The organism is Bradyrhizobium archetypum (genome assembly GCF_013114835.1).
Classification (GTDB): domain Bacteria; phylum Pseudomonadota; class Alphaproteobacteria; order Rhizobiales; family Xanthobacteraceae; genus Bradyrhizobium; species Bradyrhizobium archetypum.
The window spans coordinates 1-40720 of record NZ_JAAVLW010000016.1 but is presented as its reverse complement, the minus strand read 5'-3'; the positions used below and the strand labels follow the sequence as shown (position 1 = coordinate 40720).

At 63.6% G+C, this 40720-nt stretch carries 31 protein-coding genes; 14 read left to right on the top strand and 17 right to left on the bottom strand.

All coding sequences use genetic code 11. The features are described 5' to 3' along the window. Positions 1-107 precede the first annotated feature (107 nt). From HCN50_RS31970 to HCN50_RS31950, 5 genes are all read left to right on the top strand, one after another. A complete protein-coding gene (locus HCN50_RS31970) occupies positions 108-581 on the top strand; it encodes a chemotaxis protein CheW (protein WP_171713865.1) in 474 nt (157 codons plus the stop codon). A 27-nt stretch (positions 582-608) separates the two neighbouring features. Further along, positions 609-998 carry a response regulator gene (locus HCN50_RS31965; RefSeq protein WP_171713864.1) on the top strand — a complete coding sequence of 130 codons (390 nt, stop codon included), beginning with the start codon at positions 609-611 and terminating at the stop codon, positions 996-998. A 29-nt stretch (positions 999-1027) separates the two neighbouring features. Next, a complete protein-coding gene (locus HCN50_RS31960; RefSeq protein ID WP_171713863.1) occupies positions 1028-1900 on the top strand; it encodes a CheR family methyltransferase in 873 nt (290 codons plus the stop codon). Positions 1901-1903: 3 nt separating this feature from the next. Continuing rightward, the gene (locus HCN50_RS31955) at positions 1904-2227 is read left to right on the top strand and encodes a PilZ domain-containing protein (protein ID WP_171713862.1); all 324 of its coding nucleotides are present in this window, start codon (positions 1904-1906) and stop codon (positions 2225-2227) included. Between the two features lie 379 nt (positions 2228-2606). Next, entirely contained in the window at positions 2607-3248 is a 642-nt protein-coding gene (locus tag HCN50_RS31950) for a response regulator transcription factor (RefSeq protein WP_171713861.1), read from the top strand. 104 nt (positions 3249-3352) lie between these two features. Here the strand turns inward: HCN50_RS31950 and HCN50_RS31945 are convergent, their stop codons facing one another. Both HCN50_RS31945 and HCN50_RS31940 read right to left on the bottom strand, forming a co-directional pair. Further along, positions 3353-6859: a PAS domain S-box protein gene (locus HCN50_RS31945; RefSeq protein WP_171713860.1), complete on the bottom strand. Its 3507-nt coding sequence runs from the start codon at positions 6857-6859 to the stop codon at positions 3353-3355. A gap of 206 nt (positions 6860-7065) precedes the next feature. Next, the gene (locus HCN50_RS31940; RefSeq protein WP_171713859.1) at positions 7066-7785 is read right to left on the bottom strand and encodes a GntR family transcriptional regulator; all 720 of its coding nucleotides are present in this window, start codon (positions 7783-7785) and stop codon (positions 7066-7068) included. 137 nt (positions 7786-7922) lie between these two features. Here HCN50_RS31940 and HCN50_RS31935 point away from each other — a divergent pair, with 137 nt between their 5' ends. From HCN50_RS31935 to HCN50_RS31910, 6 genes are all read left to right on the top strand, one after another. Then, a complete protein-coding gene (locus HCN50_RS31935; protein WP_235977349.1) occupies positions 7923-8897 on the top strand; it encodes an ABC transporter substrate-binding protein in 975 nt (324 codons plus the stop codon). Positions 8898-8902: 5 nt separating this feature from the next. Then, on the top strand, positions 8903-9667 hold the full coding sequence (locus HCN50_RS31930; RefSeq protein WP_171713857.1) for an ABC transporter ATP-binding protein: 765 nt from the start codon (positions 8903-8905) through the stop codon (positions 9665-9667). 10 nt (positions 9668-9677) lie between these two features. After that, positions 9678-10541 carry an ABC transporter permease gene (locus HCN50_RS31925; RefSeq protein WP_171713856.1) on the top strand — a complete coding sequence of 288 codons (864 nt, stop codon included), beginning with the start codon at positions 9678-9680 and terminating at the stop codon, positions 10539-10541. Then, positions 10538-12274, top strand: coding sequence for an L-arabinonate dehydratase (gene araD, locus HCN50_RS31920; RefSeq protein ID WP_171713855.1), 1737 nt, complete (start codon positions 10538-10540; stop codon positions 12272-12274). Before HCN50_RS31925 ends, araD begins: the two co-directional genes overlap by 4 nt. Before the next feature lie 137 nt (positions 12275-12411). Beyond that, positions 12412-13503: an SMP-30/gluconolactonase/LRE family protein gene (locus HCN50_RS31915; protein WP_171713854.1), complete on the top strand. Its 1092-nt coding sequence runs from the start codon at positions 12412-12414 to the stop codon at positions 13501-13503. A 137-nt stretch (positions 13504-13640) separates the two neighbouring features. Then, complete coding sequence (locus HCN50_RS31910) at positions 13641-14360, top strand: ribonuclease activity regulator RraA (protein ID WP_171713853.1); 720 nt, start codon at positions 13641-13643, stop codon at positions 14358-14360. Positions 14361-14498: 138 nt separating this feature from the next. Here HCN50_RS31910 and HCN50_RS31905 read toward each other — a convergent pair whose 3' ends face one another. From HCN50_RS31905 to HCN50_RS31870, 8 genes are all read right to left on the bottom strand, one after another. Continuing rightward, positions 14499-16616, bottom strand: a complete 2118-nt coding sequence (locus HCN50_RS31905) for a S9 family peptidase (RefSeq protein ID WP_311968257.1) — start codon at positions 16614-16616, stop codon at positions 14499-14501. A 151-nt stretch (positions 16617-16767) separates the two neighbouring features. Next, positions 16768-18480: an ABC transporter permease gene (locus HCN50_RS31900; protein WP_171713851.1), complete on the bottom strand. Its 1713-nt coding sequence runs from the start codon at positions 18478-18480 to the stop codon at positions 16768-16770. Between the two features lie 186 nt (positions 18481-18666). Then, a complete protein-coding gene (locus HCN50_RS31895) occupies positions 18667-19734 on the bottom strand; it encodes a substrate-binding domain-containing protein (RefSeq protein ID WP_171713850.1) in 1068 nt (355 codons plus the stop codon). 22 nt (positions 19735-19756) lie between these two features. Continuing rightward, positions 19757-20827 (bottom strand): ABC transporter ATP-binding protein, encoded by a 1071-nt coding sequence (locus tag HCN50_RS31890; RefSeq protein ID WP_311968256.1) that lies wholly within the window; start codon positions 20825-20827, stop codon positions 19757-19759. Between the two features lie 185 nt (positions 20828-21012). Next, positions 21013-22197: a pyridoxal-phosphate-dependent aminotransferase family protein gene (locus HCN50_RS31885; protein ID WP_171713848.1), complete on the bottom strand. Its 1185-nt coding sequence runs from the start codon at positions 22195-22197 to the stop codon at positions 21013-21015. Positions 22198-22393: 196 nt separating this feature from the next. Beyond that, positions 22394-23233 carry an LssY C-terminal domain-containing protein gene (locus HCN50_RS31880; RefSeq protein WP_311968255.1) on the bottom strand — a complete coding sequence of 280 codons (840 nt, stop codon included), beginning with the start codon at positions 23231-23233 and terminating at the stop codon, positions 22394-22396. A 154-nt stretch (positions 23234-23387) separates the two neighbouring features. Further along, positions 23388-24119: a thermonuclease family protein gene (locus HCN50_RS31875; RefSeq protein WP_171713847.1), complete on the bottom strand. Its 732-nt coding sequence runs from the start codon at positions 24117-24119 to the stop codon at positions 23388-23390. 135 nt (positions 24120-24254) lie between these two features. Next, positions 24255-25988: a hypothetical protein gene (locus HCN50_RS31870; RefSeq protein WP_171713846.1), complete on the bottom strand. Its 1734-nt coding sequence runs from the start codon at positions 25986-25988 to the stop codon at positions 24255-24257. A 417-nt stretch (positions 25989-26405) separates the two neighbouring features. On the opposite strand from HCN50_RS31870, the gene HCN50_RS31865 reads away from it, so the two are divergent. Beyond that, positions 26406-27245: a caspase family protein gene (locus HCN50_RS31865; RefSeq protein WP_171713845.1), complete on the top strand. Its 840-nt coding sequence runs from the start codon at positions 26406-26408 to the stop codon at positions 27243-27245. Positions 27246-27339: 94 nt separating this feature from the next. On the opposite strand, the gene HCN50_RS31860 is transcribed toward HCN50_RS31865, so the two are convergent. Beyond that, complete coding sequence (locus tag HCN50_RS31860; protein ID WP_171713844.1) at positions 27340-28239, bottom strand: efflux RND transporter periplasmic adaptor subunit; 900 nt, start codon at positions 28237-28239, stop codon at positions 27340-27342. Positions 28240-28647: 408 nt separating this feature from the next. On the opposite strand from HCN50_RS31860, the gene HCN50_RS31855 reads away from it, so the two are divergent. After that, entirely contained in the window at positions 28648-28914 is a 267-nt protein-coding gene (locus HCN50_RS31855; protein WP_171713843.1) for a DUF1127 domain-containing protein, read from the top strand. Positions 28915-29111: 197 nt separating this feature from the next. Here HCN50_RS31855 and HCN50_RS31850 read toward each other — a convergent pair whose 3' ends face one another. Continuing rightward, positions 29112-31559, bottom strand: coding sequence for an adenylate/guanylate cyclase domain-containing protein (locus tag HCN50_RS31850; RefSeq protein ID WP_171713842.1), 2448 nt, complete (start codon positions 31557-31559; stop codon positions 29112-29114). A gap of 316 nt (positions 31560-31875) precedes the next feature. Further along, positions 31876-33924, bottom strand: coding sequence for an AsmA family protein (locus tag HCN50_RS31845; protein WP_171713841.1), 2049 nt, complete (start codon positions 33922-33924; stop codon positions 31876-31878). A 219-nt stretch (positions 33925-34143) separates the two neighbouring features. Between HCN50_RS31845 and HCN50_RS31840 the strand changes: the two genes are divergently transcribed. After that, positions 34144-34818, top strand: coding sequence for a Crp/Fnr family transcriptional regulator (locus HCN50_RS31840; protein ID WP_171713840.1), 675 nt, complete (start codon positions 34144-34146; stop codon positions 34816-34818). Between the two features lie 257 nt (positions 34819-35075). On the opposite strand, the gene HCN50_RS31835 is transcribed toward HCN50_RS31840, so the two are convergent. The 4 genes from HCN50_RS31835 to HCN50_RS31820 all read right to left on the bottom strand — a co-directional run. After that, positions 35076-38237: an efflux RND transporter permease subunit gene (locus HCN50_RS31835; RefSeq protein WP_235977346.1), complete on the bottom strand. Its 3162-nt coding sequence runs from the start codon at positions 38235-38237 to the stop codon at positions 35076-35078. Further along, complete coding sequence (locus HCN50_RS31830; RefSeq protein ID WP_171713839.1) at positions 38237-39160, bottom strand: efflux RND transporter periplasmic adaptor subunit; 924 nt, start codon at positions 39158-39160, stop codon at positions 38237-38239. The genes HCN50_RS31835 and HCN50_RS31830 overlap by 1 nt, the downstream gene beginning before the upstream one ends. Before the next feature lie 145 nt (positions 39161-39305). Further along, positions 39306-39980, bottom strand: coding sequence for an OmpA family protein (locus HCN50_RS31825; RefSeq protein WP_171713838.1), 675 nt, complete (start codon positions 39978-39980; stop codon positions 39306-39308). A 143-nt stretch (positions 39981-40123) separates the two neighbouring features. Beyond that, positions 40124-40720 (bottom strand): tetratricopeptide repeat protein (locus HCN50_RS31820; RefSeq protein WP_171713837.1); only part of this gene is annotated, 597 nt, incomplete at its 5' end.

Here is a 40720-nt window from a genome sequence, read left to right as displayed (position 1 = left end):
GTCGCCAAGTTCGACCGGCCCGGCCTGATCGCGGCGCTCAAGGAACAAACCGCCGACACCCGGAAAGCGGCCTAGGGCATCAGCGTGCTCAAACAAGGTAACTGCATATGACAACCAAGACCGAGACCATCGAGGGCACCGTGGCCGAATACGTCACCGCCGTGATCGGCGGCCAATTGTTCGGGCTGCCGATCTCCCGCGTCCAGGACGTGTTCATGCCGGAACGGCTGACGCGGGTGCCGCTGTCGTCTGCCGAGATCGCCGGCGTGCTCAATCTGCGCGGCCGCATCGTCACCGTGGTCGACATGCGCGCCCGGCTCGGCCTGCCGAAGAACGACGACGGCAAGCCGCCGATGGCGGTCGGCGTCGATCTGCGCGGCGAGTCCTACGGCCTTTTGATCGACCAGATCGGCGAGGTGCTGCGGCTGCCCGACGCGAGCTGCGAGGAAAACCCGGTCAACCTCGACCCCCGCATGGCCAAGCTCGCCGGCGGCGTGCACCGCCTCGACGGCCAGCTCATGGTCGTCCTCGACGTCGATCGCGTTCTCGAACTCGCGCCGAAAATAGCCCTCGCAGCATAGGGCCGCGCGTCAAGCAAGGAGACAAAAATGAAAACCTGTCTTGTCGTCGATGATTCCAGCGTCGTGCGAAAAATCGCGCGACGTATTCTGGAGGAGCTGGACTTCCAGATTACGGAGGCCGAGGACGGCGAGCAGGCGCTCGCTGCCTGCAAGGCCGCCATGCCAACGGCAGTCCTGCTCGACTGGAACATGCCGGTGATGGACGGCTACGAATTCCTCGGCCATTTGCGTCGATTGCCCGGTGGCGACATTCCCAAGGTGGTGTTCTGCACCACCGAAAACGGCATGGATCATATCTCTCGCGCGCTGCATGCCGGCGCCAATGAATACATCATGAAGCCGTTCGACAAGGACATCGTCGCGGCAAAATTCCAGGAAGTCGGTCTGGTCGCGCTCCCGGAACAGAGCCTGATCTAATCTTATCCGCTTGCCCTTGAGAGGCCCCCGTGACCCCGCCAGACTATGAGTATCTGCGTAAGATCCTGAAGGATCATTCCGGTCTCGACCTGTCCGCAGACAAGCAATACCTGATCGAAAGCCGCCTGCTCCCGCTGTCGCGCAAATGCGGCGTGCCGGGTATCGGCGAACTCGTGCAGAAAATGAAGGGCGGGTCGTCATCGATCATCGCCCAGGTGGTCGAAGCCATGACCACCAACGAGACCTTCTTCTTCCGCGACAAGGTGCCGTTCGAACATTTCCGCGACACGATCATACCGGAGATGTTGAAGTCGCGCGCGGCCCGCAAGAGCATCAGGATCTGGTGCGCCGCTGGCTCCACCGGCCAGGAACCGTATTCGCTTGCCATGTCGCTGAAGGAAATGGGCGCGGCGCTTGCCGGATGGCGCGTCGAAATCATTGCGACCGACCTGTCGACGGAGGTGCTCGAGAAATCGAAGTCGGGCATCTACAGCCAGTTCGAGGTCCAGCGCGGCCTTCCGATTCAACTGCTGGTCAAATACTTCAAGCAGAACGGCGAGCTGTGGCAGATCGCCCCGGAGCTGCGCGCCATGGTGCAGCACCGGCAACTGAACCTGCTGCACGATTTTTCCCAGCTCGGCAGCTTCGACGTCATCTTCTGCCGCAACGTTCTGATCTATTTCGATCAGGATACCAAGATCAACATTTTCGGCCGTCTCGCCAGGGCGATGGAAGGTGATGGCTTCCTGGTGCTGGGCGCGGCGGAAACCGTCGTCGGGTTGACCGATGTGTTCAAGCCGTTCCCGGACAAGCGCGGCCTCTATCGGCCAAGCGGCGTGCGTGCAGCGTCGGCACCCGGTGGCGCGGCAATGCCCAAGATCGCGGCAATGGCAGGACGGTGAGCGATGACTGAGGACAGCAAGGGCGTAGAGCGGGTCACCTTCAGCCGGGGCTATGACGTCTGCATCATGGCGATTGACGGGACCTGGCGCAGGGACTGCCAGCTCAACGCAATCTCGGACACCGACGCCACGCTGACCGTAGAAGGCTCCATTCAAGGACTCAATCTCAAGGAATTCTTCCTGCTGCTGTCATCGACTGGCCTTGCCTATCGCCGGTGCGAGCTGGTTCGCGTCAACGGCACTGAAATGGACATTCGGTTCCTGAGAGGCAAGCACGGCAAGAAAAAGTCGGGCGCCTCGTCAAAAGCGGAAGAGGCGATGCACTGAGACCGATCGCGAGCGCCGCGAATCTTCGGCGCATGCGATCTGGCCGGCTCAACGAACGCGGGCGACACATCATCGAGCACGATGACGCCGATGGAACTCTCAGGCGCGCCGAGCGACGTTCCCTCCGCCGGCTGTTCTGGACGTGCTTAGTCAGGCTGACGGTCCAAAACCAAGGCATGATTGACATCATTCTGGGCTTGTGCCGCTTGTGCGACGGCATCGCCCGATGCATCCCGATGAGTGCACTGCTTGATCACTTTTTAGGTGTGCGTTGCTACTTGTGCGTTAAGCCATGGTCCCGTACAAATACGGTCCGGTATGGCGTTGAATGCCGTTATCCGAGTGTGCGTCACATTCAACCACGCATGGACGATGGAACATGGCTGAAAAGGCCCCCTCCCGCGGGGAGATTTTCGTAGTCGATGACGACCCTGCCGTTCGCGACACGCTTTCGATGGTCCTGTCGGCGGCCGGCTATCAGGTTATCTGTTTCGCCGACGGCGCCGCTTTGCTGGCGATCGCACGAACGCGGACGCCAGCCTGCATCCTGCTCGACGTACATATCCCCGGTAAGTCCGGTCTCGATATTCTGAAAGAGCTTCATGGCGAGGACTACCCTGCGCCGATCTTCATGATCTCAGGGCAGGGCGATATCGCCATGGCGGTCAGCGCCATCAAGAGTGGCGCGCTGGACTTCATCGAAAAGCCGTTTCGCGGCAGCGAAATCGTGGCAAGACTCGATGAGGCGATCGAGGCCTATGCTCGGCGGCAAGCGCAAAATATGTCATCGCGCATCGCGACTCTGCATTTTCCGGGACGCGAGCCGCTGACGCGGCGCGAACGCGAGGTGCTTGAGCAATTCACCGCCGGCGCTTCCAACAAGGAGGCGGGGCGGCACCTCGGGATCAGCCCGCGCACGATCGAGGATCACCGCGCCAACATCATGAAGAAACTCGGCGCGCGGAACGCCGCCGATCTGGTCCGGATTGTGATGACGCAACAGCGGCAGGGCCAGGTTTAACCGTCAGATCTGTTCGCGGGCCCGGGGGAACAACGGCCTGGTCGCAGCAAGCCACTGCATCCTGCGCAGAAGCTGGCGCTGCTAAGCAGCGTTGTCATAGGCGTTCACTCGGCAAGCGCCTTGCGGATCATGATCGCCATGTCCGACTTCCGATAGGGTTTGGCAAGCAGCATTACGCCTTCGTCGAGCCTGCCGTGATGGATGATGGCATTCTCGGTATAGCCCGAGGTGAACAGCACCTTTAGCCCAGGCCTGACTTTCAAGATCTCGTCGGCGAGCTGGCGGCCGTTCATGCCGGGCATGATCACGTCGGTGAACAAGAGATCGAAGGCGTGGCCGGCATGGACCAGCGCGAGAGCCTCGGTCGCATTCGCCGCGTCCAGCGTGACATAACCAAGCGAGTGCAGTTGCGCCAGCACATAGTCGCGCACCAGCTTGTCGTCTTCCACCACCAGAATCGTTTCATGGCCGCCTTCGACGGCCGGCGCCAGCGCCTGTTCGCTCGTCGGCAACGCGCCGGTTGCCGGCGGCAGATACATCTTGATTGTCGTGCCGTGGCCTTCTTCGCTGTAGATCATGATATGGCCGGCCGATTGCTTGATGAAGCCATACACCATGCTCAGCCCGAGGCCGGTGCCCTTGCCGGGGCCCTTCGAGGTGAAGAACGGGTTGAACACCTTGTCGAGTATCGCGGCCGGTATGCCGGTCCCGGTATCGCTCACCGCGATCATGGCGTAGCGGCCGGGTCGGACGTCGCTGTGCATCCTCGCATAATTGTCGTCGAGCACGACGAAGCCGGTCTCGATGATCAGCTTGCCGCCATCCGGCATGGCGTCGCGGGCGTTGAGGGCCAGATTGAGGATCGCGGTGGCGAGCTGGTTGGGATCGACGATCGCAGGGCACGCCTCGTCTTCGAACACGGATTCGATCTCGACATGCTCGCCGAGCGTCCGCTGCAGCAGTTTTGCGGTGTCGATGATCAGCGTGTTGACGTCGGTTGCCTTCGGGTCCAGCGGCTGCTTGCGCGCGAATGCGAGCAGTTGCTGGGTGAGGTCGGCGCCGCGTGACGCTGCCTCATCGATCATTCGCGTGATGGCGGCAAGCTGCGGTTCGGCCTCGACGGCGTCTGCCAGAATTTCGATCGTACCCGTGATGACCGTCAGGATATTGTTGAAGTCGTGCGCGATGCCGCCAGTGAGCTGCCCCATCGCCTCCATCTTCTCGGCCTGACGGATCCTATCCTCGGCCGCGATCTTGTCGGTGAGGTCGCGCATGAAGCCGTTGAATACAAATCCGTTGCGGCGCTGAAGCGCGGTGACGCTGAGTTCGACCTTGATCTCCTTTCCATCGCGCCGCATCGCCTCGATCTCAAATCGGCGGCCGAGGATGGCGGCCTCGCCGGTGCGGAGAAAACGTTCCAGGCCGACCTTGTGTGCCTTGCGATGGGCGTCGGGAATGATCAGCTCGCTCAGCTTGGCGCCGATCGCTTCCGCGCGCGACCAGCCGAAAATGTTCTCTGCCTGCGAGTTCCAGTCGGTGACGCTGCCCATATCATCCATCTGGACGAAGGCGTCGAGGGCGGTATCGATGATGCCGCGCGCGAGCTGCTCGCTTTCGCGCAGCGTCTCCTGCGTCAGCCGGCTCTCGGTCATGTCGCGGCCGACAAAGAAGAAGCGCTTGACCGGCTCGGACCACGTTCCGAGCCACGACAGCCACACCTCCCGGCCGTCCTTGTGAATGCAGCGTGTGTCGGAAATCTTCGGGCGCAGCCCGCGCCGCGCCGCGCGCAATTCCTCGCGGGACGTCTCGAGGTGGTCTGGATGAATGAAATCGACGCCGCTGCGCCCGACCATTTCCTCCGGCCGGTAGCCGAGAATGGCCTCGCAGCTCGGGCTGATCTGAACCAGATGGCCCCTTGAATCCATCACCATGATCAGATCCTGCGAGGTCTCGAAGATGCGACGAAGCTCTTCGGTTTGCTGCCGCAGGACCTGCCTGGTCTTGTTGGCTTCGGTAATATCGCGCGACACCTTCGAAATTCCGATGGTTTCCCCCGAGGGTGATTTGATCGGAGAAATGCTGAGCGAGACTTCGATGCGGCGGCCGTCTTTGTGCAGGCGCACTGTTTCATTGTGCTCGACGCGCTCGCCCCGGCCGATCCGCTGCAAAGTGTCGTGGATCTCCCGCAGCCGGTCGATCGGCACGACCAGCGTGATATTCTTGCCGGCGATTTCCTCAGCTGTGTACCCGTACAGCCGCTCCGCGGCCGAGTTCCAGCCGGTGACCGTGCCGTCGAGCGACATCGTGATGATCGCGTCATTCGAGGATTCCACCGCTGCGCTGAACAGCCGCTCTCGCTCGGCGTGATGGTCGCGCGCGGCGACGGTGCGGCGATGCTCCTCGACCTCCTGCTGGAGTGCCGCAGTCTTTGCATTGATCTCCTCGATCGCCAGCGCAAATGCACGCGCGAGTACGCCAGTCTCGCCGCGTGCACCGACCGGAATGGCGACCTCTCCTTTGCCGGCCACCCCCTGAACGGCCTTGGTCAACTGAACGATCGGCCGGGTGAGCGACCTCGCGATCACTAGCGCCAGCATGGCGGCGCAAAACACGGCGATGCCTCCGACCAGAAGCGAAGTATTTCTGATGCTCGCGGCCGGCGCCATGATCACGGCGTTAGGGGTGGTTTCGATGACCGCTGCCCACTCGGAGCCGGCGAGGATGGCGGGTGCAAACGCTATCCCATTGGAGCGGCCAGCCTGATCAGTTACGATCTCGGCGCCGCCCTGCTTTGCTCCGGCCTGCGATGCCAGATGCGGGAAGTCGGCCTTCCAGTCGTTGGTCTTGCCGAGCAGCGCGCCGAATTCGCGCGAACGATCGGGATGTATCAGATAGTCGCCCTGGCGGTTGACGACGTAGATCGTCTCGCCGGGCCATACCGACGACCTGACACGGTCGAACGCGCGGCGCATGTCGACATTGACCATGAAGATGCCGAACGGCTTGCCGTCGCTCGCGTAGATCGGCGTCGCGACGCGAATGGTCGGCCTGTGCACCTCCTCGATCAGACCATTGAAGCGGCCAAGATCGAGTGGCGAGACATAGAGTTGGGTGGGCCCGAGCCGGAGCGTTTCCTGGAAGTAGCTGCGATCGCCTCTCTTCTGCAGACCGGATTCCGGGACGATGCGGACTGTGCCGTTCGGTCCATTGCGGTCGACCCGGACCAGCTCGCGGCCGTCATCTTCGAGGCCGATAATCCGAAACATTGAATAGGTGGGCTTGGCTTCGAGTTCCGCGGCAAAGCGGGCCGCTATCCGGTCGCGCCAGACTTTTTCCGAGACGCCATCGACCGGATCGGTACCACCCGCCTGGCGGGCGCGAACCATTCCATGCAGCGCCACCGCCGAACGAAAGCCCACGACGTCTCCGGTCGCGCTGGCGGCGTAGTATTCCAGATCAGTCGCGATCTGCCGCGAATGCGTCTCGATGCGGTCGCGGGCGCGCTGCAGGAGCGCCTGTTCCAGGTTGCGATAGCTCAGCCATCCGACCGCGGTAACCGCGATCGCGACCAACGCAATCATCGCGATGGCAAGCCTGGTCGTGAGCGTCATGTCGGTATTCGCTCGCCCTTCGCTTTCCGCCCGGCAAGCCGCCGGACGAATCGGATGCTATGGCGCATCAAGGGGAGGAGGCAACACCAGGCGGCTTCAAGGCAGCCGGTGACGGCTGCGGCAGGTTGCGAGTTTCGCCGAATCTTTATGTTGCCGCAACTGCTTCTCCTGCACGAACGTTCCGGCCGGAACCGGCAACAATGCGATCAGTTGCTGAGATACTCTGGATAGCGCGACCGAATTCGCGCGAGTTCGCTGAGCGTGCCCGACAGATGCGTGCGCAGATGCTTCTGCGCCTCGTCGGGTTCCCCGGCATCGATCGCCTTCGCGATCAGTTTGTGATGCCGCACGATGTCCTGTGCTTTACCGGGCGAGGGCAGGTGCATCCGGCGCAGCCGGTCGATATGCCCGCTGCGGCTGCGCACCAGTGACCAGATGTCCCGCTTATCGGCAGCGATATAAAGCTGACTGTGGAACTCGTTGTCGGCGGCCATGAATTTCTCGAAATCGCCGGCCTTCGCATATTGCTGCTGCCGGGCAATTGTGGCGTGAAGTTCGGTGACGAGCGCTTCGTCATGTTCAATCGCGAGCCCGCGCACGATCTCCAGTTCGACCGCTTGCCGCAGGAAATGCGCCTGCTGCGCCAGCCGCACGTCGACCCGGCTGACCACGGTAGCGTATTGCGGAAACACGTCGACCAGGCCTTCCTCCTCAAGCCGCATCAGCGCATCGCGGATCGGCGTCGAACTCACGCCGAACTGGGCAGCAAGCGCGGCGCGCGACAGCGGTGATCCCGGCGGCAACTCCAGCGAAATGATCATGCCACGGAGACGCTCGAACACCTGCGGCGCGGCTTGCCGATCGCGGTCCAGCCGGCCGGCCGAACGCGGGGCAGCGCGGCGGGAGACGATTTGCGGGGGAGTCATCGGCGACCGAGCGTTCAAAGGGGCTTGCTTCAGATACACTAATACATTAGTGCATCTGCCTCGAAGCGTCAATGAGATGCCGGAGGAGATACGAAATGAAACACAGGGTGTGGAGCGCCTGCGCGGGCGCCGTTGCGATGCTGATGCTGCTGCCGGGCCCTCAGGCGTCGGCCCAGCAAAAATCTGAGATAACGCTGTCGCGCCAGCCGGGCATTTTCTACATGCCCTCCCACATCATGGAAAAAAACAAGCTGATCGAGAAGCATGCGGCTTCCCTCGGCGTGCCCGGCGTCATCACCAAATGGGTCAATTTAAGCGGTGGCGGCGCCCAGACCGACGCGTTGCTCGCCGGCAGCGTTGACATCCTCAATACCGGGACCGGCAATCTCCTGCTGCTGTGGGATCGCACCCGCGGCGGCGTCAAGGGCATCGTCGCCACCTCGGCGCAGCCGATGACGCTGATCAGCCGCGATCCGAACATCAAGTCGATCAAGGATTTCGGTCCGAATGACAAGATCGCGGTACCCACCGTGAAGGTCTCGACGCAGGCGATCGTGCTGCAGATCGCGGCGAGCGAAGCCTTCGGCGCCGACCAGTGGTCGAAGCTCGACGCCAACACCGTGCAGCTCGGCCATCCCGACGCGTACGTGGCAATGAGCAATGCCCAGCACGAGGTCCGAAATCATTTTGCGATCCCGCCGTTCACGTTCCTGGAAATGAAGAACGTGCCCGGCGCACACGTCGTGCTGTTCTCGCCGGACGTGATGGGTGGCCCGCTCAGCCAGGCGCAGTTCTTCACCACCACCAAGTTCGCCGACGCCAATCCGAAGATCGTGCAGGCGGTGCGCGATGCCACCAAGGAAGCGCACGACCTGATCCGCAGCGATACCAAGGCAGCGGTCGAGATCTACAAGGAGGTCACCGGCGACAAGACCAGCGTCGAGGACCTGCTAGCATGGCTCAAGGAGCCGGGCATGATGGAGTGGAACCTGCAGCCGCAGGGCACCATGAAGTTCGCGGCCCATCTGCACAAGGTCGGCACGCTGAAGACCATGCCCAAGGCTTTCACCGACTACTATCTGCCGGTCGCGCACGACCTCAAGGGCAATTGATCGAGATGGCCGCGCTCCTCGATGTCAACGACGTAACGCTGCGCTACAAGACCTCGAGCGCGGTTGTGACCGCGACCGAGCGGGTCAGCTTTTCGGTCGATCGTTCCGATCGCTTCGTGCTGCTCGGCCCCTCCGGTTGCGGTAAGTCGACGCTGTTGAAGGCCGTCGGCGGCTACATGAAGCCGAGTGAAGGCAAGATGCGGATCTCGGGCCGGGAGATATCCGAGCCCGGCGCCGACCGCATGATGATCTTCCAGGAGTTCGACCAGCTCTTGCCGTGGAAGACCGTGCTGGAAAACGTGATGTTTCCGCTGTTGATGACGCGGAAATTGCCGCGCAAGGACGCGGAGATGCGGGCGCGGGCCTATATCGAGAAAGTCAGCCTGACCCGCGTCGTCGATGCCTATCCGCATACGCTGTCCGGCGGCATGAAGCAGCGCGTCGCGATCGCGCGCGGCATGGCGATGGAGCCGGATATCCTTTTGATGGATGAGCCGTTCGCTGCGCTTGACGCGCTGACGCGGCGCACCTGCCAGGACGAATTGCTGCAGCTCTGGGCGGAGACCAAGTTCACCGTCCTGTTCGTCACCCATTCGATCGCGGAAGCGATCAAGATCGGCAACCGCATCCTGCTGCTGTCGCCGCATCCCGGCCAGGTCAAGGCCGAGGTGGTCGACGTCGACAAGGTCTCCGGCGAGGACGGCAGCGCGGCGCGTCTTGAAAAGCAGATCCACGATTTGCTGTTCGCCGACGCTGTCACGGCACACTAGAGGGAACGCGATGGGTGAGGCGAGAATTCTGTTGCGCGATGCCACTGAGCTGAAGGCGGCGGTGCCGGCCGAGGTCGAGCGCAAGCTGACGGTGCCGGAGCTATTGTGGAACGATGGCTTCGTCCGCAAGGCCGTGATCATCATCTTCCTCGCGGCCGCATGGGAAATCTACGGCACCGTTCTCAACAATCCGCTGCTGTTTCCGACCTTTCACGACACCATCGTCACCATGTTCGACAAGGTGCGCGACGGGACCATTCCCTTGCGCGCCTGGGCGTCGCTGAAGGTGCTGTTCATGGGCTACGCCGCCGGTATCGCGCTGGCTGCCATCTTCACCATCCTTGCGATCTCGACCCGGATCGGCACCGATTTCCTCGAGACCATCACGGCGATGTTCAATCCGTTGCCGGCGATCGCGCTGTTGCCGCTGGCGCTGATCTGGTTCGGCCTTGGCAATGGCAGCCTCGTTTTCGTGCTGATCCATTCGGTGCTGTGGCCGGTGGCGCTCAATACCCATTCCGGCTTCAAGAGCGTGTCGAACACGCTGCGCATGGTCGGCCGCAATTACGGCCTGCGCGGCCTGCCATACGTGTTCCGCATCCTGATCCCCGCCGCCTTTGCCTCGATCCTGACCGGATTGAAGATCGGCTGGGCGTTCGCCTGGCGCACGCTGATCGCCGCCGAGCTCGTGTTCGGTGTGTCGTCGGGGCAGGGCGGCCTCGGCTGGTTTATTTTCGAGAACCGCAATCTGCTCGATATTCCCGCGGTGTTCGCCGGCCTGTTGACCGTGATCGTGATTGGTCTGATCGTGGAGAACCTGATCTTCCGCACGATCGAGCGCAACACCGTCCAGAAATGGGGTACGCAGTCATGAGCAACAGAAAGAACCCCGCCGAACTCCGCAGCGCGCGCTGGTTCGCGCCCGACGATCTCCGCGCCTTCGGCCACCGCTCGCGTGCCATGCAGATGGGCTACGCGCCGGAGGAATGGAAGGGCCGGCCGATCATCGCCATCCTCAACACCTGGTCGGATGCGCAGCCCTGCCACATGCACTTCAAGAGCCGCGTCGACGACGTCAAGCGCGGCATCCTGATGGCTGGCGGTTTCCCGATGGAGCTGCCGGCGCTGTCGCTGTCGGAATCGTTTCTGAAGCCGACCACCATGCTTTACCGCAACATGCTGGCAATGGACGCCGAGGAATTGCTGCGCGGCCATCCCGTTGACGGCGTGGTGCTGATGGGCGGCTGCGACAAGACCACGCCGGGCCTCCTGCTCGGGGCCACCAGCATGAACCTGCCGACGATCTATTTGCCCGCTGGCCCGATGCTGCGCGGCAACTGGAAGGGCAAGACGCTGGGCTCCGGTTCGGACGCCTGGAAATACTGGGACGAGCGGCGCGCCGGAAAAATCTCCGACAAGGACTGGGTCGACGTCGAAGCCGGCATCGCCCGCAGTTACGGCACCTGCATGACCATGGGCACCGCTTCCACCATGACGGCGATTGCCGAATCGATCGGCATGACGTTGCCCGGCGCGTCCTCGATTCCGGCCGCCGACGCCGGCCATATCCGCATGGCCTCGGAATGCGGCCGCCGCATCGTCGAGATGGTGTGGGAAGACCTGACGCCGGACAAGATCCAGACCCGGAAGGCCTTCGAGAACGCGATCACGGTCGCGATGGCGATGGGCTGCTCGACCAACGCCATCATCCATCTGATCGCGCAGGCCCGCCGCGCCGGCCAGGATATCGGGCTCGACGATTTCGAGAAGGCGAGCCGCAAGGTCCCCGTGATAGCCAATGTGCGCCCGAGCGGCGACAAATATCTGATGGAGGATTTCTTCTATGCCGGCGGCCTGCCGGGCCTGATGAGCCGGATCAAGCAGCATCTGCACCTCGACGTCATGACTGTCACCGGGCAGACGCTCGGCGACAATATCGCGCGCGCCGAGGTCTATAATGACGACGTCATCCGCACCGTCGAGAATCCGATCTACAAGGAGGGCGCACTCGCCGTGCTCAAGGGCAATCTCGCGCCCGACGGCTGCGTGATCAAGCCGAGCGCCTGCGAGCCGCGCTTCCTCAAGCACACCGGTCCGGCGCTGGTGTTCGACGATTATCCCTCCATGAAGAAGGCGATCGACGATCCGAACCTCGACGTGTCTGCCGATCACGTGCTGATCCTGCGCAACGCGGGACCGCAAGGCGGTCCAGGCATGCCGGAATGGGGCATGCTGCCAATTCCGACCAAGCTGGTGAAGCAGGGGGTGCGCGACATGGTGCGGCTGTCGGATGCACGCATGAGCGGCACCAGCTACGGCGCCTGCATCCTGCATGTCTCGCCGGAATCCTATATCGGCGGTCCGCTGGCGCTGGTGCGAACCGGTGACCAGATCACGCTCGACGTCAACGCCCGCACCATCAACCTTGATGTGCCGGAGGCTGAACTGGAAAAGCGCCGCGCCGAATGGAAAAAGCCGGAGCCGCGCTACGAGCGCGGCTATGGCTGGATGTTCACCCGCCACATCAAGCAGGCCAACGAGGGCTGCGACTTCGATTTCCTGGAAACCGGGTTTGGGGCTCCGGTCAGCGAGCCGCCGATTTACTAGCCACCGTCGTTCCGGGGCGCGAAGCGAACTATCGTGCGCACTTGCGCACCTGAGAACCTCGAGATTCCGGATTCGATGCTTACGCATCGCCCCGGAATGACTTCAAATAATAAAGCATCCCAGGGGAGGACCAACCAATGACCATGTCTCGACGCAACCTGCTCGCGGGCGCCGGCGCCGCTGCCGCATCGACGCTTCTTGCGCGCACCGCCGGCGCGCAATCGTTTCCGTTCACGCCGAATCAGCGTTACCCCGATCCGGCCGTGCAGATCCTCGATCCGAGCTTTGCAAAATACCGGATCTATTCCTCGACGGTGGAGCAGGTTGCGACCGGAATGCGCTGGGCCGAAGGGCCGGCGTACTTTCCGGAAGGAGGCTACCTGCTGTTCTCCGATATTCCCAACAACCGCATCATGAAGTTCGACGAGAAGACCGGCCAGACCTCGGTTTTCCGCGCCAACGCCAACTACGCCAACGGCAACGCGCGCGATCGCCAGGGCCGTCTCGTCACCTGCGAGCATTCCGTCACCCGCCGCATCACCCGCACCGAGAAGGACGGCAAGATCACGGTCCTGGCCGACAAGTTCGAGGGCAAGCGGCTGAACGCGCCGAACGATATCGTGGTCAAGTCCGACGACACCATCTGGTTCACCGATCCCCTGTTCGGCATCAATGGCGAGTGGGAGGGCAACAAGGAAAAGCCCGAGCAGGCCACCACCAACGTCTATCGCCTGACCAAGGATGGCAAGCTCACCGCTGTTGTCACCGACATCGTCAATCCGAACGGGCTCGCCTTCTCGCCGGACGAGAAGAAGCTCTATGTCGTCGAATGGAAGGGCACGCCGAACCGCAGCATCTGGAGTTTTGACGTCAACGACGACGGCACGGTCGGAGGCAAGACCAAGCTGATCGACGCCGCCGATCAGGGCGCGCTCGACGGCTTCCGCGTCGACCGCGACGGCAATCTGTGGTGCGGCTGGGGCTCCAACGGCGCGCTGCAGCCCGAGCCGTCCGATGTCGGCGGCCGCAGGGTGTATCAGCTCAAAGGCAAGCCGGAGGATCTTGACGGCGTGATGGTGTTCAGCCCCGCCGGCAAGCCGCTCGCCCACATCCGCCTGCCGGAGCGCTGCGCCAACCTCACCTTCGGGGGGCCGAAGAACAACCGCCTCTACATGACGAGCTGCCACTCGGTCTACGCGCTGTATGTGGAAGCGCATGGGGCAGTGTGATCAAGCAACACCGTCATTCCAGGGCGATGCGTAGCATCGAACCCGGAATCTCGAGATTTTCAGGTGCGCAATTGCGCACCATAGTTCGCCCGCTGACGCGAGCGCTCCGGAATGACGACCAGGAAAGCGAGAACACCATGACCAAACTGAGCGACGCCACCCGCAACAAACTCAAGACCGTTTCCACCGCCACGGTCGCCACCGCCTTGTTCAAGCGCGGCTTCCGCATCCAGATGATCCAGGACGTGCACCCGATCGGTTCCGATCAGCCGGTGCTGGTCGGCGAGGCCTTTACCTTGCGCTACATGCCGGCGCGCGAGGACCTCAACAAAATCGACGTGTTTCGTGATCGCGCCCATCCGCAGCGCAAGGCAGTCGAGGATTGCCCGCCCGGCGCGGTGCTGGTGATGGATAGCCGCAAGGATGCGCGTGCGGCCTCCGCCGGCGCGATCCTGGTGACGCGGCTGATGCAGCGCGGCTGCGCCGGCGTGATCACCGATGGCGGGTTTCGCGATTCGGCCGAAATCGCCGGCCTCGGCTTTCCCGCCTATCACCACCGCCCGAGTGCGCCGACCAATCTGACGCTGCATCAGGCGATCGAGATCAACGTGCCGATCGGCTGCGGCGACGCGCCGGTGTTTCCCGGTGATGTCATTCTTGGCGACGCCGATGGCGTCATCGTGATTCCCGCGCACCTCGCCGACGAGATCGCCGACGAGGCAGTCGCGATGACCGCCTTCGAGGATTTTGTCACCGAGCAGGTCCGGGCAGGGCGCAGCATTTTGGGCCTCTATCCCGCGACCGACCCGCAGACGCTGACCGATTTCGCCGAGTGGCGGAAGAAGAACGGGCGGTGATCTCGTGCCCCGGACGCAGCGCAGCGCGTAACGATGCGTTGCAGAGCCGGGGCCCAACTATCCGGATGTCTGGGTGGCATGGGTCCCGGCTCTGCGGAGCAGCGTTGTACGCCGCACCGCGTCCGGGACACGAGAGTGTCAAACCTCCGCCTTCTCCGCCAACCCGACGGCCCACAGCGCGAATGCATAGGCGATCGCGACTTCATCCAGCCGGTTGAAGCGTCCCGATGCGCCGCCGTGGCCGGCGCCCATGTTGGTGCGCAGCAGCACCGGGCCGCCGCCACTCATCGTGGCGCGCAGCCGGGCGATCCATTTCGCCGGCTCCCAGTAGGTGACGCGCGGATCGGTCAGCCCGCCCATCGCCAGGATCGCCGGATATTCCTTCGCCGCGATGTTGTCATAGGGCGAGTAGGACAGGATGGTGCGAAAATCCGTTTCGCTCTCGATCGGATTGCCCCATTCCGGCCATTCCGGCGGCGTCAGCGGCAGTGTGTCATCGAGCATGGTGTTGAGCACGTCGACGAACGGCACCTCGGCGACGATGCCGGCGAACAATTCACCGGCGCGGTTGGCAACCGCGCCCATCAGCATGCCGCCTGCGCTGCCGCCATGGCCGACGATGCGTTTAGCACTGGTGTATTTGGCCTCGATCAGCGCGCGCGCCGAGGCTGCGAAATCATCGAAGCTGTTCGTCTTCTTCTCGCGCTTGCCATCGAGATACCAGCCCCAGCCCTTGTCGGCACCGCCGCGGATATGCGCGATGGCGTAGACAAAACCGCGATCGACCAGCGACAACCGGTTGGCGGCAAAGGATGCCGGCATCGCCATGCCGTAGGAACCATAGCCGTAGAGTAGCAGCGGTGCCCGGCCGTCGCGTACCAGATCCTTGCGGTGCAGGATCGAGACCGGCACCTGCGCCCCGTCATGCGACGTCGCCATAATGCGCGTGGTGACGTAGTCGGCCGGGTTGTGGCCGGACGGAATCTCCTGCCGCTTGCGCAGAATTCGCGTCCGCGTGGCCATGTCGTAATCATAGACCTCGGCCGGCGTCGTCATCGATGAATAAGAGAACCGCAGGTTCGTGGTTTCGAACTCGTAGCCGCCCATGGTGTCGAGCGAATAGGCGGCCTCGTCAAAGGCGATCGCGTGCTCTTCCCCCGTTTTCAAATCGCGGATGATGATCGCTGGCAACGCGTTGGCGCGCTCCAGCCGCACCATATGGCCGGCATAGAGTTCGACGTCCAGCACATAGACGCCCTCTCGAAAGCGAATGAGGTCGCGCCAGTTGGCGCGTTCGGGCGCAGCGAGCGGCGCGGTGACGACCTTGAAGTCGATGGCCCCGTCCGCATTGGTGAGAATGAACAGCTCATCGCCGCGGTCGGCGATCGAATACTGCACGCCTTCCTCGCGCGCCGCGACCAGACGCGGCGGCGCGTCGGGATTGGCGAGGTCGATCAACCGTTGCTCGGATGTTTCGTGATCGCCGCCGGCGACGACGCAGAAGCGGCCGGACGAGCTCTCGTGCAGATGGGTGAACCAGCCGGAATCCTTCTCCTCGTAAACCAACGTGTCGTCGGCCTGCTTGGTGCCGAGCTTGTGGCGCCAGACCTGCATCGGCCGGTGGTTATCGTCGAGCTTCACATAGAAGAAGCTTTGGCAATCCTTGGCCCAGACGATCCCGCCGTCGGTCTCCTCGACGAGATCGTCGCGATCGGTCCCGCTCTCCCAGTCGCGGATGCGGATCGAGAAATATTCCGAGCCCTTGGTGTCGGCGCTCCACGCCTGCAGCCGGTGATCAGGCGAATGCCGCGCGCCGCCGAATTTGAAATACTCATGATCCTTGGCGAGCGCGTCGCCGTCTAGCACGATCTGCACCTCGCCGCCATCGCGCCGCGTGCGGCCGAACAGTTCGTGCTGCCCGCCCTCGCGGAATTTCCGCAAATAGGCAAACGGGCCGTCCGGAGACGGCACGCTGGAATCGTCTTCCTTGATCCGGCCGCGCATCTCCGCAACGAGCTTCTTTTGTAACGGGGTGGTGTGGCCGAGCAGGCTTTCGGTGTAATCGTTCTCGGCTTCGAGATATTTGCGGATATCCGGGTCGAGGATCGAGGGATCGCGCAGCACTTCCTGCCATTTCGGGTCCTTCAGCCAGGCGTAATCGTCCGTCACCGTGATGCGGTGCCGGGTAAAGGCATGCGGGCGCTTCGGTGCGATCGGTGGCGACAGGTCAGGCTTTCGGGTGGCGGCTTGGGTCACGCGGTCCTCATATGGCTCCGGAATTGAAGCCTTATATCGGTTTAAATGGGGTGGATTACCAGAGGCCCGCAGGTCGTCATTGCGAGCGAAGCAATCCATCTCTCCCCAAGCCGAACTATGGATTGCTTCGCTTCGCTCGCAATGACGGCAGCTAACTATTCCTTAGCCTCGCTCCGGCGCCGCCGCCGAATATCGGGATTCGGTTCACTGCGAGCACCACCGCAAAGGTGATGACCAGCATGGCGATGCCAAGCACCGAGATTGCGGCGAGGTCACCGCTTTCGTTGAGGTCGTAGATCAGGACCGACAGCACCTTGGTCTGCGAGGTGAACAGCACGATCGCGGCGGACAGTTCGCGCATCACGCCGATGAAGATGAAGCACCAGGTCGCGATCACGCCGGTGCGAAGCAGCGGCGCGGTGATCTGGCGCAGCGATTGCAATCGCGTCGCCCCGAGGATGCGGCTGGCATCTTCCAGTTCGGGGTGAATGGTCGCAAATGCCGCCTGCAATTGCTGATAGGCCGAAGGGAGATTGATGGTGAGGAATGCCAGCAGCAGGATCCACAGCGTGCCATAGAGCACGAAGGGCGGCCGCGTGTAGCTCAGGAATAATCCTACGCCGAGCACGATGCCGGGCACGGCGACCGGCGCGGTGGCGAGAAAGCCGAGCATGCGGTGGCTCGCGATCACGCGGCGGGTCGTGACATAGGCGACCACGAGCGCGAGAATCGTGCCGACGGTGGCGGTCGATGCGCCCAGGATCACCGTGTTCTTCAGCGCAAGCTGGGTCGACGACAATTCGGTGAAGACAAAGACAATGTTGTGCAGCGTCGCCGTCGACGGCGTCACCAGCGTGGTCGCGTTCGGCGAAAACGCCGCATTCAGCAGCGCGAAATAGGGCAGGAACACCGGATTGAGCAGCACGATGAGGCAGAACGCCAGCGCCGCCCAGCGCCAGCCTCCCATTTCGACCGGCCGCGGCGGGCCATATTTGCCGCCGACCACGGAGAAGCCGCGGCGGCCGAGCAGGAATTTCTGGCCCTGCAGCAAGAGGATCGTCAGCACCAGCAACGGCACGGCGGCTGCGGCGGCGAGTTCCAGTTTCGGCGGATACTGAAACAGGCTCCAGATCTTCGTCGTCATAATGTGAAAGCCCGCCGGCAGCGCCAGGATGGCGGGCGATCCGAACAATGTCATCGCCTGCAGGAACGCGATCAGCGCGCCGGCGACCAGGGCCGGCAGCGCCAGCGGAATCGTAACCCGCCGCGCCGTGGTCCAGGCCCTGCCGCCGAGAATGGCGGAAGCGTCTTCCAGTTCGCCCGGCATGTTGTCGAGCGCGTTCGCAACCAGCACGAAGACGAACGGAAATGTATAGCAGGAAATCACGAAGATCAGCCCGGTCAGCGAATAGATGTCGAACAAGGGATCTTCGGCGCCGGTGAGATAGCGATAGAGCTGGTTCAGCATGCCGCTGTTGGGCGCCGCCAGCAGTTCCCAGGCGACCGCGCCAAGAAATGGCGGAGTGACAAAGGACGCCGTCACCAGCGCGCGGATGATCTGCCGCCCGGGCATGTCGGTGCGGGACACCAGCCAGCCGATCGGAGCGGCAACAAGGCAGCATATCACCGCCGATGTGGTGGCGATGATGCCGGTTGTCAGCAGCGGATCGAGGAACGCGGGATCGGTGAACAGCGTGACGAAATTCTGCAGCGTCGGATAGCGCGCCTTGTCGGTGAAGGCGAACACCACCAGCCACGACAGCGGCAGCACGATCAGCACGGTCATGAAAGCCGCGAACAGCCACAGGATGGGGCGGGTGAGGTCGCGGCGGCGTTTGGGTGTGTCGGTGGTGGTGATGGTCATGTCATTTCCACGGGCGTGCTGCGGCTCCCTCGCCCCGCCCTTGCGGGGAGAGGGGTGGGGTGGGGGGCTCTCACCGCACATTCGGACTCGCGGAGGCCCCCTCACCCGCCGCGCATCTTTCAATGCGCGTCGGCCTCTCCCCGCAGGCGGGGCGAGGCAGGACAGCGTGTGTCACTCCTTGCATCCTCAAACCCGAAACAGCCGCGCATACCGCGTCTTGATTTCTTCCGTCATCTTCTCCACGCCCTGCGCATCCTCCTTCATCAGCTTGATGTCGGAGATCTTGCGCCGGCCCGGCTTCGACAGCACCTGCGCGTGAACTGAATATTGCGCGGTGAAGTCGGTAAAGAACTGCTGGGTCTCGCGCGTATGGAACCAGGCCTGGAACAGGCGCGCGGCGTTTGGATGCGGCGCCGATGCAAAGATGGCTGTCGGGCCCGAGATCGTCGGCGCACCCTCGGCCGGGTAGACAGGCTCGACCGGCTGACCGGCTTCCTTCAACAGCACGACGCCGTATTCATTGCCGTCGACCATCACCGCCCGCTCGCCGAGCGAAGGTTTCTTCGGCGGATCGGTCGACGACTGCACTTGCATCACGCGCTGCTTCGACAGCTTCTCCATGTATTCCCAGCCGAGTTCGCGTACCATCTGGAAGGTCGCGGTCATGATGGTGCCGCTATAGGCCGGATGGCCCTTGACCATTTTGCCCGCCCATTTGGGATCGAGCAGGTCGGCAAAACTCTTCGGCGCGTCTTCGGGCTTCACGAGGTTGGTGTTGTAGGCGATCGACGACAAATGGATGCGCGAGGTCGCGGACTTGCCGTCGGGATCGCGGTATTCAGCGAGAAAATGTTTGGCGACGTCCTCCGGCACAAAGGGGGCCAGCCAGCCTTTCCGCTTCCAGGTGATGATGTGCGATGCATCGGAGGTGTTGATCACGTCTGCGGCGTGAATGTTGCTTCCGAATTCCTGGTCGATGCGCTGAAATAGCCGCTCCGAACCGGAGCGCTCAATCTGGATGGCGACGCCCGGAAAGGCGGCCTCAAATGCCTTGCCGAGCTTTTCGCCGATCGGCAGGTCCATCGAGGAATAGAAGATCAGCTTGCCTTCCCTCTTCGCCGCCTCCACCAGCGCAGGCGTGATCGCGACCGGCTCGGGCGCCTGGGCACGAACCGGCGAGGCGAATACGCTTCCGGCTGCCAGCGCCGCCGAGCCGTGCAGGATGTCGCGTCGCGAAAGCTTTCGTCCTTTCATCGCGTACTCCTGTTCTTCGTTCTTATCGGCCGAGCGCTCGGCAGCGCTCGGAGGGCAGCGTCAGCCAGACCTCGCCGCCCTTCGGCACGTTGGTCTCGGTCGGCGTGGTGGCGCGCAGGCTGCTGCCGTCGGCCACCTCCACCATGTAGTCGCGCGAGGCGCCGAGATAGACCTGCCGCGTGACGACCGCCTTGATCGCGTTCTCTGATGACGCCGGCGGCTGCGTGGAGAGAGCAATGTCATGCTGCCGGATCGCGACTGTGGCAGCCTGGCCTGCGGCGAGCGGCGCGCCGACCACCTTCAGCGTCGCCCCCGCAAAGGCGACGTGGTTGGCGTCGCGCGCGGTGCCCTTGATGACATTGCTGGCGCCGATGAAGCGCGCGACGAATTCGGATTCCGGCCGCGCATAGATGTCCTCGGGCGTGCCGAGCTGGTCGATTCGGCCGCCGTTCATCACCGCGATCAGGTCGGCCGTGGTCATGGCCTCGGACTGGTCGTGGGTGACGTAGACGGTGGTGTAGCGATATTGGTCGTGCAGCCGGCGGATTTCGAACCGCATCTCCTCGCGCAAATTGGCGTCGAGATTGGAGAGCGGCTCGTCGAGCAACAGCGTTTCCGGCTCGACAATCAACGCGCGCGCCAGCGCCACGCGCTGCTGCTGCCCGCCGGAGAGTTCGCCGGGATAGCGTTGCGCCAGCGCCTCGAGTTTTGTCGTGGCGAGGATCGCGGCCAGCTTTTTCGCAATCGTGTCGCGGTCGAGCTTGCGCAGGCGCAAACCGTAGACAATGTTTTCCGTCACCGTCATGTGCGGCCACAGCGCGTAGCTCTGGAAAATCATCGACATGTTGCGCTGCTCGGGCGGCAGCGTGCGCGCGCGTGACGACACCAGCCGGTCGCCGACACGGATCTCGCCGTCGGAAGGTTCCAGAAAACCCGCGATCAGCCGCAGCGTCGTCGTCTTGCCGCAGCCCGAGGGCCCGAGCAGGCAGACCAATTGCCCATGATCGATCTTGAGTGAGACGTTATCGACCACCGCAAGCGCACCAAATCGCTTGGTCAGGCCGCGTAAATCAACGGACGCCAATCGCCTCACTCCCACCCTTGTTCCTGCACGGATCAGCGCCCGGCTTGGTATGCCAGTATACGCAGTAATGCCGGTTCGGAAAGAGAGTTGCGCTGGGAAAGAAATTGCGATGGCGTCGTTCCTGCCAGGAGACGGCGTCTCTCACAATGTGAAATCGTGGTTATGGGTGCCTGCGTTCGCAGGGATGACAATTTTTATGCCGCTACGTTCTCGCCGAGATATTCGATCGCCGCTTCGGTCCCGCCCTTGCCGTGAGGGATGCCGAGCGCATTGAGGCCGACCTCGACGACGCCGAGCGTGCCCAAAATCATCGGCGCATTCACGTGGCCCATATGGGCGATGCGAAAGGCCTGGCCGGAGAGATCGCCGATGCCGGTGCCGAGCACCACGCCGCACTTCTCCTTGCAGTAGCGCTGCAGCGCCAAAGGATCGTGACCGTTCATCGTCACCGTCGTCACGGTGTTGGAGCGCTCATTGGCCTCCATGACGTTGAAGCCGAGCACCTGGCCCTCGCTCCACACCGCCACGGCGCGGCGCACCGCTTCGCCGAGCAAGCGATGCCGCTGGAACGCATTCTCCAGTCCTTCCGTCTGCAGCATGTCGATCGCCTTGCGCAGCGCGAACAACAGGTGCACCGGCGCGGTGCCGGCATATTTGCGGTAGTGTTCGGTGCCTTCGCGCTCGGTCCAGTCCCAATAGGGCGTGCGCAAATTGGCCTTCTTGTGCACTTCCAGGGCGCGCTCGTTGGCGGCGACGAAGCCGAGGCCGGGCGGCGTCATCAGGCCCTTCTGCGAACCGGACATCGCGACATCGATGCCCCATTTGTCCATCTCGAACGGCATGCAGCCGAGCGAAGCGACGGTGTCGACCATGAACAGGGCCGGATGGCCGGACGCCTTGATCGCCTTGCCGATTGCTTCGATGTCGTTATAGGCGCCGGATGCGGTATCGACCTGCACCGCGACGATCGCCTTGATGCTGTGCTCCTTGTCCTGCCTCAGCCGTGCCTCGACCTCGCTCGCGCGGACCGCGCGGCGCCAGTCGCCTTTCAGCACTTCGACCTCGGCGCCCATCGCGGCGGCGGCCTGACCCCAGCCAATCGCAAAACGTCCGCTCTCCAGCACCAGCAGCTTGTCGCCGCGTGACAGCACGTTGGACAGCGTCGCCTCCCACGCGCCATGGCCGTTGGCAATGTAGATGTAGGATTTGCCCTCGGTCGCGAACAGTTTCGACAGATCGGCGAGCAGGCTTTCGGTCAATTCCACCATCTGGCTGGAATAGATGTCGAGCGCCGGGCGATGCATCGCCTGCAGCACTTCGTCGGGCATGGTGGTGGGCCCCGGGATGGCCAGAAATTCCCGGCCCGCGCGAACGGTCATTTGTTGGTTTTCCTTATGGGCAAGCACGCGGAATCGAAGCGTGAGGGTTCATCGGATAATATTCGATCGGAACCGTCATTGCGAGCCACCGGGTCGCACAAAAATGTGCGCCCGATGACAGGCTCCGCGAAGCAATCCAGAGCCGCAAAAAGATCAAATTGCTCTGATTGCTCCGCGGCTCGCATGATGCGATGGCCTATTTCCCCACCGTATCGGCAATCGCGCGCCAGATCTGATCCTTCAATTCGGTCGCCGGCGGGCTCGGGATCGTCACGGCCGGCTCCGTGCGCTTCTTGCAGGCTTCGACCAGCCGCAGCACCCAGATTTCACCGTCGGTGTAATAGAGGTCGCCGCCGCCATTCCGCCCCGCGATCGTGGGGCCGATGCCGGTGACCTGGTATTTCGCCTCCACCACGCCGGCGTTTGCCAGATCGCTCGCAAGCAGCGCGCGCTCGGCGTCGAGATCGGCCGAGATGTGGTGCGTGACTGCGCCAGTATATTTGCTGACGCCGACGCCGCGATCTTCCGTGGCCGCGCCGAGCCAGACCGGTCGCTTTTCCACGCCGCTTTCCAGCACCTTCCAGTAGCGCACATGGTTGCGCCGGTCGGCGCTGGTGCCGATCGGCTTTTCATAGGCGAGATCCTCGCGGCGGCCCAGATAATAAAGATTGCTCACCGGCGCGTCCTTGTAGGGACGATCGAGCAGTACGCTGCCGATGATCTCGATCGAGGATTTCAGCGTGATCCGGTCGGCCGGGTACCAGCCGGCCTGATGCATCGCGCAGACGACGTCGCTGATGTCGCCGATCAGCCCGACATTCAGGGGATCGCCGGGAATGCCTTGCGCGGTGCGCGTCACCATCGGCATCTCGGCGAGCCCGCGCTGATGCTCGTAATGTGTCCAGAAGCCCGGCAGCACCAGATAGGCGAGCAGGCCGTAGCCGCCGAGGATGACGAGCGTGAGCGTCAAGGCGCGACGCAACCCGCCGCGCCGCTGCCGCCGTAACTGCTTTTCGACGCGTTGATCGGGTGCCACTCCCTCTCCCCGTCCTTTACGGGGAGAGGGTCGGGGTGAGGGGCTCTCTCCGCGCGTGCTATGTCAATTGATAGACCTGTACCCCCTCACCCGGATCACATCTGTCGATGTGATCCGACCTCTCCCCGCAAGCGGGGCGAGGTTGAAGAAAAAACTACCGCCGTGTCTCTCTGCAGCCGGCGGCTTCGGCTTCCTCGACCGAGCAGAACCAGCGCGTACCCTTTGAGATCTTCATCTGGATCTTCGCGTACCAGCGGCTCGTTGGCTGATGATAGATGCACTCGCCGGAACGGTTGACATTGCCCTTGATGGTGCAGTCGGGCGAGGGCGCGACCGGGCCGGATGCCGACGCCAGGAGGACGGCCCTTGCATGCTCAGGCGGCGTCACGGCGCCGAGGATCGCGGTCTTCTTGTTGCGGATGCGCCAATCCCACGGCGCGATGAAGGCGCCCTGCCACATCCCGGCCTTGGCCTCGCGCGCGGACTTTTCGTCGGCTTCGTAGTCGCGCGACACCCGCGTCAGCGCCAGCGCCCAGCCGTTCGACACCAGCCATTTCTGGACGTCCTCGCCGTCGGCCTGGCAGCGCGCTACGGTGCGGCCGCGGCGATCGATTGCGCCTCTGGTCTGGCAGGTCCAGCTCTTTCCGCCGAAGCGTTTTGTCAGTTCGTCGCGCGCGGCGGCGCCGCAGGTCCAGCGCTCAGCCTGGGTGTTGAGGCAGAGCTGATCGACAGACGGTGCGTCAATGCCGCCGAGGCGCAGGCGGGTGTTGCCGATCTGAAGCTGGTCGCCTTCGCGGATTTTTGGAATGCCGGTGATGTCGGCCGCGTGGGTGGCGGCGGGGAATGACAATACCGCGATGGCGGCAAGCAATGTCGGTAGTTTCATCGGCAATCCCGGCAAAGAAAGGATGCGGATTGTGCGGAGATCGGGGACGTCTTGCCAGAGCTGCAGCGTCGCACCGTTTTCAACTTCCCGCGAGATATTCACCCTCCCCCTCCCGGGGAGGGTGAGCGACGCGTGTTACGTGTTGGCCTTCCTCATCGCCCTTCGCGCCAGCGCCAGCCCCATCAACACGAATGCCGACGTCACCTCAGGGCCGCCGACCAGGATCCGCGTCGGGGTCTTCATCTTGTTCCACTCATAGGCCTTGTAAGGCCCATGTCGGCCGCCTTCCCCAAGCCCGCCTGCGATGCAGGCCAGCGCCGGCGCGAATGTGGCGACGTCGGCGCCGAGATGCGCCAGCGCCATCAGCGCCAGCGCCGCGTCGAACGGGTTCATCTCGTGCGCGATCAGTTCGCCCTCGACATAGGCCAGCACACGAACGCGGATGAACTCAAAGGAGCCATCGGGATCGATCGCCTGCCGCGCCGCAGCAGGCAACGCCATGAACGCGGCATGGCAGCGGCCGAAATAGGCGGAGTAAAGTTCCGGCAGGTAATAGATGTGCGAGCGCGGGTCTTTGAACGCGCCGCTTTCGGCGAGCCGGCGCTGGAAGCCGATGATGCGATGCACCGTCTCCAGCCGCTGCGGCGTTTCGAGGACCTTCCAGCGCGAAAGGTTGCGAAACGAGACCTCGAGAATATCGAGGTTGAGCGTCGGATCGAGGTCGTTGCCGTAGGGCCGGTCGCCGGCCAGATTGTCGATCCAGGTGACGACGCCGCCCTCGTAATCGATGTTGTCGTTGAGCGGCACGGTGACGCGCGGCTCGTTGGCGCCCTCGCGCACCTGGTAGCCGCGATAGAAGTCGAGCAGCGGCTGGTCGAGGATCGGATTGGTCGAGCCGGCCTGCGTCGCGGCTGAGAACGAGCAGGCGGTGGTGTCGCAATCCGGCACGTAGATGCCGAAGCCGAGATCCTGCTTGATCTGGGCGAAGAAGCGCGAGAAGCGCGGATGCGGCAGCGGCGCCAGCGCCGTGATCACATTCACCGCGGTGCCGTCATGCGCGGGCACTTCCTCGGCCGAGGTCTTCAGGCAAAAATCCACCATTTCCGCGATCGCCCGCCGCGACGCTGCCGCCTCGTCCACTGATGCCAGCCCGGTTTCGAGGTAGCTCAGCAGCGCCTCGGTGAAGAAGGCGTCGTAATAGGCTGAGCGGTGGCGGATCTGCACCGGCTCCCACATCGGCTCGGCGACCCCTCGCCAGGGCGGGTTGATCAGCGCGCGCGCCGGCGAATGCGCGATGAAGATCCGCGCCAGGCTGAACAGCAGCGTCGAATTCTTGTAGCCGCGCGAGTTCAGCCCGGTCAGCGCCATCAGCATCTCGCGCCCGCCCATATCGGGGTCGCCGATCAGGTTGAAGGCGGCGTAGGTGGGGATGAAACCGTTCCTGGCGAATGATCGCAATAGATGCGCGCCGCAGCGGCGGATCACCCGGTCGATCTCGGCGGCGTCAGGCATCCGTGCCGGCGCCGCCACCGGCTGCGGGGCGGGGTGGCGCACGTCGATATCGCCCATCAGCTCGGCGATCGGGGCACCGATGGCGGCCCAGTCCGTCTCGGCGTCGTCGCGCGCCCGCGCCAGCGCCTCGCGCAACAGCCCGAGCCGATTCTCGTCCCGCAGGGCGGGGTGTCCGGTCCGGCAGAGCAGGGGGCGCAGCGCCGGGTTGCCGAGCGCTGTCCGATAGAACTTGCCGAGATGGGGGTCGCCGCCATGGTATTTCAGCAGCACGGGGTCGCAGACGTCGTACAGCGACGGGCCGTCTTTTCGGGCGGTCAGCGCCCGAAATGCGGCGCCGGCAATCTGAGAAAAGCCCATGCAGTGTCTTTCCGCCGGGAACGGTGAAGGGAGGGCCACGTTGAGCACGATCCGTAATAACCCGGAAGCCCGGGGTGTTCGGAACGGGCTCGATGGGGAGCCCCCGCAGCCGCCGCCGGCCGGATTGGGCCCGCAAGCCCTTGAAAACTATACATATCCGCTAAGAAACACAAATGTGATGTAAGTCACTTAGATGAAATTAACGTTCCGCCAGTATCGGCGGCAGCGGGCGCCATGCGCCGATTGAGGTTGTTCGGGAGGGGCCGACAGGCTAAAAGTCTGGTTGTTGCGGTGCCGCAAATTGAGCGCAATTGGACGGCACACACTTGGGTAACCCCATCAACCTGAACGGTCGTCACGCGACTAACTGGCGCGGTCGCACCTCGCGCTTTGGACAAACCTGGGAATGGAAACGCGATGAACTTCGGTCAGCTCTGCATCTCCCGCCGCACCGTCACCGTGGCCATCGCGCTTGCCGGCCTGGTGTCGCTCGCGATCGGCGCCCATGCCGCGCTGAACAAGCGTTCGCTCGACACCGCCAAGGCGATCGGGACCGAGCAGACCGGCTCGATCGGCACCTCGGCCAATAAGGTCGCGCTGGTGATTGGCAACGGCCATTATCCGGACGCCGCAGCGCCGCTGTCCCAGCCCATCAACGACGCCCGCGGCCTTACTGCTGCGCTGCGGACCAAGGGTTTTGACGTCGACGTCGTCGAGGACGCCACCAAGGACGACATGGCCCGCGCCATCGTCCGCCTGAAGGCCAAGATCAAGCCGGACACGGTCGCGATGCTGTTCTTCGGCGGCTATGGCGTCCAGGTCGGCCGCGAGAGCTTTATGATTCCGGTCGATGCCGCGATCTGGAAGGAAGCCGATGTCCGCCGCGACGGCGTCTCGATCGAACAGGTGCTAGATACGATGACCGAGAAGGGCGCCAAGGCCAAGCTCGTCGTCGTCGACGCCTCCCGCCGCAACCCCTATGAGCGCCGCTTCCGCTCCTATTCGCACGGGCTCGCCCCGATCTCCACGCCGGAGAACGCGCTGATCCTGACTTCGGCGACGCCGGGCAAGGTCGCCGACGACGGCAAGGGCCAGTACAGCGTGCTGGTCACCGAACTGCTCAATAATCTGGACTCACAGTCCGGCGCCGCCAGCGCCTTCAACAAGACCCGCATCTCCGTCTCCCGCGCCTCCGACGGCGAGCAGGTGCCGCAGGTCTCCTCGTCGCTCCTGGAAGACGTGGCGCTCGGCGGCTAAAGGCCGTCATCCGTCGTCCCTGCGAACGCAGGAAAGCGCCGCCGCAACGGCAGCGCGCTCGCGGCGCCCAAAAAATCTGAGCTATAGGCCTGGTCTACTTCGCGTCAGCGCTCGCCATCACCGGCCGCACCGGGTCGCCCTCGCGAAGTAGCGCTCCGGCCCGCGCCACCACGATATCGCCCTCCTGCAGCCCCGAGGTGATCTCGACCTGGCCGGCCGACATCAGGCCAGTTTCTACCCGCCGCGTTTCGACGCGGGCGCGCCGCACCACCTGCACCACGGTGCCGGCGGTGCCGTAGAGGATCGCGGTCAGCGGCACCGAGACGCCGCAGCTCTGCCCGGTCTTGATCTGCGCACGGCCACTTGAATTGACGAGCAGCCGCCGGTTGGTGGCGACGCCGACGAACACCTGCGCGAGCTGGCTGTTCGGCTCCACCGTGGTCGACAGCCGCCGCACCTTTCCGTCGACCTCGCCAGCGCCGATTACCTTGATCCGCGCCGTCTGATTCACTTGCAGTTTGGCGATATCGCGTGTCGGCACCATTCCGACCAGGTCGAACTCGCCGCGCGCGATGATCGAGAACAGCGCCTCGCCCTTGGCCGAGGCCATCGCGCCCACCGCAGCGGTGGAGGCCGAAATCACCCCGCCGACCGGCGCCTGCACCGAAATCTGCCCGCCCTCCGGGAGGCTGAGCTTCGCCAGCACCTGGCCTGCAGTGACGCTGTCGCCAGCATCCGCCATCACCTCGCCAACCTTCAGCCCCATCCGCTCGGGCCGCACCTGCACCTCCTCGCGCGCAATGATGGTGCCGGAGACCTCAACGATATTGGCAAAGCAGGATTTCGCGGCCTTGAGCACGGTGACGGCGGCGCCCTTGGGGGCATTGGGGTCGGTCTCGTCGGCGCGTGAAACGGATGTCGAAAGGCAGAACAGGCCCGCGGCGATCAGGGCAGTGAACTTCAGCGTACGGTCGCGCGCGGCGAGGACGGGCATTGGCAATTCCTTCTCAAATTCAGGGCTTTGGATACCAGAAAGGGCGCGTCGGAGCCAAGCGGGACGAGGTCTTTCTCGGCGGCGCATCGGCGCGATTTTCCATACCTTCCCGGCTTCCCGGCATTCGCTCTTTTGTCTTGGCCGCGCGGGGAAATGTTCAACCGGTTGAATAGCGGCTGTTTGAGGAAAAACGCAGAATTGTAAGGTGAGCAAAGGCGCAGCGTGTCCACCATTTGCTGGCGCCGATGTACGGCGCTTCCCGTTTTGATCCTTGATCCAACCCGGGTTCGCTGCTCGTCGCACCTTGGGTGTGCTCGCCGAAGCCTGCTGACACGATGCTGGCAACAGGCCTTCGATAGAAAGGGTGGCCGGCAAGCCCATCGGGTTCCGGCTTCGGAGAACACAGCCATGACGATGCTGACGCTAATGCAGACTTCCGCCACCAAGCCATTTGTTTTGCGAGCTGCGGTTCGGCTGGCACACCTGCGCCGTTTCATCAATCGCTTGTTCGCAGCGGTGATCGCGCGCCACGAGCGTCACGCTGCGCGCGCGGTGCTGCACCGGCTCGACGACCGCGAGCTTACGGATATCGGCATATACCGCACGCAGATCGAGAGCAGCCTTGAAGACCTGGCGCAAACCCGCGCGCGAATGCAGCAGCCGGGGTGGCATTGAGGGGATGGGGACGGCGGCGCGGTGGCACGAGCAGGTGCGGTACATCCCCTTTGCCGCACCCTGCGGCTACGCCACGAGGTTTCGTCGGGCTTTGACGCTTCGCATCCATCCCGCCGCCAGGCTACTTTGCATGGGGTTGTTTTCCATATTTCAACTTGAGGGTCGCAACAGCTCTGCGCTTGAGGGGGCGACGGCGGCTACTGCATCTTCTTGCGTCGCGCCGCCGCCGCATCCACGACATTGTCGACTTCCTCGCGCCAGCTCATGATCTCGGCGGCGAGGATCGGATGGTTGAAGCCTTTCAGGTTGAGATCGTCGATCGGTTTTCCCTCGACCCATTGTTCGACCATGCCGTAGACGCGCCTGGACACCACGATCTGGTTGGCCTTGGCTTCGTCGCACAGGCGCGAAGCCAGATTGGTGACGCTGCCGATCGCGGCGTATTCCAGCCGCTGCTCGAAGCCGATCTGGCCGAGCGTGGCGTAGCCGAGCGCAATGCCGATGCCGAAGCCGAGATTGTGGCCGCGGTTGCGCCACTTCTCGGTCAGGGAGCCAATAGTATCGCGCATCTCGACCGCCATCCGCACCGCACGCGCGGTGTGGTCCTCGAACTGGATCGGCGCGTTGAACAGGATCATCACGCCGTCGCCGGCATAGCGGTCGAGCGTGCCTTCGTACTTGAAGATCAGTTCGCCGAGCGCTGCGTGATATTCGCGCAGCACGTTCATCGCCTCTTCCGGCTCGGTGGTCTCGGTGAACGCGGTGAAGCCGCGCAAGTCGCAGAACACCACTGTGACCTCGCGGCGATGACTGTCGAGCAGGCCTTCGTGGCCGTCGGAAGAGGCGATCAGTTGCGCCACCTGCGGCGCCAGGAAACGTTCGAGGCGGCGGATGCGCTCGATCTCGCCGAGCTGCGTCTCCACGCGCTCCTCCAGCGAGCGGTTCCAGTCGCGGAGCTGGTTGGTCTGCTCCTGCAGCTTGCTCGCCTGCTCGCGCACGATATCGTTGGCGGCGAGCAGCTCGCGGCTCTTGAGGTCCACTTCGGTGAACAGCCGCGCATTGCGCATCGCAAGCACCGCCTGGTGCGCAAAGGTCTTCATCAGGCCGATCAGGTTGGCCGAGAACTCACCCTCGTTCCGCCGCAGCACCATCAGCGATCCCAGAATGCCGGTCTGGTCGACCAGCGGCACCACCAGCACCGAATGGAAGCCGGCCTCGATCGCGACGTCGCGCAGCGGATGCTCAGGGCTTGCGCCAAGCTCGGGGATCGCGATCGGCTCGCCGCTGGTTGCGGCCTCGCCAAGCAGCGAGTGGTCGGCGTCGATGGCGCGATGGCGGCCCTCGGCGGATTTGTCGATGCCGATCGCTTCGGCGAGCGAGAACTGGTGATTGCCGGCGTCATAGCCGTAGATCAGAACGGCGTCGGCATGGGTGATTTCGAGCGCACGGGCGGCGACCGTCGGCAGCACCGCGTTGAGATCGAGCGAGGAAGCGACCGCGCGGCCGACCTCTTCAAGCACCTTGAGCTCGTTGATCGACTGCGCCAGATCGCGCGTCCGCTCCTTCACCTTGGCCTCGAGGTTCGAATAGGTCTCGGCGAGCTGGCCGGCCATGCTATTGAACTGGTTGGCGAGCTCCTCCAGCTCGTCGGAGGTCTTGACCTCGATACGGTGGCTGAAATCGCCGGCGCCGAGGCGGCGCGCGCCGGTCTGCAGCGCGGTGATCGGCACCAGCAGGCGCCGCGCCATGATGGTGCCGGCGATGATCGCGACCACGAGGCCGAGCGCGATCAAAAGCGCGATCCGCATCAGTTGATCGCGAATCGGGGTCAGCGCCTGCGCCGTCGGCTGTTCGAAGAACACGTGCCAGCCGAGCTTCGGCACCACGCTCGAGGTGGTCAGCACCCTATCGCCACTGGCATCGGTGCCCGACGCCGGCGCGACGCCGCCGGGTTTGCTGACGGCTGCGACCTGCGGCAGCGCCGACAGGTTCTTGCCGACCTCGGGGCCGTTCGAGGACGTGGCCAGCACGTCGCCCTTGGAATCGATGACATAGGCATACGTCGCCCGGCCGACCTGGGCGTCGATCAGGAACTCGGAGAGGAAATCGAGGTCGACTTCGGCGATCGTGACGTTGCCATCGGCATGCGATAGCGCGATCGACATGAACGGTTGCTGGTCCCGCATGTAGGCCGGCGCAAAGCTGGTGCCGCGCGTCAAAGTCTCCGCGAAGCGGACATCGCGGAAGAAATCGGCGTTGCTGCCGAGCGTGACGGTCTGCCGCGTCAGGCGGAGCTGTTCGCGGCCCTGGGCATTGAGCAACGAGAGCTGGCTGACCTGCTGCACCTGCCGCAGCAACTGGGCGTAGTCGGCGCGGCGATCCTCGATCGTCTTGGTGGAGGCGCGGGTCACCCAGGAGATCTGCCGCTCGAGGTCGGACATCGATTGCTGGATCCGCTTGGCGGTCGCCTGCGCCTTCTCCGACATGGCATCGTGAAGCGAGCTCTTGATGCCGCGATAGGTGATCCAGATTTCAATCGCGCCGTTGACGGCCAGCACGAACACGACGAGCCCGACCAGCGCGACGACGTATTTGGCGAACAGGCCCTCGCGCAGAAACCAGACCCTGTTCTTGACCTCGCTCATCCGGACCCTCGTGCGGCACGCCCTTGAAAAAGCATGCGCATCCGTTCGTCGCTTGCCGCGGGGCCGGCTACAACTGCAGACCCCGAATGAGCGCCTGTTTAGCACGAATCGACGGGTCCGGCGGCCCGTCCGCCAGCATGGTTAGCCCCGATTCTAGCCAGGAATCGCCGGATTCTAGTTCGGCGCCTTGCTCCACCTCGCCCCGCTCTTGGCGGGGGAGGTCGGCGCGAAGCGCCGGGTGAGGGGCTCTCTGCACGGCGGGACTCCTGGAGGCAGCCCCTCTCCCCGCGAAGAGCGAGGCGATGGAGTGATCGCCTCAGCGGTTGAACAACTGCCGCAAGACCTCGTTCATCGGCTGGCTGTCCTGCTGCGCGGTCGCATCGCTCGGTGTGGTGGGCGCCGCCGGTTCGGAAGGCGCGGCCTGGCTCGGCGGCTCGGCGGGCGAGGTTGGCGTCAGGCTCCGTTGACCGCCGGGGCGCACGCTGCCTTGACCGCCCTGACCGCCCTGGCCCAATCCACCCAAGCCCTGAATGAGATTGCCGATGGTCTCACCAAGCTGGCCGCCGAGCGGATCGTTCGGCTTACCGCCGGTCTGCCCGGGGCCGCCGGCCGTGCCCGGCTGTCCGCCAAGCAGGCTGCCGATCGCAGCACCTAGCCCGGCGCCGTTCTGGCCGAACAGGCCCTTGCCCATCTCCTTCAGCTTGGCATAAGCCGCATCCGGATTGTCGAGGATGCCCTGCATCTCCGGATAGATCCGTGGGCTTCCCCACGGGCCTTCGATTATCACGGGAATGCCAAGCCCGACCGGATCTGAGGTGCGGCCCTGGCCCTCGGTGGTCATCACGAGTTTCGGCTCGACGCGGAAGCCGATCTGCTTGGTGCCGAGATCGATGGTGCCGACGCCGGTCATCTTCACCAGCGGGCCGACCAGATTGAGATCGGTGGTCTGCGCCTGGCCTTTGTCGATCTTGAACGATGCCGACAATTGCGAGAGGTCCGTCGCCTTCTCGTCGCTCTCCTGCCAGCCCGACAGCGTGCTCGCCGTCAGCGAGCGGATCATCTGCGCGACATTGAGCCCCTTGATGGCGCCGTCCTGGAATACAACAAAGGCGGTGCCGGCCATGTTCGACATGATCGCGCGCTGGCTGATGCCGGAGGAGCGCACATTGATCTTCGCCTGCATCCTGCCGTCGAGTCTGTCGAAATCGGCGAGGCCGTGCAGCAGCGGAAGCGCCCGCACGCCGGTGAGGTCGGCGCGCAATGTGTAGGCGGGATTGGCGGTGGAGACATCGATGGACAGGTCGCCGTTGGCGTTGCCCTCATAGGCGCCAAGGTTGGCGACCTGCGCCTTCAACACACCGCTTGCGAGCGTGGTGTCGATCGCGGCGGGAGCGAAACGCGCGCCGCCGATACTGAGTTCGGCCGCGGAAATGCGCGCCTGTATGTCGATATAATTCAGGCCGTTGATGTCGATCGTCGCGTTGCTCCAGGGCTGCGCCGAGGAATTGTCGGTACTCTGCGACGTCGCGAGCGCAAGCTTCTGGAAATCGAGATCGAGCTTGACCAGCGGCTTGCTCGACAGGTCGACCGAGGCCCAGCCATTGAACGCGGCGTCGCCGAGCGCGCCGGTCACGCCATTGATCATCACGACCGAACCGTTGAGGCGGGCTTCGGCCTTGGCGGCGAGCTGGCCGTTCAGCAGGCCGGGCGCATCGATCTTGATTTCGGCCGGAATATTCTGCCGCTCGACCGGGGCTGCGGGCAGCGCCGCCTTGAGCTCGAATTTCAGGGGATTGCCGTTCTTGCGCGCATTGCCGGTCAGCGTAACCTTCCGGTCGGCATCGATGACGATGTCGGCGTTGACGGTCTCGATCCTGTTCTCGACCCGGTCGCGCAAATTGGAGAACACAACGGTGCCGCCGCTGACGCTGATGTGCTCGATCGAAAAGGCGTCAGTTGTCTTGCCGGCGGCAGGCTTCGAGGGGGAAGTGGCTTCCCTCACCCGCTCGCGCCGCAGCGGCAGGTTCACGACGGGGCGGATGATGACGAGCTCGGTAATCTGCGGCTTGCCCGCCCACAGGCTTGCCAGCGTTACGTCCGCCTCGATGCTGGAAGCCGTGAAGCGGTGGTTGATGTCGCGGTCCTTCGGATCCTGCAGCGTGACATCATTCAGCGTGACGTTGAGCGATGGCCACAGGCCGATCCTGGCGCCGCCATTGATGGCGAGCCTGTAGCCGGTCTCGCGCTCGACGCGGTCCTTGATCTCCGTCGTCAGGAAGCTCGAGGGGATGCCGATCACCAGCAGCAGCGCGACCACGACGATCACGGCGGCAATGACGGCGCCGGCAATTTTCAGTGCTCTCATGTCGATATTCCAGACCGCGAAAACGGCTCTTATTTCGGTGGCGCGACAGGCGGGCGCAACCGGTCAGGTGAGCTTATCCCGGAAAGAGGATGGGCCCCAAAGAAGCCAAAAATATTCCGGGGGTACTGCAAAGTTATGTGACTTATGACACACTCGTGGGTGGGCGAATTCTGCTAACGGCGTTCGGGGGGCGGTAAGGCCGATCTGGAAGGCAATACTATGAGCAAACAGGCCGAATTTGCGGTCATTTTGAAAATGAACCCGATGTTCGCCGATCTCGGCGCCGACGAATTGCAGCGCATTTCCGGCCTTTGCCATACCCAACAGCTCGGCGTTGGTGAAATGTTGTTCCAGAAGGGCGATCCTGGCGATGCCCTCTACGGCGTCCGGCGCGGCCAGATCCGCATCGAAACCGGCGCCTCCGACGGCAGCCGGCTGACGCTCAACTTCATGGGTCCCGGCGATCTGTTCGGCGAGGTGGCCGTCCTCGACGGCCAGGACCGCACGGCGGATGCCACCGCCGGCGAGCCGTCGGAACTGTTCGTGCTGCGGCGCGAGGATTTTCTGGCGTTCCTCGAGCGCGAGCCGAAGGTCGCCATCAAGATCATCATGCTGTTGTGTCAGCGCATCCGCTGGCAGAGCGAGCGGATGGAAGAATCCGTGCTGCAGCCGTTGCCGGTCCGCCTGGCGCGGCGGCTCTGTGCGCTGGCCTCCGACTTCGGTTCCGAGGTGCACATTTCGCAGGAACAGCTCGGCGTCTTCGTCGGCGCCGCCCGCGAGAGCGTCAACCGTCAACTGCAGCTCTGGCGCAAGGACGGCATTTTGGACCTGCAGCGCGGCAGGATCCTGCTGCAGAACATGACCAAGCTGACGGCGGTAGCGAGAAACGAGTAGGGCCGCATCTGTCGTCAAGCTGAGCGTTCTCTCAGCGGTGCCACGAAACGTAGCTGCAAACATCCGCAAAGCGGTACTGCAGCTAAAGGACCATCCGTACAGTGGTTATCGGACCGACGATCCCGATGTGCGGGTCTAGCCCTACAAGATTTCCATTGCGTACGCGATGACTTGGAAATCCTGTATATCCAGCACACATCCCGCAGGGCTTGGAAAAACGACTGATCTTCGGCCTCGATTGACGCACCCAATGCTACCTACTCCGCCGCGGGCCACATCGCTGGCGGTGCCGCGGGCGGGCCCTTGGCGGGCGGTTCACTGCGATGATCCGGTCCGTGAGCGCCGGGCTCAGTCTCCGCGCTGGAGACGATCAGCTTCCGGCCGAGCCGCCAGCACATGGCGCCGAAATCGTCCATCACCATGAACATCGCCGGCACGAACACCAGCGACAGGATAGTGGAGAAGATCAGGCCGCCGATCACGGCAAGCGCCATCGGCGAGCGGAATTCGCCGCCGGCGCCGAACGCCAGCGCTGACGGCATCATGCCTGCGGCCATCGCGATCGTCGTCATCACGATCGGACGGGCGCGCTTCATGCCGGCGTCGATGATCGCCTCTTCGCGGCTTTTGCCCTCTCGGATCGCCTCGACGGCGAATTCGACCAGCATGATGGCATTCTTGGTGACGATGCCCATCAGCATCAGGATGCCGATCCACACCGGCGTGGTGAGCTGCTTGCCGGTGAGCAACAATGCTGCGATCGCGCCGCCGATCGACAGCGGGAGCGAGAACAGGATGGTGATCGGCTGCAGGAACGTGCCAAACAGCAGCACCAGCACCGCATAAACCATCATCAGGCCGGCCGTGATGGCGGTGGCAAAGCCTTCCGATAGTTCATTGAGGCTCTCGGCGTCACCTGACGGGCTCACCTTGACGCCCTTCGGGAGGCTCTTCATGACCGGAAGCTCGTAGATCAGCTTGGTCGCGTCGCCGAGCGCGGCGGTGCCGACGAGGTCGGCAGCCACCGTCGCCTGCCGTTCGCGGTCATAGCGGTTGATGCTGGTCGGGCCCTGATCGAGCTGAATGTCGGCAACGACCGACAGCGGCACGCCGCCGCGCTCGCCGCGCTGACCGAGCGGCACGCGCAATTGCTGCAGCATCTGCAAATCGCTGCGCGCGCTGTCCTCCAGCTGAACGCGGATCGGTACCTGACGGTCGCCCGCATCGAATTTGGCCAGTGCCGGACCAACGTCTCCGATGGTGGCGACGCGGATCGTCTGCGACAGGCTTTCGGTCGAGACGCCGAGCCGGGCCGCCAGTTCGGCGCGCGGCCGGATGCGGAGCTCGGGCCGGTCGAGCGCGGTCTCCGAAATCACGTTGGCGATGATCGGGATCCGCTTCATCTGCGTCGCAAGCTCGCTGGCGACGTTGTTGACGATGTTGCTGTCGACACCGGTCACGACAAGCGAAATCGCGCGCAAGCCGTTTTCGTCGAGGAACCAGAAGCGAATATCGGGAACGTTTTCCAGTTCCTGTCCGATCTCGAGTTCGAGTTGCCGCTGGGTGATCTTGCGGTCTTTCTTCGGCGTGTAATTGATGATCAGCGCGGCGCGGCGGACTTCCTGCGTTCCAGGCGGCACGCGGCCGCCATCGACGAAGATACTCTTCACCTCGGGCCGCTTGCGCAGGCGGGCGACGATTTCTTCAGTTACCTTCTCGGTATAGGCAAGCTGCGAGCCCGGCGGCAATTCCATCGCCAGCAGCGAGCGCGCAGTGTCCTGCGCGGGCAGGAAGCCTTGCGGCAGCAACGTGATGCTCCAGATCGAGGCGGCGAAGATGCCGAAGCCGATCAGCACGGTGATGAAATAGTGCTTCACCGACCAGGTCACGAGCTTGGTGTAGGATTGCAGGATGCGACCGGGCGGCGGCTCGTCGTGCGGATGGTCCTTCAGGAAGTAGGCCGCCAGCACCGGCGTGACGAAGCGCGCGGCGAGCAGCGAGAAGAACACCTGCACCGAGACCGTGATGCCGAACTGTTTGAAGAACTGCCCGGCGATGCCGGACATGAAGCTGGCCGGCGCGAAAATTGCGATGATGGTCAGCGAGATCGCGATCACAGCGAGGCCGATTTCGTCGGCGGCTTCGAGGGCCGCGCGATAGGGCGATTTGCCCATGCGCATGTGGCGCACGATGTTCTCGATCTCGACGATGGCGTCGTCGACCAGAATGCCCGTCGACAGCGTGATGGCGAGGAACGACACCAGGTTCAGCGAGAAGCCGAGCAGGTCCATCGCCCAGAACGCCGGGAAAATCGACAGCGGCAGCGAGATCGCGGCGATGATGGTGGCTCTGATGTCGCGCAGGAACAGCAGCACGATGATGACGGCGAGGATCGCGCCTTCGAACAAAGTGGAGATCGCCGCTTCGTAATTGCCCTTGGTGAATTCGACCGAAGTGTCGATCAGCTTGAGGTCGACATCGGGATAGGCGACCTTCAGCGCATCGATGCGCTTCTGCACGGCAGCAGCCACGACGACATCGCTGGCGCCCTTGGAGCGCTTGATGCCCAGCGCCACGACCGGTTCGCCGTTGAAACGGGCAAAGGTAGACCGGTCGGCGATGGTGTCGGTCACGGTGCCGAGATCATCGAGCCGCACTTCGCCGCCGCCGAACAGCGGGATCATGGTGCCAGCAAGCTCGTTCAGCGTCTTGGCGCCGGCGAGCGTGCGGATCGCCTGGTCGTTCTTGCCGATTGCGGCGCGGCCGCCGGCGAGGTCGACATTGGTGCCGCGCAGGATCTGGCTCACATTGACAGCGGTGAGCCCCGCCGCCTGCAGCCGGTCGGGATCGAGCGACACAAGTATCTCACGCTCGACACCGCCGATACGCTCGACCTGGGCGACGCCGCGAACGCCCTGCAGCGCGCGCTTGACGACGTCGTCGACGAAATAGGAGAGCTGCTCCGGCGTCTTACCAGGCGAGATCGCCGCATAGGTGACGATCGGCAGCCCGATCACGTCGACACGCTGGATCAGCGGCTCGTTGACATTCTGCGGCAGGTTGGCGCGGACGCGGGTGACAGCGTCCTTGACGTCGTTCAGCGCGCGATCCGTGTTGGTCTCGAGCGCGAACTGGATCGTCGTCACCGACAGGCCGTCGGTGATCGATGACGAAATATGCCGCACGCCCTCGACGCCGGAGACGCCGTCCTCGATGGTCTTGGTGACCTGCGATTCCAGCTCGGCCGGAGCTGCGCCGAACTGCGCGACAGCAACCGAAATCACGGGGATGTCGGCGCTGGGCAGTCGGGTCACCGCAAGCTTGGTGAAGCTGACCCAGCCCAGGACCAGGAGGATGATCGAAAAGACGATCGATGGAAGCGGGTTCCGGATCGACCAAGCAGAAATATTCAAAGCCATTAGCGTGCCCGCGTGCGCTCGAGTTCGTCGGCGAACATGGTCTTGATCTGGTCGCCGTCATGCAGCGACGTACCAGCATCGGCCACGACGATTTCGCCGACGTCGAGGCCTTCAAGAATTTCAGTTGAGGTTTCGGAGGTCAGGCCGACGCGTACCTTCCGCGTCTCGATCGTATTGCCCTTGACCACCTGCAGGGTCAGGCGATCGATCGCGGTGCGCGGCACGGCAACGCCGCAGGATCGTTTGGCATCGATATTGGCGCGGGCGAACATGCCGACCTTGAGCGAGGGATTGTTGTTCAGCGAGATTCGGACCTTGCCGAGCTGCGTGGCGCGATCGATCTGCGGCGAGATCTGCCGGACCTTGCCGACGACGTCGGGCGCGTCGTCCCGGCTGATGCGTACCGTCGCGCCGGGATTGAGCTTGAGCAGATGTACGCTCGGCACTTCGGCTTCGAGCTCGATTTCGTTGTTGACGGAAATCCGGAACATCGGGCCAGCCTGCGGCGAGGCCGGCGCGCCGACCGCGGTCCGGACTTCGGTGACGAGGCCGGCGGCCGGTGCGCGAAGCGAGACCGGCCCGGGCCTGCCCGCCGGAGCACCGGGTACTTGCGGCGGCGCGGTGAGGCGCGCCAGCTCCTGATTTTCGGTGACCGTATCGCCTTCCTTGGCCAGGAGATCGGTGACCCTGGAGCCTTCCTGGTCGACGCCGATCTGGGCCTCGCGGCGCGGCACGATGAAGCCGGTGACCCGCACCATGTCGGAGAAGCAGGCATTGGTGGATTTGGTGACGATCACCAGCGCCTGGCCCGGTGTTTCCTTTTCTTCGGCGCGCGGACGGTGTTCGAACCAGTAATAGCCAACCGCCAGAACGACAACAAAGGCCGTTCCAAGCGCAGGTTTGAGGTATTCGGAGAATTTCATCGCCGGATCAATCCAGACTGGAAGTCAAATCAAACAGGCGCGCTTAGCCGGCCGAAGGCCAGCGATGACGCCCAAAACGAATACGTCCCGCATGGGTGCTGCGGGACGTATTGTAGCCGCAAAGTATTGGTCGGCGCCACGCCCCTTACTTGGACGCGTTCGACGCCGTGGCCTTGTTTTCCATATTCACGACCTGAACGCGGCGGTTTACTTCCGCGAGCGGCTGGCTCGGATCCTTGAGCTTGCTCTTGCCGTATCCGACGGTGACGAGATCGGTGCCGTTGATGCCATACTTGTCGACGAGATAGCGCTTGATCGCATCCGCCCGGCGCTCGCTGAGATCCTGGTTATAGGCTTCGCCGCCGGCGGCGTCGGTATGGCCTGCAACTACGAAGGTCGATCCCTTGAGATCATTGTTGGTGAGCGCGCGGCCGAGCGCCTGAACCGACGGCAACGATTTCGCGCTGATGTCGGCGGAGTTGTAGTCGAAATTGATCTCCAGATCGATCTTCGGCTTGTCCTTGACGATCGCGGCGATCTCCTCGCGCTCGGCGGTCGAGAGCGAACGCGTGGAGCGACCGCGGATCTTCTGGACGAACTTATTCTCGGCGGCGGCTGCGGTCGGGTCGACGGTCTGCTGCGGGCCGACCGAAAGGCCGCGGGTGAGCGGCTTCCTTTCGGGCACCAGCGCGCGGACGATCTGATCCTCGGTGACGTTCTTGTCTTGAGCGAACGCGGCTCCCGCACTTAAGGAAACGGCTGCGCCGAGCGATGCAATCGAAACGATTGCCGTAAAGGTTTTCGTTGAGAATTGTGCCATTGCCTGTCCCTCCTGCGGGCTTCCCACGCGGTTCCAAATATCATCCAATGAGCTGCCGGACTTTGGCTCACACCGGCTGCTGTTCCTTAGTCTGGGGACCCGTCACAGGGTTCGAGGTGCCCGCTGGCTTTGATCGAAAAAAGTTATTGCACCCCGTAGTCAGCGAATTCCTTAACGATATTGGGATCCATCGCCTTCGCATTGTTGATGTCCAGGTCGCCTTCCGCAATCGAGCCGTTACGTTTCTTGGCCAGGCCGCGACCATACAATGAGGATGTCAATCTTGGGTTGATCTTGAGGGCGGCATCGAAATCAGCAATTGCATTCTTGTTCTGGCCGTTCTTCAGATTGAGGAGCCCGCGGCTGTCGAGCGCGTCGACGAAGTTCGGCCGTAGCCGCAGTGCCTCGTTGCAATCCTTCAGCGCCGCCTGCAGGTCGCCGATCACCGTGCGTGCCCAGCAGCGATTGTTATAGGCTTCGACATCCTTCGGATTCAGCCGCAGCGAATTGTTGAAGTCCTTGATGGCAAGCTCGTAGGCGCCCTTGCTTGCATAGACCTGCCCGCGCCGGTACAGCGCCGCCGCATCGTCCGGATTGTCGTTGAGCTTGGCGGTCAGGGTCTTGATGGTCGGATCGTCGGCAAGCGCGACCGCGGTCGGGCTCGGGCTCTCGACCGGCTTGGCCGGTGGCGGGGGCGGCGGAATTGCGGCTTCAACCGGTTTCGGCGCCGGCGGTGGAGG

Bases quoted from the DNA above. Each gene is read 5' to 3' on its own strand.
- HCN50_RS31860 (WP_171713844.1), bottom strand. From the start codon at position 28,239: ATGCCCGTCCTCGCCGCGCGCGACCGTACGCTGAAGTTCACTGCCCTG.
- HCN50_RS31885 (WP_171713848.1), bottom strand. From the start codon at position 22,197: ATGACCGTTCGCGCGGGCCGGGAATTTCTGGCCATCCCGGGGCCCACC.
- araD (WP_171713855.1), top strand. From the start codon at position 10,538: ATGAGCAACAGAAAGAACCCCGCCGAACTCCGCAGCGCGCGCTGGTTC.
- HCN50_RS31970 (WP_171713865.1), top strand. From the start codon at position 108: ATGACAACCAAGACCGAGACCATCGAGGGCACCGTGGCCGAATACGTC.
- HCN50_RS31875 (WP_171713847.1), bottom strand. From the start codon at position 24,119: ATGAAACTACCGACATTGCTTGCCGCCATCGCGGTATTGTCATTCCCC.
- HCN50_RS31840 (WP_171713840.1), top strand. From the start codon at position 34,144: ATGAGCAAACAGGCCGAATTTGCGGTCATTTTGAAAATGAACCCGATG.
- HCN50_RS31825 (WP_171713838.1), bottom strand. From the start codon at position 39,980: ATGGCACAATTCTCAACGAAAACCTTTACGGCAATCGTTTCGATTGCA.
- HCN50_RS31955 (WP_171713862.1), top strand. From the start codon at position 1,904: ATGACTGAGGACAGCAAGGGCGTAGAGCGGGTCACCTTCAGCCGGGGC.
- HCN50_RS31930 (WP_171713857.1), top strand. From the start codon at position 8,903: ATGGCCGCGCTCCTCGATGTCAACGACGTAACGCTGCGCTACAAGACC.
- HCN50_RS31870 (WP_171713846.1), bottom strand. From the start codon at position 25,988: ATGGGCTTTTCTCAGATTGCCGGCGCCGCATTTCGGGCGCTGACCGCC.
- HCN50_RS31895 (WP_171713850.1), bottom strand. From the start codon at position 19,734: ATGAAAGGACGAAAGCTTTCGCGACGCGACATCCTGCACGGCTCGGCG.
- HCN50_RS31845 (WP_171713841.1), bottom strand. From the start codon at position 33,924: ATGAGAGCACTGAAAATTGCCGGCGCCGTCATTGCCGCCGTGATCGTC.
- HCN50_RS31915 (WP_171713854.1), top strand. From the start codon at position 12,412: ATGACCATGTCTCGACGCAACCTGCTCGCGGGCGCCGGCGCCGCTGCC.
- HCN50_RS31865 (WP_171713845.1), top strand. From the start codon at position 26,406: ATGAACTTCGGTCAGCTCTGCATCTCCCGCCGCACCGTCACCGTGGCC.
- HCN50_RS31965 (WP_171713864.1), top strand. From the start codon at position 609: ATGAAAACCTGTCTTGTCGTCGATGATTCCAGCGTCGTGCGAAAAATC.
- HCN50_RS31900 (WP_171713851.1), bottom strand. From the start codon at position 18,480: ATGACCATCACCACCACCGACACACCCAAACGCCGCCGCGACCTCACC.
- HCN50_RS31910 (WP_171713853.1), top strand. From the start codon at position 13,641: ATGACCAAACTGAGCGACGCCACCCGCAACAAACTCAAGACCGTTTCC.
- HCN50_RS31940 (WP_171713859.1), bottom strand. From the start codon at position 7,785: ATGACTCCCCCGCAAATCGTCTCCCGCCGCGCTGCCCCGCGTTCGGCC.
- HCN50_RS31850 (WP_171713842.1), bottom strand. From the start codon at position 31,559: ATGAGCGAGGTCAAGAACAGGGTCTGGTTTCTGCGCGAGGGCCTGTTC.
- HCN50_RS31830 (WP_171713839.1), bottom strand. From the start codon at position 39,160: ATGAAATTCTCCGAATACCTCAAACCTGCGCTTGGAACGGCCTTTGTT.
- HCN50_RS31950 (WP_171713861.1), top strand. From the start codon at position 2,607: ATGGCTGAAAAGGCCCCCTCCCGCGGGGAGATTTTCGTAGTCGATGAC.
- HCN50_RS31855 (WP_171713843.1), top strand. From the start codon at position 28,648: ATGACGATGCTGACGCTAATGCAGACTTCCGCCACCAAGCCATTTGTT.
- HCN50_RS31945 (WP_171713860.1), bottom strand. From the start codon at position 6,859: ATGACGCTCACGACCAGGCTTGCCATCGCGATGATTGCGTTGGTCGCG.
- HCN50_RS31925 (WP_171713856.1), top strand. From the start codon at position 9,678: ATGGGTGAGGCGAGAATTCTGTTGCGCGATGCCACTGAGCTGAAGGCG.
- HCN50_RS31835 (WP_235977346.1), bottom strand. From the start codon at position 38,237: ATGGCTTTGAATATTTCTGCTTGGTCGATCCGGAACCCGCTTCCATCG.
- HCN50_RS31935 (WP_235977349.1), top strand. From the start codon at position 7,923: ATGCTGATGCTGCTGCCGGGCCCTCAGGCGTCGGCCCAGCAAAAATCT.